At 68.0% G+C, this 55,985-nt stretch carries 59 protein-coding genes (2 of these 59 running past the window's edge); 39 read left to right on the top strand and 20 right to left on the bottom strand.

Features of this window, described 5'->3' with window-relative positions; translation table 11 throughout:
- The 9 genes from mqo to ACNQR1_RS24855 all read left to right on the top strand — a co-directional run.
- On the top strand, positions 1-20 hold the 3' end of the coding sequence (mqo, locus tag ACNQR1_RS24895; RefSeq protein ID WP_418050488.1) for a malate dehydrogenase (quinone). 1,420 nt of this gene lie to the left of the window's left edge; the window shows 20 of its 1,440 coding nt (coding positions 1,421-1,440); its start codon lies off the left edge, out of view; it ends in the stop codon at positions 18-20.
- Positions 21-33: 13 nt separating this feature from the next.
- Positions 34-507, top strand: a complete 474-nt coding sequence (locus ACNQR1_RS24890) for a GNAT family N-acetyltransferase (RefSeq protein ID WP_418048331.1) — start codon at positions 34-36, stop codon at positions 505-507.
- On the top strand, positions 507-2,381 hold the full coding sequence (locus ACNQR1_RS24885; protein WP_418048330.1) for a magnesium chelatase subunit D family protein: 1,875 nt from the start codon (positions 507-509) through the stop codon (positions 2,379-2,381). Before ACNQR1_RS24890 ends, ACNQR1_RS24885 begins: the two co-directional genes overlap by 1 nt.
- Positions 2,382-2,415: 34 nt before the next feature.
- Positions 2,416-3,030, top strand: a complete 615-nt coding sequence (cobO, locus tag ACNQR1_RS24880) for a cob(I)yrinic acid a,c-diamide adenosyltransferase (RefSeq protein WP_418048329.1) — start codon at positions 2,416-2,418, stop codon at positions 3,028-3,030.
- 91 nt (positions 3,031-3,121) lie between these two features.
- On the top strand, positions 3,122-4,489 hold the full coding sequence (locus tag ACNQR1_RS24875) for a cobyrinate a,c-diamide synthase (protein WP_418048328.1): 1,368 nt from the start codon (positions 3,122-3,124) through the stop codon (positions 4,487-4,489).
- Complete coding sequence (gene cobA / locus ACNQR1_RS24870) at positions 4,486-5,706, top strand: uroporphyrinogen-III C-methyltransferase (protein ID WP_418048327.1); 1,221 nt, start codon at positions 4,486-4,488, stop codon at positions 5,704-5,706. The genes ACNQR1_RS24875 and cobA overlap by 4 nt, the downstream gene beginning before the upstream one ends.
- 33 nt (positions 5,707-5,739) lie before the next feature.
- Entirely contained in the window at positions 5,740-7,260 is a 1,521-nt protein-coding gene (locus ACNQR1_RS24865) for an MFS transporter (protein WP_418048326.1), read from the top strand.
- A 30-nt stretch (positions 7,261-7,290) separates the two neighbouring features.
- Entirely contained in the window at positions 7,291-7,965 is a 675-nt protein-coding gene (locus tag ACNQR1_RS24860) for a VOC family protein (RefSeq protein WP_418048325.1), read from the top strand.
- Between the two features lie 24 nt (positions 7,966-7,989).
- Positions 7,990-9,753 carry a proline--tRNA ligase gene (locus tag ACNQR1_RS24855; RefSeq protein ID WP_418048324.1) on the top strand — a complete coding sequence of 588 codons (1,764 nt, stop codon included), beginning with the start codon at positions 7,990-7,992 and terminating at the stop codon, positions 9,751-9,753.
- A 30-nt stretch (positions 9,754-9,783) separates the two neighbouring features.
- On the opposite strand, the gene ACNQR1_RS24850 is transcribed toward ACNQR1_RS24855, so the two are convergent.
- From ACNQR1_RS24850 to ACNQR1_RS24840, 3 genes are all read right to left on the bottom strand, one after another.
- On the bottom strand, positions 9,784-10,404 hold the full coding sequence (locus tag ACNQR1_RS24850) for an antibiotic biosynthesis monooxygenase (protein WP_418048323.1): 621 nt from the start codon (positions 10,402-10,404) through the stop codon (positions 9,784-9,786).
- 145 nt (positions 10,405-10,549) lie between these two features.
- Positions 10,550-11,029 carry a ferritin-like domain-containing protein gene (locus tag ACNQR1_RS24845; RefSeq protein WP_418048322.1) on the bottom strand — a complete coding sequence of 160 codons (480 nt, stop codon included), beginning with the start codon at positions 11,027-11,029 and terminating at the stop codon, positions 10,550-10,552.
- Positions 11,026-11,550: a hypothetical protein gene (locus ACNQR1_RS24840; protein ID WP_418048321.1), complete on the bottom strand. Its 525-nt coding sequence runs from the start codon at positions 11,548-11,550 to the stop codon at positions 11,026-11,028. The genes ACNQR1_RS24845 and ACNQR1_RS24840 overlap by 4 nt, the downstream gene beginning before the upstream one ends.
- 208 nt (positions 11,551-11,758) lie before the next feature.
- On the opposite strand from ACNQR1_RS24840, the gene rimP reads away from it, so the two are divergent.
- From rimP to ACNQR1_RS24805, 7 genes are all read left to right on the top strand, one after another.
- Complete coding sequence (rimP, locus tag ACNQR1_RS24835; protein ID WP_418048320.1) at positions 11,759-12,304, top strand: ribosome maturation factor RimP; 546 nt, start codon at positions 11,759-11,761, stop codon at positions 12,302-12,304.
- A complete protein-coding gene (nusA, locus tag ACNQR1_RS24830; RefSeq protein ID WP_418048319.1) occupies positions 12,301-13,329 on the top strand; it encodes a transcription termination factor NusA in 1,029 nt (342 codons plus the stop codon). The genes rimP and nusA overlap by 4 nt, the downstream gene beginning before the upstream one ends.
- A gap of 51 nt (positions 13,330-13,380) precedes the next feature.
- Positions 13,381-13,758 carry a YlxR family protein gene (locus tag ACNQR1_RS24825; RefSeq protein WP_418048318.1) on the top strand — a complete coding sequence of 126 codons (378 nt, stop codon included), beginning with the start codon at positions 13,381-13,383 and terminating at the stop codon, positions 13,756-13,758.
- 79 nt (positions 13,759-13,837) lie between these two features.
- Positions 13,838-16,654, top strand: coding sequence for a translation initiation factor IF-2 (infB, locus tag ACNQR1_RS24820; RefSeq protein WP_418048317.1), 2,817 nt, complete (start codon positions 13,838-13,840; stop codon positions 16,652-16,654).
- Between the two features lie 3 nt (positions 16,655-16,657).
- Positions 16,658-17,161, top strand: a complete 504-nt coding sequence (gene rbfA / locus ACNQR1_RS24815; protein WP_166904233.1) for a 30S ribosome-binding factor RbfA — start codon at positions 16,658-16,660, stop codon at positions 17,159-17,161.
- Complete coding sequence (locus ACNQR1_RS24810; RefSeq protein WP_418048316.1) at positions 17,154-18,158, top strand: DHH family phosphoesterase; 1,005 nt, start codon at positions 17,154-17,156, stop codon at positions 18,156-18,158. The genes rbfA and ACNQR1_RS24810 overlap by 8 nt, the downstream gene beginning before the upstream one ends.
- Positions 18,159-18,190: 32 nt before the next feature.
- The gene (locus ACNQR1_RS24805) at positions 18,191-19,528 is read left to right on the top strand and encodes an MATE family efflux transporter (RefSeq protein ID WP_418048315.1); all 1,338 of its coding nucleotides are present in this window, start codon (positions 18,191-18,193) and stop codon (positions 19,526-19,528) included.
- Between the two features lie 79 nt (positions 19,529-19,607).
- On the opposite strand, the gene ACNQR1_RS24800 is transcribed toward ACNQR1_RS24805, so the two are convergent.
- Entirely contained in the window at positions 19,608-20,219 is a 612-nt protein-coding gene (locus tag ACNQR1_RS24800; RefSeq protein WP_418048314.1) for a class I SAM-dependent methyltransferase, read from the bottom strand.
- Between the two features lie 45 nt (positions 20,220-20,264).
- On the opposite strand from ACNQR1_RS24800, the gene ACNQR1_RS24795 reads away from it, so the two are divergent.
- Entirely contained in the window at positions 20,265-20,708 is a 444-nt protein-coding gene (locus tag ACNQR1_RS24795; RefSeq protein WP_418048313.1) for a MerR family transcriptional regulator, read from the top strand.
- A 23-nt stretch (positions 20,709-20,731) separates the two neighbouring features.
- On the opposite strand, the gene ACNQR1_RS24790 is transcribed toward ACNQR1_RS24795, so the two are convergent.
- On the bottom strand, positions 20,732-21,487 hold the full coding sequence (locus ACNQR1_RS24790; protein ID WP_418048312.1) for an enoyl-CoA hydratase: 756 nt from the start codon (positions 21,485-21,487) through the stop codon (positions 20,732-20,734).
- Between the two features lie 45 nt (positions 21,488-21,532).
- Here ACNQR1_RS24790 and ACNQR1_RS24785 point away from each other — a divergent pair, with 45 nt between their 5' ends.
- From ACNQR1_RS24785 to ACNQR1_RS24775, 3 genes are all read left to right on the top strand, one after another.
- Positions 21,533-21,799 (top strand): DUF2277 domain-containing protein, encoded by a 267-nt coding sequence (locus ACNQR1_RS24785; protein ID WP_276129717.1) that lies wholly within the window; start codon positions 21,533-21,535, stop codon positions 21,797-21,799.
- Entirely contained in the window at positions 21,796-22,383 is a 588-nt protein-coding gene (locus ACNQR1_RS24780; protein ID WP_418048311.1) for a DUF1802 family protein, read from the top strand. The genes ACNQR1_RS24785 and ACNQR1_RS24780 overlap by 4 nt, the downstream gene beginning before the upstream one ends.
- A 140-nt stretch (positions 22,384-22,523) precedes the next feature.
- Complete coding sequence (locus ACNQR1_RS24775) at positions 22,524-24,107, top strand: transposase (protein ID WP_418045203.1); 1,584 nt, start codon at positions 22,524-22,526, stop codon at positions 24,105-24,107.
- Between the two features lie 129 nt (positions 24,108-24,236).
- Here the strand turns inward: ACNQR1_RS24775 and ACNQR1_RS24770 are convergent, their stop codons facing one another.
- The gene (locus ACNQR1_RS24770; protein ID WP_418048310.1) at positions 24,237-25,847 is read right to left on the bottom strand and encodes a CocE/NonD family hydrolase; all 1,611 of its coding nucleotides are present in this window, start codon (positions 25,845-25,847) and stop codon (positions 24,237-24,239) included.
- A gap of 59 nt (positions 25,848-25,906) precedes the next feature.
- Entirely contained in the window at positions 25,907-26,503 is a 597-nt protein-coding gene (locus ACNQR1_RS24765) for a DUF3558 domain-containing protein (protein WP_418048309.1), read from the bottom strand.
- A 158-nt stretch (positions 26,504-26,661) separates the two neighbouring features.
- Here ACNQR1_RS24765 and ACNQR1_RS24760 point away from each other — a divergent pair, with 158 nt between their 5' ends.
- Genes ACNQR1_RS24760 through truB form a run of 3 tightly spaced genes read left to right on the top strand, consistent with a single transcriptional unit; the run spans position 26,662 to position 29,176 of the window.
- On the top strand, positions 26,662-27,621 hold the full coding sequence (locus ACNQR1_RS24760; RefSeq protein WP_418048308.1) for a metallophosphoesterase family protein: 960 nt from the start codon (positions 26,662-26,664) through the stop codon (positions 27,619-27,621).
- Positions 27,618-28,292: a 4'-phosphopantetheinyl transferase family protein gene (locus tag ACNQR1_RS24755; RefSeq protein WP_418048307.1), complete on the top strand. Its 675-nt coding sequence runs from the start codon at positions 27,618-27,620 to the stop codon at positions 28,290-28,292. The genes ACNQR1_RS24760 and ACNQR1_RS24755 overlap by 4 nt, the downstream gene beginning before the upstream one ends.
- Complete coding sequence (gene truB / locus ACNQR1_RS24750) at positions 28,289-29,176, top strand: tRNA pseudouridine(55) synthase TruB (RefSeq protein ID WP_418048306.1); 888 nt, start codon at positions 28,289-28,291, stop codon at positions 29,174-29,176. The genes ACNQR1_RS24755 and truB overlap by 4 nt, the downstream gene beginning before the upstream one ends.
- Before the next feature lie 9 nt (positions 29,177-29,185).
- On the opposite strand, the gene ACNQR1_RS24745 is transcribed toward truB, so the two are convergent.
- The 3 genes from ACNQR1_RS24745 to mntR all read right to left on the bottom strand — a co-directional run bounded on the left by ACNQR1_RS24745 (position 29,186) and on the right by mntR (position 32,367).
- The gene (locus tag ACNQR1_RS24745) at positions 29,186-30,403 is read right to left on the bottom strand and encodes an SfnB family sulfur acquisition oxidoreductase (protein ID WP_418048305.1); all 1,218 of its coding nucleotides are present in this window, start codon (positions 30,401-30,403) and stop codon (positions 29,186-29,188) included.
- Positions 30,400-31,569, bottom strand: a complete 1,170-nt coding sequence (locus ACNQR1_RS24740; RefSeq protein WP_418048304.1) for an LLM class flavin-dependent oxidoreductase — start codon at positions 31,567-31,569, stop codon at positions 30,400-30,402. Before ACNQR1_RS24740 ends, ACNQR1_RS24745 begins: the two co-directional genes overlap by 4 nt.
- Positions 31,570-31,641: 72 nt before the next feature.
- Positions 31,642-32,367 carry a manganese-binding transcriptional regulator MntR gene (gene mntR, locus ACNQR1_RS24735; RefSeq protein ID WP_418048303.1) on the bottom strand — a complete coding sequence of 242 codons (726 nt, stop codon included), beginning with the start codon at positions 32,365-32,367 and terminating at the stop codon, positions 31,642-31,644.
- An 80-nt stretch (positions 32,368-32,447) separates the two neighbouring features.
- On the opposite strand from mntR, the gene ACNQR1_RS24730 reads away from it, so the two are divergent.
- The 6 genes from ACNQR1_RS24730 (at position 32,448) to bla (ending at position 39,102) form a co-directional block, all read left to right on the top strand.
- Positions 32,448-33,434, top strand: a complete 987-nt coding sequence (locus tag ACNQR1_RS24730) for a bifunctional riboflavin kinase/FAD synthetase (RefSeq protein WP_044517712.1) — start codon at positions 32,448-32,450, stop codon at positions 33,432-33,434.
- A 118-nt stretch (positions 33,435-33,552) separates the two neighbouring features.
- Positions 33,553-33,822, top strand: coding sequence for a 30S ribosomal protein S15 (gene rpsO, locus ACNQR1_RS24725; protein WP_003880490.1), 270 nt, complete (start codon positions 33,553-33,555; stop codon positions 33,820-33,822).
- A 37-nt stretch (positions 33,823-33,859) separates the two neighbouring features.
- Positions 33,860-34,333: an LppU family putative lipoprotein gene (gene lppU / locus ACNQR1_RS24720; RefSeq protein ID WP_418050487.1), complete on the top strand. Its 474-nt coding sequence runs from the start codon at positions 33,860-33,862 to the stop codon at positions 34,331-34,333.
- 291 nt (positions 34,334-34,624) lie between these two features.
- On the top strand, positions 34,625-36,880 hold the full coding sequence (locus tag ACNQR1_RS24715) for a polyribonucleotide nucleotidyltransferase (RefSeq protein ID WP_418048302.1): 2,256 nt from the start codon (positions 34,625-34,627) through the stop codon (positions 36,878-36,880).
- 29 nt (positions 36,881-36,909) lie between these two features.
- Entirely contained in the window at positions 36,910-38,199 is a 1,290-nt protein-coding gene (locus ACNQR1_RS24710) for a M16 family metallopeptidase (protein ID WP_418050486.1), read from the top strand.
- A gap of 18 nt (positions 38,200-38,217) precedes the next feature.
- The gene (gene bla, locus ACNQR1_RS24705) at positions 38,218-39,102 is read left to right on the top strand and encodes a class A beta-lactamase (protein WP_418048301.1); all 885 of its coding nucleotides are present in this window, start codon (positions 38,218-38,220) and stop codon (positions 39,100-39,102) included.
- Here bla and ACNQR1_RS24700 read toward each other — a convergent pair.
- From ACNQR1_RS24700 to ald, 3 genes are all read right to left on the bottom strand, one after another.
- A complete protein-coding gene (locus ACNQR1_RS24700; RefSeq protein WP_064884319.1) occupies positions 39,094-39,564 on the bottom strand; it encodes an Hsp20/alpha crystallin family protein in 471 nt (156 codons plus the stop codon). The genes bla and ACNQR1_RS24700 overlap by 9 nt on opposite strands.
- Positions 39,565-39,691: 127 nt before the next feature.
- Positions 39,692-40,255 carry a DUF4334 domain-containing protein gene (locus ACNQR1_RS24695; protein ID WP_418050485.1) on the bottom strand — a complete coding sequence of 188 codons (564 nt, stop codon included), beginning with the start codon at positions 40,253-40,255 and terminating at the stop codon, positions 39,692-39,694.
- 84 nt (positions 40,256-40,339) lie between these two features.
- Positions 40,340-41,455, bottom strand: a complete 1,116-nt coding sequence (ald, locus tag ACNQR1_RS24690) for an alanine dehydrogenase (protein ID WP_418048300.1) — start codon at positions 41,453-41,455, stop codon at positions 40,340-40,342.
- A gap of 94 nt (positions 41,456-41,549) precedes the next feature.
- Here ald and ACNQR1_RS24685 point away from each other — a divergent pair, with 94 nt between their 5' ends.
- Positions 41,550-42,062 (top strand): Lrp/AsnC family transcriptional regulator, encoded by a 513-nt coding sequence (locus tag ACNQR1_RS24685; protein WP_418048299.1) that lies wholly within the window; start codon positions 41,550-41,552, stop codon positions 42,060-42,062.
- 2 nt (positions 42,063-42,064) lie between these two features.
- On the opposite strand, the gene ACNQR1_RS24680 is transcribed toward ACNQR1_RS24685, so the two are convergent.
- The gene (locus ACNQR1_RS24680; RefSeq protein WP_418048298.1) at positions 42,065-42,835 is read right to left on the bottom strand and encodes an META domain-containing protein; all 771 of its coding nucleotides are present in this window, start codon (positions 42,833-42,835) and stop codon (positions 42,065-42,067) included.
- Positions 42,836-43,268: 433 nt separating this feature from the next.
- On the opposite strand from ACNQR1_RS24680, the gene ACNQR1_RS24675 reads away from it, so the two are divergent.
- The 5 genes from ACNQR1_RS24675 to ACNQR1_RS24655 all read left to right on the top strand — a co-directional run bounded on the left by ACNQR1_RS24675 (position 43,269) and on the right by ACNQR1_RS24655 (position 46,709).
- Positions 43,269-44,420, top strand: a complete 1,152-nt coding sequence (locus ACNQR1_RS24675) for an MCE family protein (RefSeq protein ID WP_418050484.1) — start codon at positions 43,269-43,271, stop codon at positions 44,418-44,420.
- Between the two features lie 154 nt (positions 44,421-44,574).
- A complete protein-coding gene (gene dapB, locus ACNQR1_RS24670; protein ID WP_418048297.1) occupies positions 44,575-45,312 on the top strand; it encodes a 4-hydroxy-tetrahydrodipicolinate reductase in 738 nt (245 codons plus the stop codon).
- Complete coding sequence (locus ACNQR1_RS24665; RefSeq protein ID WP_418048296.1) at positions 45,309-45,779, top strand: hypothetical protein; 471 nt, start codon at positions 45,309-45,311, stop codon at positions 45,777-45,779. The genes dapB and ACNQR1_RS24665 overlap by 4 nt, the downstream gene beginning before the upstream one ends.
- Positions 45,776-46,231 carry a flavodoxin family protein gene (locus ACNQR1_RS24660; RefSeq protein WP_418048295.1) on the top strand — a complete coding sequence of 152 codons (456 nt, stop codon included), beginning with the start codon at positions 45,776-45,778 and terminating at the stop codon, positions 46,229-46,231. Before ACNQR1_RS24665 ends, ACNQR1_RS24660 begins: the two co-directional genes overlap by 4 nt.
- A 13-nt stretch (positions 46,232-46,244) precedes the next feature.
- Positions 46,245-46,709, top strand: a complete 465-nt coding sequence (locus ACNQR1_RS24655; protein ID WP_418048294.1) for a hypothetical protein — start codon at positions 46,245-46,247, stop codon at positions 46,707-46,709.
- A 7-nt stretch (positions 46,710-46,716) separates the two neighbouring features.
- Here ACNQR1_RS24655 and ACNQR1_RS24650 read toward each other — a convergent pair whose 3' ends face one another.
- Positions 46,717-47,634: an HpcH/HpaI aldolase/citrate lyase family protein gene (locus tag ACNQR1_RS24650; protein ID WP_418048293.1), complete on the bottom strand. Its 918-nt coding sequence runs from the start codon at positions 47,632-47,634 to the stop codon at positions 46,717-46,719.
- 22 nt (positions 47,635-47,656) lie between these two features.
- Positions 47,657-48,406, bottom strand: a complete 750-nt coding sequence (locus tag ACNQR1_RS24645) for a dienelactone hydrolase family protein (RefSeq protein WP_418048292.1) — start codon at positions 48,404-48,406, stop codon at positions 47,657-47,659.
- Positions 48,407-48,448: 42 nt separating this feature from the next.
- On the opposite strand from ACNQR1_RS24645, the gene ACNQR1_RS24640 reads away from it, so the two are divergent.
- Positions 48,449-49,249 carry a thymidylate synthase gene (locus ACNQR1_RS24640; RefSeq protein ID WP_418048291.1) on the top strand — a complete coding sequence of 267 codons (801 nt, stop codon included), beginning with the start codon at positions 48,449-48,451 and terminating at the stop codon, positions 49,247-49,249.
- A complete protein-coding gene (locus tag ACNQR1_RS24635; protein ID WP_418048290.1) occupies positions 49,246-49,752 on the top strand; it encodes a dihydrofolate reductase in 507 nt (168 codons plus the stop codon). Before ACNQR1_RS24640 ends, ACNQR1_RS24635 begins: the two co-directional genes overlap by 4 nt.
- Here the strand turns inward: ACNQR1_RS24635 and ACNQR1_RS24630 are convergent.
- Positions 49,734-50,975 carry a hypothetical protein gene (locus ACNQR1_RS24630; RefSeq protein ID WP_418048289.1) on the bottom strand — a complete coding sequence of 414 codons (1,242 nt, stop codon included), beginning with the start codon at positions 50,973-50,975 and terminating at the stop codon, positions 49,734-49,736. The genes ACNQR1_RS24635 and ACNQR1_RS24630 overlap by 19 nt on opposite strands.
- A 94-nt stretch (positions 50,976-51,069) precedes the next feature.
- Between ACNQR1_RS24630 and ACNQR1_RS24625 the strand changes: the two genes are divergently transcribed.
- On the top strand, positions 51,070-52,272 hold the full coding sequence (locus ACNQR1_RS24625; protein ID WP_418048288.1) for a winged helix-turn-helix domain-containing protein: 1,203 nt from the start codon (positions 51,070-51,072) through the stop codon (positions 52,270-52,272).
- On the opposite strand, the gene ACNQR1_RS24620 is transcribed toward ACNQR1_RS24625, so the two are convergent.
- Positions 52,249-53,655 (bottom strand): APC family permease, encoded by a 1,407-nt coding sequence (locus tag ACNQR1_RS24620; RefSeq protein WP_418048287.1) that lies wholly within the window; start codon positions 53,653-53,655, stop codon positions 52,249-52,251. The two genes, ACNQR1_RS24625 and ACNQR1_RS24620, sit on opposite strands and share 24 nt — an antisense overlap.
- A gap of 31 nt (positions 53,656-53,686) precedes the next feature.
- Entirely contained in the window at positions 53,687-54,616 is a 930-nt protein-coding gene (locus ACNQR1_RS24615; protein WP_418048286.1) for a proline iminopeptidase-family hydrolase, read from the bottom strand.
- Between the two features lie 69 nt (positions 54,617-54,685).
- Here ACNQR1_RS24615 and ACNQR1_RS24610 point away from each other — a divergent pair, with 69 nt between their 5' ends.
- Positions 54,686-55,474 (top strand): FadR/GntR family transcriptional regulator, encoded by a 789-nt coding sequence (locus ACNQR1_RS24610; RefSeq protein WP_418048285.1) that lies wholly within the window; start codon positions 54,686-54,688, stop codon positions 55,472-55,474.
- A gap of 16 nt (positions 55,475-55,490) precedes the next feature.
- On the opposite strand, the gene ACNQR1_RS24605 is transcribed toward ACNQR1_RS24610, so the two are convergent.
- On the bottom strand, positions 55,491-55,985 hold the 3' end of the coding sequence (locus ACNQR1_RS24605) for a sulfotransferase family protein (RefSeq protein ID WP_418048284.1). 753 nt of this gene lie beyond the right edge of the window; 495 of the gene's 1,248 nt are visible here — the last part of the coding sequence; the start codon falls outside the window, past its right edge — the gene reads right to left on this strand; it ends in the stop codon at positions 55,491-55,493.

Here is a 55,985-nt window from a genome sequence, read left to right as displayed (position 1 = left end):
ACGTCCCTGCGACTGTGTGACAGGGGCGGGCGGATGACGGTCGCATTACGCCGCAGCTGGGCCAAGGATCTCGACGTACCAACCCTGTACGAGTTGCTCAAACTCCGTGTCGAGGTGTTCGTGGTGGAGCAGGCCACGCCCTACCCGGAGCTCGACGGCCGGGACCTGCTCGCCGAGACCCGCCACTTCTGGCTGGAAAGCCCTGACGGAGAAGTCATTTCGACGCTGCGCCTGATGGAGGAGCACCCCGGCGGTGAGAAGGCCTTCCGGATCGGCCGGGTGTGCACCAAACGTGCCGACCGGGGCCGCGGGCACACCACCAGGCTCGTCCAGGCGGCACTGGCAGAGGTCGGGGACTATCCGTGCCACATCAACGCCCAGACCTACCTGGTCGACATGTACGGCCGGCACGGGTTCGTCCGTGACGGCGACGAATTCCTTGACGACGGAATCCCGCATGTGCCGATGGTGCGGCCCGGAGCCGATGTGATGCGAGAGCGAGTCTGATGACCGTCGAGACCCACACCTACCCCTTCAGCGCACTCGTGGGGCAGGACCGGCTGCGGCTGGCCCTGCTGCTGTGCGCGGTCCACCCCGAGATCGGCGGCGTGCTGATCCGCGGCGAGAAGGGGACGGCGAAATCCACGGCGGTACGCGGTCTGGCCGCGGTGCTTTCCGCGGTCGACGACGAGGCCCGGCTGGTCGAGCTGCCGATCGGCGCGACCGAGGACCGGGTGGTCGGTTCACTGGATCTGCAGAAGGTGCTCCGCGACGGCGAGCACGCGTTCTCTCCGGGCCTGCTGGCCCGCGCCCACGGTGGTGTGCTCTACGTCGACGAGGTCAACCTGCTGCACGACCATCTGGTCGACGTGCTGCTCGATGCCGCTGCCATGGGTCGGGTACATGTTGAGCGCGAAGGGATCTCGCACTCGCACGAGTCCCGCTTCGTCCTGATCGGCACCATGAACCCCGAAGAAGGCGAGTTGCGTCCGCAGCTGCTGGACCGATTCGGGCTGACCGTGGACGTGGCCGCCTCGCGCGACGTCGACGTGCGCGTCGAGGTGATCCGGGCCAGGATGGCCTTCGAGGCCGACCCGCGGGCGTTCGTCGAGCGCCATGCCGAAGCCGACGCCGAATTGGCCGACCGTATTGTCGCGGCCCGGGCCGCGATCGGCTCCGTGGTGCTGCCCGACTCGGAACTGCGCCGGATCGCCGCGCTGTGCGCGGCATTCGACGTCGACGGGATGCGGGCCGATCTGGTGGTCGCGCGTACTGCCGTCGCCCATGCGGCCTGGCGGGGCGCCACCACCGTCGCCGAAGAGGACATCCGGGTCGCTGCCGAGCTGGCGCTGCCGCACCGGCGCCGTCGCGATCCGTTCGACGATCCGGGGCTGGACCCCGAGCGTCTCGAAGAGGCCATGCAGCAGGCGGGGGAGTCTGCCGAGCAAACGGAGCAGGATGCCGGGCCGTCCGACCCGGACTTCGATCCCGACTTCGACCCGCCCGGTGGCGGGGCCGATCCCGGTGCCGAAAGCACTGCACCGCAGGGCAGTTCGAAACCGTCCTCGACGCGCCAGAGCGCCCCACCCGCTGCGGTGTTCCGGACCAGGGCCCTGGTGGTGCCCGGGGTCGGCGAGGGTGCCCCCGGCCGCCGTTCACGGGCCCGCAACCGCACCGGCACGCCGATCGCGGCCACCTCGGAACCCGGCAGTGGGCACGGACTGCACATCTTCGCCACCCTGCTCGCCACCGCGGGCCGCCAACAGGGTGCCGGTGTGCCGAGACCGCGTCCCGAAGACGTCCGGCGCGCGGTCCGTGAAGGGCGCGAAGGCAATCTGGTGATCTTCGTCGTCGACGCCTCGGGGTCGATGGCCGCCCGCGACCGCATGTCGGCCGTCACCGGTGCGACGCTGTCGCTGCTGCGTGACGCCTACCAGCGTCGGGACAAGGTCGCGGTGATCACGTTCCGCAGGCAGGACGCCCGCGTATTGCTGCCACCCACCACCTCGGTGCACATCGCCGGCCGCCGGCTGGCCCGCTTCGACACCGGGGGCAAGACCCCGCTGGCCCAGGGCCTGCTGGCCGCCCGCGATCTCGTCGTCCGCGAGAAGGCCCGCGACCGTGCCCGGCGCTGCCTGGTGGTGGTGCTCACCGACGGCCGCGCCACCGGAGGCCCCGATCCGCTGGGCCGCACCCGGCAGGCCGCGGCCGCGCTGGTGGCCGAGGGGGCTGCCGCCGTGGTGGTCGATTGCGAAACATCGTTCGTGCGACTGGGATTGGCCGGGCAGCTGGCCGAGCAGCTGGGTTCGCCCGCGGTACGGCTCGAGCAGTTGCGAGCGGCCGAACTGACCCGGCTGGTCCAGCACCAGACCGCCGCCTAGCGCGGCCCGAGACTCTGCGCAGGAAGGACCGCCCATGCCACAGGGACAGCCGCTGACCGTTCCCGACGACGGCTTGACCACCAAGGCTCGCCGCAACGCACCGCTGCTCGCGGTCCACACCGGGCCGGGCAAGGGCAAGTCGACCGCGGCCTTCGGAATGGCGCTGCGGGCGTGGAACCAGGGCTTTTCGGTTGCGGTGTTCCAGTTCGTCAAGAGCGCGAAGTGGAAGGTCGGGGAGGAAGCCGTGTTCGGGCAGCTCGGCCGGCTGCACGACGAACATGGTGCCGGCGGGCCGGTCGAATGGCACAAGATGGGCTCGGGCTGGTCCTGGACCCGTAAGCACGGCAGCGACGTCGACCACGCGGCCGCCGCCGCCGACGGCTGGGCCGAGATCAAACGGCGGCTGGCCGAAGAGCGCCACGACTTCTACGTGCTCGACGAGTTCACCTATCCGCTCAAATGGGGTTGGGTCTCCGTGGACGAGGTGGTCGAGGTGCTGGCCGACCGACCGGGTACCCAACATGTCGTGATCACGGGACGCGATGCTCCGCAGGCGCTGATCGACGCCGCGGATCTGGTGACCGAGATGACCAAGATCAAGCATCCGATGGATGCCGGCCGCAAGGGCCAGAAGGGCATCGAGTGGTGATTTTCGGCATGCTCGTGGACGCTGAGTGTGCGCATAGTGCTGCTGTTTCGTGGCGTGTCGGGCAGCAGACACGCACGCTCGCGGTGCTGAGGTGACCGCGACCACCCCGGCAGTGGTGATCGCCGCACCGGCATCGGGCAGCGGGAAGACCACGGTGGCAACGGGTTTGGTGGGTGCACTGCGCCAGGCCGGTCACACGGTGGCGCCGTTCAAGGTCGGGCCGGACTTCATCGACCCCGGCTACCACGCCCTGGCGGCCGGCCGGCCGGGCCGCAACCTGGACCCGGTGCTCGTCGGTGAGAATTTGATCGGCCCGCTCTACCGGCACGGGTGCGCCGGTGCCGACATCGCGGTCGTCGAGGGCGTCATGGGCCTGTTCGACGGCCGCATCGAAGGGCAGATGACCGGTATCCCGCGGGGTTCGGCGGCCCAGGTCGCCGGTCTGCTGGGGGCTCCGGTGGTGTTGGTGGTCGACGCCCGCGGGCAGAGCCACAGCATCGCCGCCCTGCTGCACGGCTTCGTCACGTTCGACCCGGCGGTGCGGGTCGCCGGGGTGATCCTCAACCGGGTGGGCTCCGACCGGCACGAGGCGGTGTTGCGCCAGGCCTGTGAGCATGCCGGTGTCACGGTGCTGGGTGCGATTCCGCGCGCCGACGAGTTATCGGTCCCGTCAAGGCATCTAGGGCTCATCACCGCCGTCGAGCACGGCCTGCGGGCGCGCGACGCCGTGACCGCGATGACCGACCTGGTGGCCCGCCACGTGGATCTCGGAGCCGTGGTCGCCGCATCGGCCGCCCACGTCACGGCCGAGCCGTGGAGCCCGGCCACCGAGTCGGTGACCAATGTCACGGTGGCACTGGCCGCGGGGAAGGCCTTCAGCTTCAGCTACGCCGAGCACGCCGAGCTGTTGCGCGGGGCCGGCGCGCAGGTCGCCGAGTTCGACCCGCTGTCCGAACCCCTTCCCTCCGGTGCCGACGCACTGGTGCTGCCCGGCGGGTTTCCCGAACAGTTCACGACCGAATTGTCGGCCAACGATCTTGTCCGCCAGCAGATCAGGGATCTGGCCACCCGCGGCGCCCCGGTGCACGCGGAGTGCGCGGGGCTGACCTATCTGGTCGACGATCTCGACGGGGTGCCGATGTGTAGGGTGCTGGCCGGCTCGGCGCGGTTCACCGAACGCCTCACCCTGGGGTACCGGGACGCGGTCGCCGTCGTCGACTCGAGCATGCACGCCGCCGGTGATCGCGTCACCGGTCACGAATTCCACCGAACCGCAGTGGAATTCGCCGAAGAGCAGCCCGCCGCCTGGGCATTTGCCGGCCCTGGGCAGGTGGCCCGGCGTGACGGTGCGGTCAAGCGTGGAGTGCACGCCGGCTACCTGCACACCCACCCCGCCGCGCACCCCGAGGCCATCACCCGCTTCGTGACGACAGCAGCAACCACTAAGCTCGGCGGGTGACTTCGGAGAATGCCTACCTCGTCGGCCTGCGCCTGTCGGGCAAGAAGGTCGTCGTTGTCGGCGGCGGAACCGTCGCGCAACGCCGGCTGCCACTGCTGATCGCCCACGGCGCCGACGTACACGTCATTGCCCGGGCGGCCAGCCCCGCGGTGGAGGCACTGTCGCACGACGATCCGGGGATCACCCTGCAGCTGCGCGACTTCCGCGCCGGCGATCTCGACGGTGCCTGGTACGTGCTCGCGGCCACCGACGACTCCGAGGTCAATGCCGCCATCGCCGCCGAGGCCGAGGAGCGGCGCATCTTCTGCGTGCGCGCCGATGTGGCTCGCGAAGGATCCGCGGTGACCCCGGCGACGTTCGATTCCGACGGCCTCTCGGTGGGGGTTCTCGCCGGTGGTGAGCACCGCCGCTCGGCGGCCATCCGCACCGCCATCCACGAAGCGCTACAGCGCGGCCTGCTGACCGCCGACTCCGGTGCGGAGCCGGGGGAGGCGCCCACGGGAGTGGCCCTCGTCGGCGGCGGTCCGGGCGACCCGGAGCTGATCACGGTGCGCGGACGACGCCTGCTGGCCCGTGCCGACGTCGTGGTCGCCGACCGGCTGGCGCCCCAGGAGCTGCTTGCCGAACTCGGGCCCCACGTCGAGGTGATCGACGCGGCCAAGATCCCGTACGGGCGGGCGATGGCGCAGGACGCGATCAACCAGGTGCTGGTCGACCGGGCCCGTGCCGGAAAGTTCGTCGTCCGCCTCAAAGGTGGCGATCCGTTCGTCTTCGCCCGCGGCTACGAAGAGGTTCTGGCCTGCACCGAGGCCGGTATCCCCGTCACCGTCGTGCCCGGTGTGACAAGTGCCATATCGGTGCCCGCACTGGCCGGGGTTCCGGTCACCCACCGGGGCATGACCCACGAGTTCGTGGTGGTCAGCGGCCATGTTGCGCCCGGCCACCCTGAATCGTTAGTGAATTGGAATGCGCTGGCGGCGTTGACCGGCACGATCGTGCTGCTGATGGCCGTCGAACGCATCGAACTGTTCACCAAGGCGCTCCTGGATGGCGGACGACCTGCGGATACGCCGGTCCTGGTGGTGCAACACGGCACGACCGTCGCTCAGCGCACGCTGCGGGCCACCCTCGGCGACGCGCCCGAGAGGATCCGCGCGGACGGTATTCGACCTCCGGCGATCATCGTGATCGGACCGGTGGCGGCCTTCGCCGGTTAAAGGATTCTTAAGATTCCGGTAAGGTGACCCGTTATGACGGCACTCAACGACGCCGAGCGCCAGGGCCTAGCTGCCCGCCTCCCGTCCTGGTTCCCGTCCTGGGGCTTCCTTTCCGCGGTCATCGCGATCGGCGGTATGCAACTGCTGGCCACCATGGACAGCACGGTCGCGATCGTCGCGTTGCCGCGGATCCAGGACGAGCTCGGCCTGTCCGACGCCGGACGTAGCTGGGTCATCACCGCCTACGTCCTCACCTTCGGCGGCCTGATGCTGCTCGGCGGACGACTCGGCGACACGATCGGTCGCAAACGCACCTTCATCGTCGGTGTCGCGTTGTTCACCATCGCCTCGATCCTGTGCGGCATCGCCTGGAACGAAGCGACCCTGGTGACCGCCCGGCTGCTGCAGGGTGTCGGTGCGGCCATCGCCTCGCCCACGGGACTCGCGCTCGTCGCGACCACCTTCCCCAAGGGGCCGGCGCGCAACCTCGCCACCGCGGTGTTCGGTGCCATGACGGCCATCGGCTCGGTGATGGGCCTGGTGGTCGGCGGTGCGCTCACCGAGGTGTCCTGGCGGCTGGCCTTCCTGGTCAACGTGCCCATCGGCCTGGTGATGCTCTACCTGGCCCGCACCGCACTGCGCGAGACCAACCGCGAGCGGATGAAGCTCGACGCTGCAGGCGCCCTGCTGGCGACCCTGGCCTGCACGGCCGCGGTGTTCGCCTTCACCCAGGGCCCCGAGAGCGGCTGGCTGGCCCCGGTCACGCTGGCCTCCGGGGCGGTCGCGGCCGTCTGCGGCATCGCGTTCCTCATCGCCGAACGCAGCGCCGAGAACCCGGTGGTGCCGTTCGACCTGTTCCACGAGCGCAACCGCGTCGCCACGTTCGCGGCGATCTTCCTGGCCGGCGGTGTGCTGTTCACCCTGACCGTGCTGATCGGCCTGTACGTCCAGGACATCCTCGGCTACAGCGCTCTTCACGCCGGTGTCGGCTTCATCCCGTTCGTGATCGGTATGGGCATCGGCCTGGGCGCGTCCTCCCAGATCGTCCGGTTCTTCCAGCCCCGCATCGTGGTCATCGCGGGTGGCGTCCTGGTGCTCGGTGCCATGATCTACGGCTCGACGCTGCATGCCGGCATTCCTTACTTCCCGAACCTGGTCCTGCCGATCACCGTCGGCGGCGTCGGCATCGGCATGATCGTGGTGCCGCTGACCCTTGCGGCCATCGCCGGAGTCGGCTTCGACCGCATCGGCCCGGCCTCGGCCATCGCGCTGATGCTGCAGAACCTGGGCGGTCCGCTGGTGCTGGCGATCATCCAGGCCGTCATCACGTCGCGCACGCTGTATCTGGGTGGGATCACCGGCCCGGTCAAGGAAATGAACGGTCCACAGCTTGCCGCCCTCGACGCGGGATACACCTACGGGCTGCTCTGGGTGGCCGCGGTCGCGGTCCTGGTCGGCATCGCGGCACTGTTCATCGGCTACACCTCTGAACAGGTGGCACACGCCCAAGAGGTCAAGGACGCCATCGACTCCGGAGAGCTCGAGCTCGACTGACCTCGCACCGCGCCTCGCGTTAGGACGCCGATGAATCGCCGGGAGATCTCCGAGGTCGTCGGTCCGCTGGGCTGGCGCCTGGTGCTGGGAGCCGTCTACACCGAGGTGCTGGTCCCGTCCATGGCCGATGCCGCCGCCGCAGCCGGTCACGCGGTGCGAGCGGCCGGCGCCGATGCGCCCCGCCACCTCTCGATCGACATCCGATCCGATCGGGCAGTGCTGCGCCTGCGCACGCGCGACGCAGGGGCGGTGACCGAACGGGACCTGGAACTGGCCCGTGAGGTGTCCCAGACCCTCGCCGCGCACGGTTTCGAGATGGCCGCCGGAGCCGGAGCGATGCAGGCGTTCGAGATCGCCATCGACGCACTCGACATCGGCGCGGTCCGCCCGTTCTGGAAGGCCGTCACGGGATATGTCGACGAGCCCTCGGCCGAGCCGGGCTCATCGGATCTCAACGCCGGGCTCGTCGACCCGTTCAGCCGCGGACCCGCGATCTGGTTTCAGCAGATGGAAGTCCCGCGCGTGCAGCGCAATCGAATCCACCTCGACATCGACGTCACCCACGACGTGGCGCGGGCCCGGGTCGACGCGGCACTGGCGGCCGGCGGCAGGTTGCTCAGTGACCGAAGGGCGCCGGCCTTCTGGGTGTTGGCCGATGCGGAGGGCAACGAGGCCTGCATCTGTACCTGGCAGGGCCGTGACTGAGGACACGCCTTAAGGTTGTCGCCTGTGATCACCCGCATGTCCGAGCTGTTCCTGCGAACCCTGCGCGACGACCCCGCTGATGCCGAGGTGCCCAGCCACAAGCTGCTGATCCGGGCCGGCTATGTCCGCCCGGTCGGCCCCGGCATCTACAGCTGGCTGCCGCTGGGCCTGCGGGTGCTACGGCGGATCGAGACCATCGTGCGGGAAGAGATGAACGCCATCGGCGGTCAGGAGATCCTGCTGCCCGCGCTGCTGCCGCGTGGCGCCTACGAGACCACCAACCGGTGGACCGAGTACGGCGACACCCTGTTCCGGCTGAAGGACCGTCGAGGCAACGACTATCTGCTCGGGCCGACGCACGAGGAGATCTTCACGCTGACCGTCAAGGGGGAGTACTCCTCCTACAAGGACTTCCCGGCGATCCTGTACCAGGTGCAGACCAAATACCGCGATGAGGCCCGGCCGCGCGCGGGCATCCTGCGTGGCCGTGAGTTCGTGATGAAGGACTCGTACTCGTTCGACGTGGACGACGACGGCCTCAAGAACGCCTACCACGCCCATCGCGAGGCGTACCAGAAGATCTTCGGCCGTCTGGGTGTGCGCTACGTGATCGTGTCGGCGGTCTCGGGTGCGATGGGCGGCAGTGCCTCAGAGGAATTCCTGGCCGAGAGCGAGGTCGGCGAGGACACGTTCGTGCGTTGCCTGGATTCCGGGTACGCAGCCAACGTCGAAGCGGTGATCACCCGGGCGCCTGCGCCGCTGCCCATCGAGGGGCAGCCCGAGGCGCAGGTGCACGACACCCCGGACACCCCGACCATCGCGACCCTGGTGGACTGGGCCAATTCCGCTGAGCTGGCGCAGTTCTCGGGCCGCGAGGTGACCGCCGCCGACACCCTGAAGAACGTTCTGCTCAAGACCCGTGAGCCCGGTGGCGATTGGGAGCTGCTGGCCATCGGGGTGCCCGGCGACCGCGAGGTCGACGAGAAGCGCCTGGGCGCTGCGCTGGAGCCGGCCGAGTTCGCGCTGCTCGAGGAAGCCGACTTCGCCAAGAACCCGTTCCTGGTCAAGGGCTACGTCGGACCGAAGGCGTTGTTGGACAACGGGGTCCGCTACCTCGTCGATCCGCGCGTGGTGGACGGCACGGCATGGATCACCGGTGCCGACGCCCCCAACAGGCATGTGGTCGGCCTGGTCGCGGGCCGCGACTTCACCGCCGACGGAACCATCGAGGCCGCCGACGTCCGCGACGGTGACCCGTCACCGGACGGTGCCGGTGTGCTGACCTCGGCCCGGGGCATCGAGATCGGCCACATCTTCCAGCTGGGGCGTAAGTACGCCGACGCCTTCAGCGCCGACGTGCTCGGCGAAGACGGCAAGCCGGTGCGGCTGACGATGGGGTCCTACGGCATCGGGGTGTCCCGCATGGTCGCGGTGATCGCCGAGCAGCAACACGACGAACTCGGCCTGCGGTGGCCGGCGTCGGTTGCGCCGTTCGATGTGCACGTGGTCGTGGCGAACAAGGACGACGCCGCGCGCACCGGAGGGACCGAACTCGCCGCCGCGCTGGACCGGCTGGGCCACGAGGTGCTGTTCGACGATCGCAAGGCCTCACCCGGCGTGAAGTTCAAGGACGCCGAGCTGCTGGGCATGCCGTGGATCGTGGTCGTCGGCCGCGGTTTCGCCGAAGGCGTGGTGGAGCTGCGCAACCGCTTCACCGGTGAGAACCGTGAAATCGCCGTCGACGACGCGGCGACCGAGATCTCGGCGGCGCTCAGCGAAACCCGCTGAGCGCCGGCCGGCACACCGGAACGCGCGGGCTCACGCCAACTCGGGCACCCGAAGGTGGGCGAGGGCCAACTCGAACTCGCATTCGTTCACTTCCTCGGCGCCGACTTCGCGCATCGACGAAGTCTTCAGCGCGTCAGCTTTCTCCTTGCTCCGCTCCATCGCTTCGCGGCTGTCGAACGACGCCGATGACACCCCCCGCCCGGATGCGCGGTCGACCATCAGGCTGGCGCTGCAGAACCCGTCGAGGTCTTCCATGGCGGACAGCACGGATGTCTTGTAGTGCTCGATGCCTCCGTCGATCTGGCTCGGCTCCAGCTGTGCCCATGTCACCCGGACACACGCACCCTCGTGGGTGCGATGGTCGCGGTGCAGGACGGCGATCTCCCACTCTTCGGCGGTTGCGTTGCCGCCGAATGCTTCTGCCGCCCGCGCCCGCAGCGATGCTGCCCGCTCCGCGCTCTCGTGCATCGCCTCTTCGGTCTCCCATGCGGTGGTGGCGATGCACCGGCCGGATTCGCGATCGACCAACAACGAGATTCCGACGCAGCCGTCCATCGCCTGCAAAGCGGGCATGACCTCGTCGCGAACTTGCGCAATACCGGCGTCGATCGCATCGGGTTGCGCCTGGACAGTGGTAGAGCGTGCGTACACGATCCACCCCCTTTGATCGGGGCGGCGCCCCGGTGGCGCCACCGGTCCGACCTCTACCTTTCACTCGGCGAGCGGCCGCTGCAATGGGCACCGCGGCATCAATTACCGGGTGCAATCAACGGCGATCCAGAGATCGGGTGGCGGGCTATTCGCCCCCGCCGGGGAAGGCGACCGTGACCGGCCAGGCGTTCACGATCGCGCGCCATCTGGCCGCGGTGACAGCGGTCTCCGACAACGCGATGACCGCGAACGTGCGGTCGTCGGCGGCGGTGGCCTGTTCGAGCACCGCGCGCCAGGCCACCGAGGAGTCCTCTTCCATGCGGATCGCGAGGTTGGCGGCATCGGTCGGATCCTTCACCGGCGCGGGTAGCTGATAGCCGGCCGCGGGCAGCGGCGGGGTGACCGAGCGCGCCTCGAGCATGGCCATCGCGGCCTCGCGCCGGGCCCGGTGCTGGGCCATCGCCGTGGCCACCAGGGCGTTGTCCTCGGCCGTCGAATGGGCCGAGACCAGCCCGTAGCCGTAGATGGCCCCGTGCTCGACGGCCACGGCGTCGAACAGGGCGGCGTCGGCGGCCGTGGTCGGACGGGTCGGCGAGGTGGTCGATCGTGGTCCCGGTGAGGTCACTGTGCACCTCCCAGCGCGACGGAGTGGGCGGCCGTGCACGAGGCGGCGATGGATCCGAGGAGACCGGCGCGATAGCCGGAGAGTGTGCGGGCCAGGCCGGCGGCCCGGTCAGCCGACTCCTTGAGCGCGTCGATCACGTCGTCGATGCCGGGTGCGGACGCGTCCGCACCTGCTTTCGGGGCGGCTTTCGGCGTGCTGCGGGTGGTGCTGGTGGCGGCGTCGGCCGGGGCTGAACCCGTCATGCGGGTCAACTCCTCGGCCAGGGCTTGGGCATGTGCGCTGCGATCGCTCGCCACCGCGTTCAGGGCCCGGGTCGCCATCGCCTGCGGGGGTTGGGCGGCTGCCGCTTCGGCGGCAAGCGCGCTGTCGGCGCGCGCCCGGTCCCACTGCGCGGTCAGGTCGTCCACTTCGGGTTGAGGCGTCGTCGTACTGCACGCGGCTGCGGTGGCCCCCAGCAGGGCAAGGGCCGCGGCCGAGACCAGTACGCGCCGCCGGCTGATGTCTGCATGGGCGCTCGGCACGTGAACATCCTGCCATTGCTGCCCCGTCCGTCTGACGCGGCGCTGACCGGCCGGCCGCCGCCGGGGCGACGACATTCGCCACGCACCAGATTGCGATTGACGGTTGCTGCCGCGGGCCTGGCGTATCGTGGATAGGCGATTCCGGGGCCGATCCAGGTGGCTGGCCCTGGCATTTGTGTCGGAGACAATTCAAGATGAGGAGCTCGCCGTGGCACCGGATCCAAAGTTGCGGTCTGCGGATTTGCCGTCGCAGACGCAGGTGATCGAGCTACTTGACGGCGAGTTCGCGCGCGCCGGTTATGAAATCGACGATGTCGTGGTCGACGCGTCGGTCCGCCCGGCCCGCATCACCGTGATCGCCGACGGCGACCAGGGTCTCGATCTCGATGCCCTGGCAGCGCTGTCGCGGACGGCCTCGGAGTTGCTCGACCAGCTCGCTCAGGGCGACACGCCGTATGTGCTCGATGTCACCTCGCCCGGGGTGGACCGGCCGCTGACCAAGGACAAGCATTTCCGCCGCGCCCGTGGGCGCAAGGCCGAGCTGACCCTGGCCGACGGCTCGGTGTTCACCGGCAGGCTCGGGGAAACCGACGGCACGGTGCTGAAAGTCGTGGTGCCGGAAGGGCGGGATCTGGCCGTCCGTGAGGTGGCGCTTGCTGATATCGCCAAAGCTGTTGTGCAAGTGGAGTTTTCACCTCCAAACCGACGTGAATTGGAACTGTCGGGAGAAACCGGAAAGGGGGCCGGGGAATGAACATCGACATGGCGGCGCTGCATGCCATCGAAGCGGACAAGGGCATCACCGTCGACGTGGTCGTCGAGACCATCAAATCGGCTTTGCTCACCGCATATCGCCACACCGAAGGGCATGAGCCCGACGCGCACATCGACATCGACCGCAAGACGGGTGTGGTGAAGGTGATCGCCCGGCAAACCGATGCCGACGGCAACGTCCTGCATGAATGGGATGACACGCCAGAGGGATTCGGCAGGATCGCGGCGACCACGGCCCGCCAGGTGATCTTGCAGCGGTTGCGCGACGCCGAGAACGAGAAGACCTACGGGGAGTTCGCGGCGCACGAGGGCGACATCGTCGCCGGGGTGATCCAGCGTGATGCCCGGGCCAACGCCCGCGGACTGGTCGTCGTGCGGATGGGCAGCGAGACCAAGGGATCCGAAGGGGTGATCCCCAGCGCCGAGCAGGTGCCGGGGGAGCGCTACGAGCACGGCGACCGGCTGCGCTGCTACGTCGTCGGCGTCACCCGTGGTGCCCGCGAGCCGTTGATCACGCTGTCCCGCACCCATCCGAACCTGGTCCGCAAGCTGTTCTCCCTGGAGGTGCCCGAGATCGCCGACGGGTCCGTGGAGATCGTGGCGGTGGCCCGCGAGGCCGGACACCGGTCCAAGATCGCGGTGGCCTCGCGCGTGCCCGGGCTGAACGCCAAGGGCGCGTGCATCGGCCCGATGGGTCAGCGGGTGCGCAATGTGATGAGCGAACTGTCCGGCGAGAAGATCGACATCATCGACTACGACGAGGACCCCGCGCGTTTCGTCGCCAACGCCCTGTCCCCGGCCAAGGTGGTGTCGGTTTCGGTGATCGACGAGGCCGCGCGGGCGGCACGGGTGATCGTGCCGGACTTCCAGCTCTCGCTCGCGATCGGCAAAGAAGGACAGAACGCCAGGTTGGCGGCCCGGCTGACCGGCTGGCGGATCGATATCCGCAGCGACGCGGCGCCGCAGCCCGACCACGATGTCCGGCCCGGGGCGGTACACGATTGACAGTAGTGACCGGCGTTTCGGAGCACAGGCCTCGGGGCGGTAGACTCAGCCGTGATCCAGCGCGAGACTCCGGCTCCGACGCATGAAAGCACCTCCGACACCTCTGTCGGACCAGTGCGGACCTGCATCGGATGCCGGAAGCGAGAGTTGGCCGCCGAGTTGCTCCGAGTGGTCGCGGTAACAGACGGGAACGGGACGTGTTCCGTAACCGTTGACCCCGCGGCAAGCCTGCCAGGGCGTGGTGCGTGGCTGCACCCCGACCAGCAGTGCGTGCAAGTGGCAGTGAAGCGACGAGCCTTCGTCCGAGCGCTGCGACTCACCGGTTCACCGGATACATCCGCGGTGATCGAGTACGTCGAGAAGATCCATCTCGGCGGGCCCGACGCCCCGGCAACAGAACAGGTAGCGAAGAACATGAGCACACCGTGAAGTCCCGATGACCATGCGTCATAGCTAAACCCGAGGCGCGGCGCCTACCACCGCTGTTGCCTCCAGACGAGGAGATGTAGTGGCAGCAGGTAAGGCCCGTGTACACGAGTTGGCGAAGGAACTCGGTGTCACCAGCAAGGACCTCTTAGCCAAGCTCAAGGAGCAAGGCGAGTTCGTCAAGTCGGCGTCCTCCACTGTGGAGGCGCCGGTCGCGCGTCGGCTGCGCGAATCGTTCGGCGCGAAGGCCGGCGGTAAGAAGCCCGAAGACAAGCCCCGCCCGCAGGGCACCTCTGGGGCCGCACCCGCGGCACCCAAGCCCGGCGCGCCCAAGCCGGCTCCGGCCAAGCCCGCCGCCCCCGCGGCCCCGGCGGTCGAACCTCAGGCTCCGGCCGCTGAGGCTGCGCCGGTCGCCCCGGCCCGGCCCGCAGCGCCCAAGCCCGCCGCTCCGCAGCCCCCGGCTGAGCCGAGTGCACCGGCTGCCGCTGCACCCAGCGCTCCGGCAGCGCCGGCTCCGGGTGCCACACCCGGTCCGCGGCCCACACCCGGTGCCACGCCCGGCCCGCGTCCGGGTCCGGCCTCGGGTGCCCCGAAGCCTGCCCCGCGTGCTCCGCGGGTCGGCAACAACCCGTTCTCTTCCCAGCAGCCCGTCGAGCGGCCCATCCCGCGTCCGCAGCCGCGGCCGGGTGCCCCGCGTCCCGGCGGCGGCCCGCGTCCGTCGCCCGGCAACATGCCGCCGCGTCCGGCCGGCGCCGGTGCACCCGGACGGGGCGGCCCACGCCCCGGTCCGCGTCCCGGTGGTGGCCCCCGTCCCGGCGGTGCCGGTGGTGGCGGTCGTCCCGGCGGTGGCGGCGGCGGTAACTACCGCGGCGGTGGCGCCGGTGGTGGTGCCGGTGCCGGTGCCGGTGGTGCGGCTGCCGGTGGTTTCCGCGGCCGTCCCGGCGGCGGTGGCGGCGGTGGCCGTCCCGGCCAGCGCGGTGGCGCGGCCGGTGCGTTCGGTCGTCCCGGCGGTGCGCCCAAGCGCGGCCGTAAGTCGAAGCGGGCGAAACGCGCCGAATACGAGAACATGCAGGCACCGGTCGTCGGTGGCGTGCGGTTGCCCAAGGGCAACGGCGAGACCATCCGGCTGGCCCGCGGCGCATCGCTGAGCGACTTCGCCGAGAAGATCGACGCCAACCCGGCCGCACTGGTCCAGGCGCTGTTCAACCTGGGCGAGATGGTCACCGCGACCCAGTCGGTCGGTGACGACACCCTGGAGCTGCTCGGCAGCGAGATGAACTTCAAGGTGCAGGTCGTCTCGCCCGAGGACGAGGACCGCGAGCTGCTGCAGTCCTTCGACCTCACCTACGGCGAGGACGAGGGCGACGAGGACGACCTCGAGTTCCGTCCGCCGGTGGTCACGGTCATGGGTCACGTCGACCACGGCAAGACCCGACTGCTGGACACCATCCGCAACGCCACTGTCCGCGAGGGCGAGGCCGGCGGCATCACCCAGCACATCGGCGCCTACCAGGTCGAGGTCGATCTGGACGGCAACGTCCGGCCGATCACCTTCATCGACACCCCGGGTCACGAGGCGTTCACCGCCATGCGTGCCCGCGGTGCCAAGGCCACCGACATCGCGATCCTCGTGGTCGCCGCCGACGACGGCGTCATGCCGCAGACGGTGGAGGCCATCAACCACGCGCAGGCCGCTGACGTGCCGATCGTGGTGGCGGTCAACAAGATCGACAAGGAAGGTGCCGACCCGGCCAAGATCCGGGCGCAGCTCACCGAGTACAACCTGGTGGCCGAGGACTACGGCGGCGACACCATGTTCGTCGACATCTCGGCCAAGCAGGGCACCAACATCCAGGCGCTGCTGGAAGCGGTCGTGCTGACCGCCGACGCGGCCCTGGACCTGCGGGCCAACCCCGACATGGAGGCCCAGGGTGTGGCGATCGAGGCGCACCTGGACCGCGGTCGCGGTCCGGTGGCCACGGTGCTCATCCAGCGCGGCACCCTGCGTGTCGGCGACTCGGTGGTGGCCGGCGATGCCTATGGTCGCGTCCGCCGCATGGTCGACGAGCACGGCGACGACGTCGAAGAGGCGCTGCCCTCACGTCCGGTCCAGGTCATCGGCTTCACGTCGGTGCCCGGTGCCGGTGACAACTTCCTGGTTGTCGACGAGGACCGCATCGCCCGCCAGATCGCCGATCGGCGCAGCGCGCGCAAGCGCAATGCCCTGGCCGCACGTTCGCGCAAGCGGATCAGCCTGGAAGACCTGGATTCGGCACTGAAGGAAACCAGCCAGCTGAACCTGATCCTCAAGGGCGACAACGCCGGTACGGTCGAAGCCCTCGAGGAAGCCTTGATGGGCATCGAGATCGACGACGAAGTGGAGCTGCGGGTCATCGACCGCGGTGTCGGTGGCGTCACCGAGACCAACGTCAACCTGGCATCGGCCTCGGACGCGATCATCATCGGGTTCAACGTCCGTGCCGAAGGCAAGGCGACCGAGCTGGCCAACCGCGAAGGTGTGGAGATCCGGTACTACTCGGTGATCTACCAGGCCATCGACGAGATCGAGAAAGCCCTCAAGGGCATGCTCAAGCCGGTGTACGAGGAGAAGGAGCTCGGCCGCGCCGAGATCCGGGCGATCTTCCGGTCGTCCAAGGTCGGCAACATCGCCGGTTGCCTCGTCACCTCGGGCATCATGCGCCGCAACGCCAAGGCCCGGCTGCTGCGTGACAACACGGTGGTCGCGCAGAACCTCACGGTGTCCTCGCTCAAGCGCGAGAAGGACGATGCCACCGAGGTGCGCGAGGGCTACGAGTGCGGTCTGACCTTGACGTACAACGACATCAAGGAAGGCGACGTCATCGAGACGTACGAACTCGTCGAGAAGGTGCGGACCTAGGGTATGGCTGATCCGGCACGGGCCAAGCGGCTTGCCAAACGGATCTCCACCATCGTCGCCTCGGCGATCGAGTACGAGATCAAGGATCCGCGGCTGAACGGCGTGACGATCACCGATGCCAAGATGACCGGTGATCTGCACGACGCCACGCTGTACTACACCGTCATCGGGACCAGTCTCGATGAGGAACCGGATTATGCCGGTGTGGCGGCGGCGCTGGAGAGCGCCAAGGGGGTCTTGCGGACCAAGGTGGGCGCCGGGACCGGGGTGCGATTCACCCCGACCCTGGCGTTCGTCCGCGACACCGTGCCTGATGCGGCGCACCGGATGGAGGAGCTGCTGGCCCGGGCGCGGGCCGCCGACGAGGACTTGGCGAGAGTTCGACAGGGTGCCAAGCACGCCGGCGACGAGGACCCGTACCGTGTGAGCGGGGCGGAAGACATGGACGGGCTTGCCGACGGGGCAGACACAGAGGATGCCGGTGACCGCGATCGAACGGATGACTGATACTGCTCATTCGGGGGCGCCCAACGGGCGCCCTTCCGGTCAGCGTGTCGACGCGCGTGCGGCAGCCGACCTTCTCTCCGACGCGGCGAGCATCAGCGTGGTGTGCCACGTCTATCCCGACGCCGACACGATCGGCGCCGGGCTGGCGCTCGCGCAGGTGCTCGACGACGCGGGCAAACAGGTCGAGGTAGCCTTCGCGGCTCCCGACCAGCTGCCCGAGTCGTTGCAGACCCTGCCGGGCGGGCATCTGATGGTCGCGCCCAGTGCGATCCGGGATGACGCTGATCTGGTTGTCACAGTGGACATTCCGAGTGTCAATCGCCTGGGTGCGCTGGCGGGACTGGCCGAGAACGGCCGCGAGGTGCTGGTCATCGACCACCACGCGTCCAATCAGCTGTTCGGCTCGGCGAACTATGTCGATCCGACGGCGGACTCCACCACGATGCTGGTGGCCGAACTCCTCGACGCCTGGGACAAGCCCATCGACAAGCGGGTGGCGCACTGCCTGTACGCCGGGCTGACCACCGACACCGGCTCGTTCCGCTGGGCGACCGCGCGGGCGCACCGGTTGGCGGCCCGGTTGGTCGAACTCGGGGTGGACAACGCCTCGATCAGCCGTGCTTTGCTCGACACCCACCCTTTCGCATGGCTGCCGATGCTGTCGCGGGTGCTGGCTTCGGCCCGGCTGCTGCCGGATGCAGTCGGTGGTCACGGTCTCGTGTATGCCGTTGTGCCGCATGACGAATGGTCCAGCGCTCGGCCCGAGGAAGTGGAGAGCATCGTCGACATCGTGCGCACCACTCAGCAGGCGGAGGTCGCCGCGGTGTTCAAAGAGATCGAGCCGCAACACTGGTCGGTCTCGATGCGGGCGAAGTCACTCAATCTGGCCACGGTCGCCAGCTCTTTCGGCGGCGGCGGCCATCCACACGCGGCCGGTTATTCCGCGTCAGGGCCGGCCGACGACGTCGTCCAGGCGCTCGCTCAAGCTCTTGCCTGACTGCCTCAGCGGCGCCGTGCCCAGCGGGTCCCATGGTTGAGCCCGAAGGCGACATCCCGGTCGCGCCGGCCACCACCCGTCGCATCGCCGGCCTGGCGCTCCCGGCGCTGGGCGTCCTGGCTGCCGAACCCATCTACCTGCTGTTCGACATCGCGATCGTCGGGCGTCTCGGCGCGCTCAGCCTCGCCGGGCTGGCCATCGGCGGCCTGATCCTCGGCCTGGTCAATTCGCAGGGGACGTTCTTGTCCTACGGCACCACCTCGCGCTCGGCCCGACTCTTCGGGGCGGGTGACCGGAAGTCGGCCGTGGGCGAGGGCGTGCAGGCCACCTGGTTGGCGCTGGGGCTGGGGTTGCTCATCATCGTGGTGGTGCAGGCCGTGGCGGTGCCCCTGCTCGCGGCGATCGCCGGACATTCCGACATTGCCGGCGCCGCGATGCCGTGGCTGCGCATCGCGATCCTGGCCGCCCCGGCGATCCTGATCTCGCTGGCAGGCAACGGCTGGATGCGCGGCGTGCAGGACACCGCCCGCCCCCTGCGCTACGTGGTGTTCGGGTTCGCCGTGTCGGCGGTGCTGTGCCCGCTGCTGGTGTACGGCCTGCTGGGGCTGCCCCGATTGGAGCTGGCCGGTTCCGCGGTGGCGAACCTGGTGGGGCAGTGGCTGGCGGCGCTGCTGTTTCTGCGTGCCCTGGTGATCGAGAAGGTCGGGCTGGGTATCCGGCCCGCGGTGCTGCGGGCACAGCTGACCATGGGCCGCGACCTGCTGCTGCGATCGATGGCGTTCCAAGCCTGTTTCCTGTCCGCGGGTGCGGTGGCAGCGCGATTCGGCGCCGCCTCCGTCGCGGCGCATCAGGTCGTCCTACAGGTGTGGAGTTTCCTTGCCCTGGTGCTGGATTCGCTCGCCATCGCCGCCCAGTCGCTGGTGGGTGCGGCGTTGGGCGCCGGTCAGCTCGCCCACGCCAAGAGCGTGGCCTGGCGGGTGACCCTGTTCTCCACCCTGGCCGGGGTGGTGCTGGCGATGGTGTTCGCCGTCGGTTCGTCGGTGCTGCCGTCGGTGTTCACCGACGACCGGACGGTGCTGGCCGCCATCGGGGTGCCGTGGTGGTTCATGGTGGCCCAATTGCCCGTGGCGGGCATAGTCTTCGCGCTCGACGGCGTGCTGCTGGGGGCGGGCGACGCCAAGTTCATGCGCAACGCCACCCTGACCAGTGCGCTGGTCGGCTTCCTACCGCTGATCTGGTTGTCGCTGATCTACGGCTGGGGCCTGTTCGGTATCTGGTCCGGGCTGAGCACCTTCATGGTGCTGCGCCTGATCTTCGTCGGCTGGCGGGCGTTCTCGGGCCGCTGGCTGGTGCCGGGGACCGCCGCCTAGTCACACCGCGAGCGTGCGTGTTTGCGCCCCGACACGGCGCGCAGCGGCGGCATTGTGCGCACGCTCGCACGCGTGCGAGCTACCGTCGCGTGGCGCTGACCAGCCATACCGCGTCGCGCCCCTTGCCTCGCGGCGTGACGCACACATCGTCGAATCCGGCCCCGCGGCACAACGCTCCGAACAGCTCGGCTTGCTCACCGGTCCATCCGTGGCTGGCCAATCCGGTGGCGTCGGTAGGTGATTGACGCTCGATCGCGATCAACCGCCCGCCCGGCACCAGCACCCGGTGTGTCTCGGCCACCGCTTTGTCGACGTCCTGCCAATGGTGCACGGTGGCCAGTGCCCACACCACTGTCGCCGAACCGTCGGGCACCGGAAGGTTCTCGGCCGTGCCCTCGCTCCAGGTGATGAGTGCGCGCCTCGGCGTGACCAGGCGCGCGATGCGCAGCATGGTCGAGGCGGGGTCGACGCCCGTCACCCGAGCACCGCGGTGCGCTGCCACCCGGGCGGCAGTGCCCGGTCCGCAACCCACATCGACGACGTGGTCCGCGGACGAGAGCTGCGCAGTGTCGGCGGCCAACCGGGCCTTCGTCCGGCCCACCGCCAGGAAGGCAAGCCCACACAGCACCCCGGTGAGGCCCGAGAAGCCGGGGTGGTCGGCATGGTGATTGATCGCACGCGCGGCGTTCATGGGTAGACCTTGCCGGTTCAAGGTGGGTTGAAGTCAAATGGCGGCATGGACGTGATCCCGATCGGCGAGGCCGCTGCGCGGTTGCAGATGAGCCCGTCGGCGCTGCGGTACTACGACGAACGTGGCCTGGTGTCCCCGCGTCTGCGGAAGGCCGGCAAGCGGATGTACGGGCCCGAGGAGCTTCGCCGGCTGGCACTGCTCAAGATCGTCAACCGGCTGGGTCTTCCGCTCGACACCGCCGCCGCGGTGCTGGACGCGCCGAGCGAACAGTGGCGCGAGACGGTGCGCGAGCAGATCGCCGCCCTGGATCGGGTGATCGCCCAAGCGCAAGGGGCGCAACAGTTCCTGACACATGCGCTGCGGTGCCCGAAAGACCACCCCGCTCGCGAGTGCGCCACGATGATCGGAGCGCTGGACCGGCTCATCGACGGGATGAGTGTCGAGGAACTGGCCACAAACGAGACCGGAACGGGGTGGCTCGTCGACTGACCGGCTCGGTCCGCCGGGCGGCGTCAGCGCACCTGGGCGCGTCCCCGCTCGATCACGGCGCTGCGGTTGGCCGCGATGTCGTCGCCGGTCGCGCTCGCCATCCACTCGCGCGCCGACGCGGCTTCGATCCAGAGGCCCTGATCCGTCTGGGACTGGTCGATGCGGTGATACGAGGAGAGCAGGGCCCGGACGGCGGCCTGGTTGTTGGCGACGATCGAGGCGGCCACGCGGCGCGCGGCGGGCAGCAGTTCGTCGTGCGGGACCACCTCGGTGACCAGCCCGGCGCGCAGCGCGTCGGCGGCCGGGAGGTAGTCGCCGGTCAGGCTCATCCGGCGAGCCAGACCCACGCCGACCTTCTGCGGCAGCCGCACGCTCAGGCCCCAGGTCGGCAGCAGCCCGACCCTGGCGTGGGTGTCGGCGAACTTGGCCAGCTCAGAGGCGATCAGGATGTCGCAGTACAGCGCCAGCTCCAGGCCTCCAGTGACCGCGGCCCCGTTGATGGCCCCGATCACCGGCTTGGTCATGGCCGGCCATTTGGGGGAGATGTCGGGGAGCTCGGTGGTGTCGCCGAGCTCCTTGAGATCCAGTCCGGCGCAGAACACCGGATCGGCGCCGGTGAGGATGACGACGTCGACGTCGTCATCGGCCTGTGCGGCACGCAGGGCACCGTAGAACTCCGTGCGCAGCTGCGACGAGAGGGCATTGCGCGACTGGGGCCGATTCAGCGTGAGGGTGCGAACCCGGTCGGTGGTGTCTACGAGCAGTACTGGATCGGTCATGCGCTCACCGTAGCGGCCGGGCCCAACGCGCCTATCGTGGGTTCCATGTGCCGCAACATCACCGAGCTGCGCGGGCTGGAACCCGCCGCCAGCGACGAAGAGATCGAGGCCGCAGCCCGCCAGTACGTGCGCAAGGTCAGCGGTATCACCCGGCCCACCGGCGCGAATGTCGAGGCGTTCGAGGCCGCGGTCGCCGAGGTCACCGCGACGACGACGCGGCTGCTCGACGGCCTGGCTCCGCGCCGGCAGCCACCCAAGACCGTTCCGCCGCTGCGCCGTCCGGAGGTCCGCGCCCGGCTGGCCGCGCAATGACCCAAACGGCGTCCGATGGGAGGCCCGCCGCCCTCTCGACACAGCCCGCGCTCAAGGAGTGGAGCGCGGCCGTGCACGCGCTGCTCGACGGCCGTCAGACCGTGCTGCTGCGCAAGGGCGGTATCCACGAGAAGCGGTTCTCGGTGGCCGCACCCGAGTTCATCCTGTTCCCGACGATCGCGCACAGTCATGCCGAACGGGTGCGGCCCCAACACGCGGACCTGCTCGACGCTGCCGCACAGGACAGCACCGAGGACGCTGTGCTGATCCGATCCGGAGCGAAAGTCGTTGCCGCAGTGGAGGTCAACCGCCCGGAGTCCATCGATGATCTGACCGATCTGCACATCTGGACCGCCGAATCGGTGCGGGCCGACCGGCTCGATTTCCGCCCCAAACACCGATTGACGGTCCTGATCGTCCAGGTGAGCCCGCTGCAAACCCCGATCCGGCTGGCGCGCACGCCCGAATTCGCCGGGTGCAAGAGCTGGATCGATCTGCCGGTCCAGGCGGACTGGGGCCCGCCGGTGCACGACGACGCGATGTTGCGCGACGTTGCCGAGCGGGTGCGAACCTCAGTGGGCTGAGGGGACACGCTTGTGCGGCGAATTGCAGTCACCAGGTGGCTGTTGCAGAATCGCGTGTCTGGGGAATCGCCTTGCCGGGTGCGTGACTGGAGGCGCTGTTCTCGAGACACTGGGGTGTGGCTCGTGGGTATCGTCCGGTGGTGCGTGATCAGCAGTTCCTGTTGCCGCCCAACATGGTCGACTGGTTGCCCGAAGATCATCTGGTCTGGTTTGTGATCGAGGTTGTCGAGCAGCTGGATACCGCGGCGTTTCATGCCAATCGCAAGCTGGGTCGGGCAGGCCGGCGGGCCTATGACCCGGACATGCTGCTGGCGTTACTGATCTATGCCTACGCCAGCGGGGAACGCTCCTCGCGCCGCATCGAACGACTCTGCAGCGATCACGTGGCGTTTCGGGTGTTGTGTGCTCAGGACGCTCCTGATCACACCTCGATCGCCCGGTTCCGCGCCGCCCATCACGACGCGTTCACCGGGCTGTTCGCCCAGGTCCTGGCATTGTGTTCGGCTGCGGGGATGGTCAAGGTCGGGCTGGTGTCCATCGATGGCAGCAAGATCGCCGCGAACGCGTCGCGGGGCGCGAACCGGTCACCGGAGTCGGTGGGGCGCGAGGTTGAGCGGATCAGCCGCGAGATCGCGCAGACCGTCGTGTCCGAAGCGGTGGCCGTCGATGCCGCAGAAGACGCCGAACACGATCGGCCAGGTGGCGGCGGCGATGGTCTGCCCGAGCAGTTCGCCCGTCGCAGTGGCCGGGCAGCCAACATCGCCAAAGCCGTCGCAGAACTGCACCGCCGCCGCGACGCCGACGCGCACGCCGACGCCGCCGATCGCCAGGATGCCGAGCAGTATCTGGTTAGGGTCCAGGCCGGCGGGCCGGTCGGGCGGCCACCAGAAAACGTGGATCCGGTGCGCTACCACCAAGCACGAATTCAACACGCCCAGAACCGCATTGATGCAGTCGATGGCGTCGGAGGGGCCGCCGCCTCCAGGATCCGCCGTGATGCCCGAGGCAAGCTCAAGGCCGCCCAAAAGGCCTTGGGCAAGGTCCAGGCAGACATCGCGGCCGGCCACCAGCCTGTCCTGCGCGGCAAAGCCGCCCAGGCACGTGATCGTCGCGCCAGGCGAGCGCAGGCCCGCGGCGCCTCGGCAGACCCGGTCAACACCACCGACCCCGATTCCCGGTTGATGCTCGAAGGCAACAGCGGCGGATCGGTGCAGGCCTACAACGCCCAGTTCATCGTTACCGATGACCACTACGTCCTGGGCGTGCACACCAGTCAAGACGCCAACGACACCCACTGCTACCTGCCGGCCATCGCCGAAGCCACCACCCAGGCTGACGCATTGGGAAAACAGATTGGCCTGGTCCTGATGGACTCGGGCTACTTCACCGACGAAAACCTCACCGCCGCAGGTCCTGAACGGCTCATCGCTCCCGGAAAGAACCGCGACCTGCACACCGAAGCCCGCGAAGATCCCACCGACGAGCCACCACCGCCAGAGCTGGCACCCAAAGACGCCATGCGTTACCGGCTACGCGACCCCGCCAACGCTGAGGCCTACAAACGCCGCGGCGCCACCGTTGAACCCGTCTTCGCACACCTCAAAGACCAGATCAAACTGCGCCGATTCTCCCGCCGAGGACTACCGGCAGTCACCGCTGAACTCAACCTCGCCGCCACCGTCATCAACCTCCTGCGCCTGCACAACGCACAACCGGCCACCTAGAGACCATGGGAAACCGAAAGCCCTGCCACATCCAATGACAGGCCAGGCCATTCGTCAGCCGCCCAGAAAATGCAACAGCCACCAGGTGACCGTAATTCGCCGCGTTGTTCTTCGGTCGGTGGCCTATGTTCACGCCGGCGGCACCGGTCCGGCCGGCAGCACGACCCGCGATAACCCGCCTTCGCCGTGGTGCACGGTATGGGTGGCCCGGACCAGTGTGGAACCGGAGACCGGCGGCTCGGCGGTCCCCAGATTGCGGGCGAACCGCGGATGCGAACCCCCGGCGATCAGCAGCCGGATCCGTGACCCTGCCTTGAACCGGTGGGCGACGGCATCGAGCTCGAGGCGCACCGGCCCGGTGTGACCGTCGAACCGGCGGAAGGCGTCGGATACGTTGCGGGACCGGCCCTTCTCGTCCACCTCGCTGATCCGGACGAAGATGTCGTGATGCGGGTTGTCGCAGCTGTGCGCCAGCTCGACGATCGGGTTGCCCGCCACGTACAGATCGGCCGCGAGCGGGTCGCCGTCGAACGTCAGCACATCGCTGCGCCGGGCCAGTTTGGTGTCGTCGCGGTAACCGCCGGCGGCGGCCAGCAGCCGGCCGCCGACGGTGGGGGTGGGGTCGGCGGGGTGGTAGGTGATTGTCGATGAGCGCTCGGATTCCGACGGCGGAGTCTCGCCCAGCCGGCCCGCCGGCTGCAGGAACAGCTCGAGCTCGGGCATGACCGGCGGCCAATCGGCGAGGTCCACCCAACCGTGCCCGTTGACATGGATCCGGACCGTGCTGCGATCGGTCTCGCCGTCACCGGCCAGGTGGGCGCCCAGCCAGTCCAGCGATTCGCCGACCACGGTGGTGAGTCCCTTGGTCATCAGCTGCGTATGAGTCCACGGACCGACGGTCAGTGCGACGGGGACGCCGCGCCGGTGCAGCTGCTCGAACTGCTCCAACGTCTGGTCCAAGAAGAGGTCCTGCCACCCGCTGAGCAACAGGATGGGAATCTCGACGTGTTGCAGAGCCTCGTCGAACCGCAGCAGGTCCCAGAACGGATCGTCGCGTTCGGGGTGCTCCAGCCAGGATTCGTACCACGGGGCGCCTGCGCCCAGCAGTCGGCGCCCGGCCGCACCCATCGGCAGACCCGCGGTCGCCTTGGCCAGCTCCGCAGGTCCCCTCAGCTGGCGGCTCAGCGCCTGCACCAGGCCGGGATCCTCCTGGCGGGCCACCATCGCGCTCCAGCCCAGAAAGTCGTTGAGCGTGAATGCGCCGGTGCCCCAGGCCGATTCGCTGAAATCGTGGGGGCCGACGGTGATGACGGCGGCCTTCATCTCCGGCGGGGGATCGGCCAACAACGCCCACTGGGTGAAACCGAGATACGACAGGCCCACGGTGGCGAACGAGCCTGTGAACCACGGCTGATCGCGCAACCAGGCCACGGTGTCGGCGCCGTCGGCCATTTCGTGGACCATCGGGGTGAACTGCCCGCCGGAGCCGAACGTGCCGCGCACGCTCTGCAACACCACGTGATAGCCGCGCGCCGCGTACACCTGGGCGAACACCGGTGAGAACGGGAAGCGACGGCCGTAGGGTCCGCGCACCAGCAGTGTCCCGGCGGGACGGTCGGTGACGGGGGCGTAGTGGTCGGCGACCAGTTCGACGCCGTCGCGCATCGGCACCCGCAACCCGTGCTGCACGGTGAAGTCGGTCTCGTGCGGCGGCAGCCCCAGGATCTTACTGACGGCCATGCCGGTGTACCTGCGCAATGTACTCACCAAGCCAGGCTACGGATCGGTGTCCGCAGCTCTCAGAACTTGTAGTACGGCGCCAGTTCGTGGGCCCGCTGCAGGTTGGTCTGCAGGCAGTCCGGCCGGTCCGGGGAGTGGACGGGCGAGTAGAACAGCGACTGCTGGATCACGCCGTAGCTGGTGTCGAACGCGATCATGCAGGTGATCCACCAACGGTCGTTCCAGTCGGTGGGCTTCATGATCCAGTACTGGGCGGCCCGGTGTCCGTTGATGTCCAGTTCGACCGCGTCGGGCGGGATCGTCTGCTCGTAGGTGCGCCAGACGAACGCTTCGACCGCCATCTGGTAATTGCCCGCGTCGTAGTGGCACCGCAGGCTGTCCTCGGGCTCCGGCGGGGTGACGGCCAGGCCGATCCGCTGGACCACGTCGAACGGGATGTCATTGCACGGATCGAACGGCGACGGGTCCGTGGTCTCGATGACCGGCCACTTGATCGTGGTCGAAACGTTGGTCATCGGGAGGTCGGTGACATCGAGTTGCAGCGGGCCGACGCCCGCGACCTCGGTCGGGTTCGACTGCCACCCCACGATCACCGCCGACACCAGCGCCGCAACCATGCCTGTCGAAGCCGACAGTAGTCGCCACTTGGCGGCCATCACACCCCCTCGTAGTTTGGTGGCAAAACGTTCCCCGGCTTGCGGGGAGTGTAGCGGTCGGTCGCGATCGACTCGACCATAAACGAGAACCTGTTCTAGTTGTCAACGGCATGTGGCGGCGCCGCCCGGTTAGGCTGGTCCGTTGTGGTGGTGCAACTGTGAGTGATCACGAGTCGAGGGACCGGCAGCCGATTCTGTGGGCGATCAGCGATCTGCATACCGGGCACACCGGGAACAAGCCGGTTACCGAGTCGCTGTATCCGGCCTCGCCGGACGATTGGCTGATCGTCGCGGGTGACGTCGGGGAGCGCACCGACGAGATCCGGTGGGCGCTGGATCTGCTGCGCAAGCGGTTCGCGAAGGTCATCTGGGTTCCGGGCAACCACGAACTGTGGACCACCAACAAGGACCCGATGCAGATCTTCGGGCGGGCGCGCTACGACTACCTGGTCGACATGTGCGACCAGATGGGTGTCATCACACCGGAGCACCCGTTCCCGGTCTGGACCGAACAGGGTGGTCCGGCGACGATCGTGCCGATGTTCCTGCTCTACGACTACACGTTCCTGCCCGAAGGTGCCTCGAACAAGGCGGAGGGGTTGGCCATCGCCCGCGACCGCAATGTCGTCGGCACCGACGAGTTCCTGTTGTCCAGCGAGCCCTACGCGACGCGCGACGCCTGGTGCCGTGACCGGGTCGCGGCCACCCGCAAACGGCTCGAAGCCATGGACTGGATGGACCCGACGGTCCTGGTCAACCACTTCCCGCTGGTGCGTGAACCGTGTGACGCGATGTTCTATCCCGAGTTCTCGCTGTGGTGCGGCACGACGGCCACCAAGGACTGGCATACGCGCTACAACGCGATCTGCTCGGTGTACGGCCACCTACACATCCCGCGCACCACCTGGTACGACGACGTGCGCTTCGAGGAGGTCTCGGTGGGTTATCCGCGGGAGTGGCGCCGCCGCAAACCCTTCCGGTGGCTGCGCCAGATCCTGCCCGACCCCAACTACACGCCCGGCTATCTCAACGAGTTCGGCGGTCACTTCCAGATCACGGCCGAGATGCGCGCCCATGCCCAGCAGATGCAGGAGCGGATCAAGGCGAGGCGCTCATGAGCGACACGCTGCTGGGGCAGGTGTTGCCCGACCTGCCGGACAAGCTCGCCGCGGCCGAGATGTACGACGACCCGCCCGGCTTGACGGCGCTGCCCGAGGAGGCGGAACTGGTGGCCCGCGCGGTCGCCAAGCGGCGCAACGAGTTCACCACGGTGCGCTACTGCGCCCGCCAGGCGTTGAGCGAGCTCGGCGTGCCACCGGTGCCGATCCTCAAGGGGGACAAGGGCGAGCCGTGCTGGCCGGACGGCATCGTCGGCAGCCTCACGCACTGTCAGGGCTTCCGCGGTGCCGTGGTGGGCCGCGTCGGTGGGGTGAGGTCGGTCGGCATCGATGCCGAACCGCACGACGTGCTTCCCGACGGAGTTCTGGGCGCCATCTCGCTGCCGCTGGAGCGCTCCGAACTCGGCGGGCTGCCCGACGGTCTGCATTGGGACCGAATCCTGTTCTGCGCCAAGGAAGCCACCTACAAGACCTGGTACCCGTTGACGCACCGCTGGCTCGGGTTCGAGGACGCCCACATCACGTTCGGGGTGGACGCGTCCGGCACGGCCGGAACATTTCGGTCCCAGATCCTCATCGATCCGGCTGCCGAACACGGACCGCCGCTGACCGCACTGGACGGCCGCTGGTCGGTGCGCGACGGGGTGACACTGACGGCGATCGTGCTGTGAGCAGTCCGGAAGCGGGCTTGGTGATCGTCGACAAGCCGGCCGGCATGACCAGTCACGACGTGGTGGGGCGGTGCCGTCGGCTGTTCGGCACCCGCAAGGTCGGCCACGCCGGAACGCTCGACCCGATGGCGACCGGTGTACTCGTCGTCGGCATCGAGCGCGCCACCAAGATCCTCGGCCTGCTCACCGCCACCGACAAGTCCTATTCGGCCACCATCCGGCTCGGCCGGACCACCACCACCGAGGATGCCGAAGGCGAAGTGCTGCAGACGGTTTCTGCTGCCCATGTCACCGACGATCAGATCGAGGACGCGGTCGCGGCATTGCGCGGCGACATCGAGCAGGTGCCCTCTGCGGTGAGCGCCATCAAGGTCGACGGTCAGCGGGCCTACAAGCTGGCACGTGAGGGGCACACCGTCGAGCTGGCGGCCCGGCCCGTGCGCATCGACCGGTTCGAGGTGCTCGGCGTCCGGCGGGTGGACGAGTTCGTCGATGTGGACGTCGATGTGGATTGTTCGTCGGGCACCTATATCCGGGCGCTGGCGCGCGACGTGGGTGTGACGCTCGGCGTCGGTGGACATCTGACGGCTCTGCGCCGCACCAGGGTTGGACGGTACGGGCTGGACGAGGCGCGCACCCTGGAGGAGCTTGCCGAGCAGGCCCGGCTGAGTTACTCCCTCGACGAGGCGTGCCTGGTCGGATTCCCGCGCCGCGACCTGACCGACGCGGAAACCGAGGACACCCGGCACGGCCGGGCGCTTGCCCCGGCCGGTGTCGACGGGATCTATGCCGCCACCGCACCCGACGGTCGGGTCATCGCACTGCTGCAGGACGGCTCGTCGCGCACCAAGAACGTCGTGGTGTTGCGACCCGCTACTTTGTAGGGCCCTGGCTCAAAGCTGGCCGTGGCGGGGCGGTTTCGTTCCCGACAGGGTGTAGTTGCCGATATGGCGGATTTTCCACCGCGTGGCGTCGTGCAGGGTGTGCGTGCGCGCATCACGCCAGTACCGCGACAGGTTGCCCGAGGCCGAGGCGCTGCGCGTCCCGCCGAATTCGAACAGCGCGCTGCCGGCGTCCACCGCTGCCCGCGCGGCGGACACCTTGGCGATCGCCACCGCGATCGAGGCGGCCGCCGCGGTCTCCCCGGTCAGGTCGGCTCGGGCCGAATCGACTTCGCGGCCCGCCTCGGCGAGTAGCGCCGCCGCACCGCGCACCGTCACGGTCAGCTCACCCGCGACCTGCACCAGGGTCGGGTCCTCGACGGCGTTGGACACCGCGGCCTCGAAATGTGGCCGGGCCTTGGCGGCCTGACGCACCGCCTCCTCCAGCGCGCCGGTCGCGATGCCCACATCGAGGGCCGCATGCAGCAGCTGGGCCCGGGCCCCGTAGACGGTGGGCCGCCCGAAGATCGGGCTGAACTCGACCACGTGCGCCGCCGGGACCTCGACGGCGTCGAGGGAGACGGTGCCCGAGGCGGTGGTCCGCTGGCCCATACCGTCCCAGTCGTCGACGACCTCGACCCCGCCCGCATCGCGCGGAACGAACGCGATGGCCTTGGGTGTCGCGGCGGTCGGCACCTGCCCTGAACCGTCGGAGTGCGAGGCCCGCACGATCAGCCAGTCGGCGAACAGTGCTCCGGTGGAGTAGTACTTGCGGCCGCTCAGGACATAGCCGGCGCCGGCTGCCGTGAGTGTGGTGGTGTCCACGTCGATGGGATGCGGCCCGCGTTCGGACTGGGCATTGGCGAACAGCGCGCCGTCCAGCACCAGGTCGTAGAAATACGCCTGCTGTGCCGGGGTGCCCTGCAGCCGCAGCGCCTCCAGGAACGTGAAATGCGAGTGCGGGATCTGACCGATGGACGGATCGCCGTGTGCCAGCAGTCGAATCACCTCGGCGAGTACGGCGGCGGGCACGTCGAGCCCGCCGTGCTCGGCGGGCACGGTCAGCGCCAGCAGGCCGGATTCCTTGAGGGCCCGCACCTGCTCGTGCGGCAGGATCCGGTGCGCGTCGCGGGCACCGGCCCCCTCGGCGAACGATCTCGACAGCTGCGTCGCGGTGGCCAGTGCGGCTTCCGTCGACGAGATGCGGGTGGCACCGGCCAGATCGGTCATCGCGGTGCGCCGACAAACGGTATCGAGGTCGGGGTGGCGGTCTGGTCGCCTCCGCCGAACAGACCGCGCTCGCGCAGGATCGGCACCACCCCCTCGCCGAACCAGAACAGCTCCTCCAGGTGGGGATAGCCGGAGAAGATGAACTCGTCGATGCCGATCTCGGCGTACTCGGCGATCCGGTCGGCCACCTCGGTGTGGCTGCCCACCAGCGCGGTGCCGGCGCCGCCGCGCACCAATCCGACGCCCGACCACAGGTTCGGGGCGATCTCCAGGCTGCGGGCGTCACTCCAGGTGCCGTTGGTGCGGTTGGCCTCGTGCAGGGCCAGCATGCGCTTCTGGCCCTCGGACTGGCTGCGGGCCAGCCCAGCCTGCGCCGCGGCGACGGTCTCCTCGTCGAGGGCGGCGACCAGCCGGTCGGCCTGGGCCCACGCCTCCTCGGAGGTGTCCCGGGAAATGGTGTGCAGGCGGATGCCGAATCGCAGCTTGCGGCCTTGCTCCTCGCCGAGTGCCCGGATCCATTCGATCTTCTTCCGTACGGCGGCCGGCGGCTCGCCCCAGGTCAGATAGACGTCGGAGTGCCGGGCCGCGACCGGGCCGGCTGCCTGCGAGCTGCCACCGAAGTACAGCGGCGGAACCGGGGTGGGTGGCAGGGCCAGCGAGGCCTCCTCGACGTCGATGTACTCACCCTTGTGGGTCACCGTCTCGCCGGCCCACAGCCGCCGCACCACGTCGAGGAACTCGTCGCAGCGCGCATAGCGTGCGTCCTTGTCCAGGTGGTCGCCGAACGCCCGCTGTTCATGTGCCTCGCCTCCGACGACGACGTTCAGCAGGATCCGTCCCGGTGCGTGCCGGGCGAACGTGGCGGCCATCTGGGCCGACAGGGTCGGGCTGACCAGGCCCGGGCGGAACGCCACCAGGAACGCCAGCGAGGTGGTCTCGCGGGCCAGCAGCGCCGCGGTGATGAACGCGTCCTCGCACCAGGCGCCGGTCGGGATGAGTGCGCCGGTGAAACCGAACCGCTCCGCCGAGCGGACGATCGAGGCCAGGTAGTCGATCGAGGCTTCACGGTCACCACCGGCGGCGCCCGCGGGCGTGCCGTGGCCGCCTCCGACGATCAGCCGGCTGTCGCCGTAGGTGGGAAGGAACCAGTGCAGAGAGACAGTCACGAACAGGTCATCTTGGTGCTGGATCGGCCAGAGCGCACGGGTAAAAATCGCCGTGATCCCTCCGGCGTGTCGTCAGCTCGCGACGACCCAGATCGCCTCGGCCGCCGGATTGCCGAGCTCGACCTGGACGCCGGCATCGTCTCCGCCGGTGGCCGCGTCGCCGGTCTTACCTGGGCTTTGTACGGCCACCGAGATCACGCCGGCGAAATCACGTCGCGCCAGTACCCGCACCCGGGAATCGAGGCTGATGCCGACGCTGTCGAAGTAGCGCAGCATCTCCGGATCAGCGTCGGAGATGCGGGCCACCGTGCCCGCGTCGCCGTCCTGGCACGCCGACAGCTGGCGGGCAGGCGGGGTCGGCACCTGGCCGTCGGCCGCCGGGATCGGGTCGCCGTGCGGATCGCGGGTGGGGTGGCCCAGCTTGGCGTCGATGCGGTCGAGCATCCGGTCGGACACCGCGTGCTCGAGGATTTCGGCCTCGTCGTGCACCTCGTCCCAGCCGTAGCCCAACTCCTGCACCAGGAAGGTCTCCATCAGCCGGTGCCGGCGCACCATCGCCAGCGCCGCGCGCCGGCCCGCGTCGGTCAGGGTCACCGCGCCGTACTTCTCATGGTGGACCAGGCCCTGGTCGGCGAGTTTGCGGATCGATTCCGAGGCCGTGGACGCGGACACGCCGATCCGCTCGGCCAGCAGTTTCGTGCTGACCTTTTCGCGAGACCACTCCTGGGCTGTCCAGATGACTTTCAGATAGTCCTGGGCAACCGTGGAGAGGTCTTGATGGTTACCGTCGGGACTCACAGTAGGAAAGTTTAGGCAATCATCACCTGATCGGGGGATCTAGAGGCGACCGTGCCGCCTTCGGGTCGTAGGCTGATTGCGTGCAGCGCTGGCGTGGGCAGGACGAGATCCCCACGGACTGGGGCAGGTGTGTAGTCACCATCGGGGTGTTCGACGGGGTTCACCGTGGACACGCGGAGTTGATCAGCCATGCGGTGAAGGCGGGCCGATCACGCGGAGTGCCGGTGGTTCTCATGACCTTCGATCCCCATCCGATGGAGGTGGTGTTTCCGGGGAGTCACCCGGCGCAGTTGACGACCCTGACCCGGCGGGCCGAGCTGGTCGAGGAGCTCGGTGTCGACGTCTTCCTGGTGATGCCGTTCACCTCGGATTTCATGAAGCTGACCCCTGAGCGCTACATCCACGAGTTGCTGGTCGAAGACCTGCATGTGGTGGAGGTCGTGGTGGGGGAGAACTTTACCTTCGGCAAGAAGGCGGCCGGCAACGTCGCAATGCTGCGCGCGGCCGGGGAACGCTTCGGTTTCGCGGTCGAGAGCATGTCGCTGGTGACCGAAACCCTCGATGCCGAGCATCGGGACGAGCGGGTCACCTTCTCGTCGACATACATCCGGTCCTGCGTGGATGCCGGCGACGTGGTGGCCGCCACCGAAGCCCTGGGCCGTCCGCATCGCGTCGAAGGCGTGGTGGTGCGCGGCGACGGGCGGGGCCGGGTACTGGGTTTCCCGACGGCCAACGTGGCGCCGCCGATGTTCTCGGCGATTCCGGCCGACGGTGTGTACGCCGCCTGGTTCACGGTGCTGGGGCACGGCCCCGTCATGGGCACCGTCATCCCCGGTGAGCGGTACGAGGCCGCCGTCTCGGTCGGCACCAACCCGACGTTCTCGGGGAGGACCCGCACGGTCGAGGCGTTCGTGCTCGACACCAACGCCGACCTGTACGGGCAGCACGTCGCGGTCGATTTCGTGGCCCGGATCCGCGGCCAGGAGAAGTTCGAATCGGTCAAGGATCTGGTCGTGGCCATGGAGGCCGATACCGACCGGGCCCGGGCGATTCTGGCTGCGCAATAGCGCGATTCTGGCTGAGCAGCCGAAACTGCTAGACTTTGCGCCGATCCGGTGCATGCTGCAGTCCGCGGTGGCTGTGCCGAGAATATGTTCGCGGGACTGAAATGATGGAGTTACTTTCGTGGCGCTTACTGCCGAGCAGAAAAAAGAAATCCTGAGCAGCTACGGTCTGCACGAGACCGACACCGGTTCGCCGGAGGCCCAGGTCGCCCTGCTGACCAAGCGGATCTCGGACCTGACCGAGCACCTCAAGCAGCACAAGCACGACCACCACTCGCGCCGCGGCCTGCTGCTGCTCGTCGGCCGTCGTCGCCGGCTGCTGAAGTACGTCGCCCAGGTCGACGTGGCGCGCTACCGCTCGCTGATCGAGCGCCTCGGGCTGCGTCGCTGACGCGGCGTCAGTGCCACCACTTTGCGCGGCTGCCCCTATCGGGGCAGCCGCGATACTTTTCATCGGCGGTTTGACCGCGTGCTCGTCCGCGGCGGCAGCGGACATGAAGGCAGGGGACTGCCTGAAGATGAGCGGCACCTACGAGCGCCCGGACGCCAGTCGGGCGGAGTGCGGCAGCGACGCATCGAACTACAAGGTGATCTCCACGGTCACCGACAGCGACCAGTGCCCCGGGGACGTCGACACCTACTACTCGGTGCGCAGCGCATTCGATGACGAGACACAGACGCTGTGTCTGGACATCGACTGGATCACCGGCACCTGCATGAGCATCGATCCGGAGAACGACAAGGATCCGTACCGGGTGGATTGCGCGGATTCTTCTGCGCCGCACCGGCAACGGGCCACCGAGGTTCTCCGCGGCGTGTCGAACGTCGATCAGTGCGCCAGCGGAGTGGGCTACGCGTACTCGGAACGCCAGTTCACCGTATGTGTGGAGGACGTGTCCTAAGCAGGTCTGCACTGGCGGTCATGCTGTTGCTGCCGTGTAACATGAGGTCGTTCAGCGGCGGAAATCTGCGCTGAACACAGGTGCGGTACCCGCGATCCGCGGGCGCTGTTCCTGCGAGTCATATCGGGCCCGCCTGGTCGGGCGGTCTTCGGTAGTGGCTGCCGGAACCCCGTTGCGGGGTCCATCCGGCCGCTTCGATCGACGGCCGTAGCCGTATCCAGGGCCCGTGGCGTATCGCCACCGTGACGCCGCGAAACAGTTGAATGAATTCGAAAGAGGCCAACGGACTCTATGTCTGTAGTTGAACTTGAAGACGGTGTGTTCGAATCCACCGCAACCCTCGACAACGGGAGCTTCGGCACCCGCACCATCCGTTTCGAGACCGGGCGGCTCGCGCAGCAGGCCGCCGGATCCGTCGTCGCCTACCTCGACGACGAGACCATGCTGCTGAGCGCCACCACCGCCAGCAAGACGCCGAAGGATCACTTCGACTTCTTCCCGTTGACCATCGATGTCGAGGAGCGGATGTACGCCGCGGGCCGGATCCCCGGCTCGTTCTTCCGCCGCGAGGGCCGTCCCTCCACCGATGCGATCCTGACCTGCCGCCTGATCGACCGGCCGCTGCGCCCGTCGTTCGTCAGCGGTCTGCGGAACGAGATCCAGGTCGTGGTCACCGTCCTGAGCCTGGATCCGAAGGATCTGTACGACGTGCTGGCCATCAATGCCGCCTCGGCGTCGACGCAGATCTCCGGTCTGCCGTTCTCCGGTCCGGTCGGCGGCGTGCGCGTCGCCCTGATCGACGGCCAGTGGGTCGCCTTCCCGACCGTCGAGCAGCTTGAGAAGGCTGTCTTCGACATGGTCGTCGCAGGCCGCAAGGTGGGCGACGACGTCGCGATCATGATGGTCGAGGCCGAAGCCACCGAAAACGTGATCGAATTGGTCGCCGGCGGCGCCCAGGCTCCCACCGAGGCCGTCGTCGCCGAAGGCCTCGAGGCTGCCAAGCCGTTCATCGCGACGCTGTGCGACGCGCAGGCCGCGCTGGCCGAGAAGGCCGCCAAGGAGATCGCCGAGTACCCGCTGTTCCCGGATTACGAGGCCGACGTCTACGACGCCGTGGCCGCGGTGGCCACCGACGCACTGTCGGAGGCTCTGACCATCGCCGGCAAGCACGAGCGCGACGACCGCACCAACGAGATCAAGGTCGAGGTGCTCGAGCGTCTCGGTGAGACGTACGCCGGCCGCGAGAAGGAGATCGGCGCTGCCTACCGCTCGCTGACCAAAAAGCTTGTGCGCCAGCGCATCCTGACCGACCACTTCCGTATCGACGGCCGTGGTGTGACCGACATCCGCGCGCTCTCGGCCGAGGTGGCCATCATCCCGCGTGCGCACGGCAGCGCGTTGTTCGAGCGCGGCGAGACCCAGATCATGGGTGTCACCACGCTGGACATGGTCAAGATGGCCCAGCAGATCGACTCGCTGGGGCCCGAGACCACCAAGCGCTACATGCACCACTACAACTTCCCGCCGTTCTCGACCGGTGAGACCGGTCGCGTCGGTTCGCCCAAGCGCCGCGAGATCGGCCACGGCGCACTGGCCGAGCGGGCTCTGGTTCCCGTTCTGCCCAGCGTCGAGGAGTTCCCGTACGCCATCCGCCAGGTGTCGGAGGCCCTCGGCTCCAACGGCTCCACCTCGATGGGCTCGGTGTGTGCCTCGACTCTGTCGCTGCTCAACGCCGGTGTGCCGCTCAAGGCGCCGGTGGCCGGCATCGCCATGGGTCTGGTCTCCGACCAGGTCGACGGCGAGACCCGCTACGTGACGCTGACCGACATCCTCGGTGCCGAGGATGCCTTCGGCGACATGGACTTCAAGTGCGCGGGCACCAAGGACTTCGTCACCGCCCTGCAGCTCGACACCAAGCTCGACGGCATCCCGTCGAAGGTGCTGGCCGGTGCGCTGAGCCAGGCCAAGGACGCGCGTCTGACCATCCTGGACGTCATGGCCGAGGCCATCGATGCTCCGGACGAGATGAGCCCGTACGCACCGCGGATCACCACCATCAAGGTTCCGGTCGACAAGATCGGCGAGGTCATCGGGCCCAAGGGCAAGATGATCAACTCGATCACCGAGGAGACCGGCGCGTCGATCTCCATCGAGGACGACGGCACCGTGTTCGTCGGCGCCAGCAATGGCGAGTCGGCGCAGGCAGCGATCGACAAGATCAACGCCATCGCCAACCCGCAGCTGCCCAAGATCGGTGAGCGCTTCCTGGGCACCGTGGTCAAGACGACCGACTTCGGTGCGTTCGTGTCGCTGCTGCCCGGTCGTGACGGCCTGGTCCACATCTCCAAGCTGGGGCGCGGCAAGCGCATCGCCAAGGTCGAGGATGTGGTGAAGGTCGGCGACAAGCTGCGCGTCGAGATCGCCGATATCGACAACCGCGGCAAGATCTCGCTGGTGCTCGTCGACGAGGAGTCAGCCGAGCAGGCCGACGGTGGTGCCGACGCCGCCCCGGCCACGGCCGACGCCGGCGCCGCTGCCGAGTCCTGATCACCACAGCTCGAAACAAGGCGTCTGCACTGAACACCACACATGTCCGCCGGACAGATCTGCCCGGCGGACTCCGGGTGGTCACTGAGTACATCCCGTCGGTGCGTTCCGCATCCGTCGGGGTCTGGGTGGGAGTCGGTTCCCGCGACGAAGGACGAAGCGTCGCGGGTGCCGCCCACTTCCTGGAACACCTGCTGTTCAAGGCCACCCCGACACGTAGCGCAGTCGAGATAGCGCAGGCTGTCGACGCCGTCGGCGGTGAGCTGAACGCGTTCACCACGCGCGAGCACACCTGCTACTACGCACACGTGCTCGACTCCGACCTGGAACTCGCGGTCGACCTGGTGGCCGACGTCGTGTTGCGGGGGCGTTGTGCCACCGAGGATGTCGAGGTGGAGCGCGACGTCGTCCTCGAAGAGATCGCCATGCGCGACGACGACCCCGAGGACAGCCTCGGCGACGTCTTCCTCTCGGCGATGTTCGGCGATCACCCGGTGGGACGTCCGGTGATCGGCAGCGTCGAGTCGATCGAGACGATGACGCGCGCGCAGCTGCATTCGTTCCACGTTCGTCGCTACACACCGGAACGGATGATCGTCGCGGTGGCGGGCAACATCGACCACGACGTCGTGTTGTCCTTGGTGCGGCAGCATTTCGGTCCGCGGCTGGAAGCCGGGCGCACCGCGGTGGCTCCGCGTAAGGGCGCGGGACGGGTCGGCGGCAAGCCGTCGTTGCTCGTGGTCGACCGCGACGGGGAGCAGTCCCACGTGTCGCTGGGCGTTCGCACGCCCGGCCGGCACTGGGAGCACCGGTGGGCACTGTCGGTGCTCAATACCGCACTCGGCGGCGGTCTCAGTTCCCGCCTGTTCCAACAGATCCGGGAATCCCGCGGCCTTGCCTACTCGGTGTACTCGACGGTGGACACCTTCGCCGACAGCGGAGCGCTCTCGGTGTACGCGGGCTGTCAGCCGGAACGGTTCGACGAAGTGGTCCGGGTGACCACCGATGTCCTCGAAGGCGTTGCCAGAGACGGGATCACCGCCGACGAATGCCGCATCGCCAAGGGCTCGTTGCGCGGTGGGCTGGTGCTCGGGCTGGAGGATTCCGGATCCCGCATGCACCGGATCGGGCGCAGCGAGCTCAATTACGGTGAGCACCGGACCATCGATCACACGCTGGCCCAGATCGAGGCGGTGACCCTCGAAGAGGTCAACGCTGTGGCTCATCAGTTGCTGTCTCGCGACTACGGTGCCGCGGTTCTGGGCCCGTATCGCTCGAAAAAGACTCTGCCGCAACGCCTTCAAACTCTCGCGGGCTGAACCGCTACGCTGGGTCCGATGACCGGACTCTCGCGACGCAATGTTCTGATCGGTTCGCTCGTGGCGGCGGCTGCCGCCGGTGCCGGGGTGGGTAACGCCGCACCGGCCCTCGCGGTCCCGGTCGACGACCAGATCGCCGAACTGGAACGTCGCGACAACGCCCTGATCGGCTTGCACGCGGCCAATCTGGATTCCGGTCGGACGCTCGTGCACCGACCCGACGAGATGTTCGCGATGTGCTCGACGTTCAAGGGCTACGCCGCCGCGCGGGTGTTGCAGATGGTCGGGCGCCGCCAGATTTCGCTGGACAACCGGGTGTTCGTCGATCCGGAGGCGATCGTGCCGAACTCTCCGGTCACCGAGACCCACGCCGGTGCCGAGATGACGCTGGCGGAGTTGTGCCAGGCAGCGCTGCAGCGAAGTGACAACACCGCGGGCAACCTGCTGCTGAAGACGATCGACGGACCGGCCGGCATCACCGCCTTCGCCCGCAGCATCGGAGACGAGCGCACGCGGTTGGATCGCTGGGAGGTCGAGCTGAACTCGGCGATACCCGGTGACCCGAGGGATACCTCCACCCCGGCTGCGTTGGCGCTCGGGTACCGCGCGGTGCTGGCCGGTGACGCGCTGAGCCCAACGCAGCGCCGCCAGTTGGAGGACTGGATGCGGGCCAATCAGACCTCGAGCGTGCGTGCGGGGCTTCCCGAGGGCTGGACCACCGCCGACAAGACCGGCAGCGGTGATTACGGCAGCACCAACGACGTCGGGATCGCCTACGGGCCGAACGGCCAACGGTTGCTGTTGGCGGTGATGACGCGGTCGCAGGCCGACGACCCGAAGGCCGACAACCTGCGTCCGCTCATCGGTGAGTTGACGGCGCTGATCCTGCCGTCGCTACTCTGAGTGCTCGGCGGATTCGATTGCCGTCGAGCCGTTCTCGGTGTCCTGGATCGCGATCTGGCGGGCGCCGGCGGGGTTCTGCGACAACGGCACGCGTACGGTCAGGATGCCACGCTCGTAGCCGGCGGTGATGTTGTCCTCGTCGGCCTCGGCAGGCAGCGTCACGGTGCGCAGGAACGAGCCGTAGGAGAACTCCGACCGGGCGGTGGTGTCGGCGCGCTCCGAACGCTCGGCCTTAACCGTCAGCTGGCCGTCGGCCACGGTGATCTGGACGTCGTTGGCCGGGTCGATGCCGGGGATCTCGGCGCGCAGCTCGTAGTGGTCCTCGGTGACCTCGTCCTCGATGCGCATGAGGTTGCGCTCGAAGATCGGCCGCAGGCGGGGGAACGGGGTGATCCCGGCGAAGAACTCCGAGAGTTCGGGCAGCAACGGGCGAGGCTGGTGCGCGACGGGCAGGTTGACCATGGGTGACTCCTCAGTCCTGGAACGTCGATCGGAGGAAAAGGCCTTGTAACGCTTGCCCTTTCGATCCAAGCACTGACGTGGAGCCACTGGCCGAATGCGTGGTGAACAGCGCGCGTACGCGTGGCTGCTAGGTCACCCGCATCGAGTCGTCGCGCTGCAGGACGAAGAAATACGGCGCGCGAGAGTTCCGCAGGTCCATCGCCCCGATCACGGCGTCGTCGGTCAGTCGCCGGAATACGTCGTTGATGGGCAGCTGGTCGTACACCATCGTCGCGGTGTCCACTCCGCGGTAGCGGGTGGTGCGCAACCTGGCCTTGGGCGCGCGGGTCTGCAGCAGTGGCCGCAACGCCGCGATCGGCGCCGTCATCGACCGGTTCCGAAGCAGGGGGATCTTGGTCGACACCGCGAGGCCGCCGAATGCCGGCGCCGGGTTCAGGGCCCACAGCGATGATCCGTTCGCGGCGGGGAACAGCAGCGGGTGAACGGTCTCGCCGTCGACGAACTGCTTACCCCACCAGCCACTGGCTTCCAGCAGGCCATCCATCGGATGCCCGGTGGGCAACTCGGCACCGTGCCAGGTGCCGAGCATGAACTCGGGCTCGACGGCCGCGGCCGCGTCGAAGACGTCCAGCGCCTCACTGGTGGTCATCGGAACGGTGGGGAACAACTGCTGCAGCATGGACGCCACCATACTTGACACGTGTCAATTATGGTGGCCTCGGGAGTGCAGATCGCCCGGCCGAGGGTTCGGCCGGGCGATCGCGAGGTGTTCTTCTTACGCCAGGAACGGCGCCGGATCGGTGAACGGCAGGTCGAGATCCATGGCGACCTGCTCGGACAGCAGTCCGCCTTCGTGGGTCGAGAGGCCCTTGGCCAGCGCCGGGTCGCTCGCGCAGGCTGCCTGCCAGCCCTTGTCGGCCAGCTTGAGCACGTACGGCATGGTGGCGTTGGTCAGCGCGAACGTCGACGTGCGCGGCACCGAGCCGGGCATGTTGGCCACGCAGTAGAACACCGTGTCGTGAACGGCGAACGTCGGGTCGTCGTGGGTGGTGGGCCGAGAATCCTCGAAACAGCCACCCTGGTCGATGGCGATGTCGACCAGCACCGCGCCCGGCTTCATATGGGCCACGGTCGAATTGGTGACCAGCTTGGGGGCCTTGGCGCCGGGGATCAGCACCGCGCCGATCACCAGGTCGGCCTTCTTGACGGCCTCTTCCAGCTCGAGCGACGACGAGTAACGGGTCTCGATGCTTCCGTTGTTCTCGTTGTCGATCTTGCGCAGTGTGTTGATGTTCAGGTCGAACACCGTGACGTGGGCGCCCATGCCCTTGGCGATGCGGGCGGCGTTGTAGCCTGCGACGCCACCGCCGATGACGACGACCTCGGCCGGTGCCACACCGGGCACGCCGCCCATCAGTACGCCGCGGCCGCCCTGGGTGCGCATCAGGTGGTAGGAACCGACCTGTGCGGACAGCCGGCCGGCGACCTCGCTCATCGGGGCCAGCAGCGGCAGCGCGCCATCAGCCGTCTGCACCGTCTCGTAGGCGATCGACGTGGTGCCCGAGGCGAGCAGCGCATCGGTGCATTCCTTGGATGCCGCCAGGTGCAGGTAGGTGAACAGGGTCTGGCCCTTGCGCATGCGCGAGTACTCGGCCGCGATGGGTTCTTTGACCTTGAGGAGCAGTTCGGCATCGGCCCAGACCTGATCGGCGGTGGTGACGATCTGGGCGCCTGCGGCCTTGAAGTCGTTGTCGGTGATGGCCGAGCCTTCGCCCGCGCCGGCCTGAATGATCACGTCGTGGCCGCGTCGGGTCAGTTCGGCGACGCCTGCCGGGGTGATCGCCACGCGGTACTCGTTGTTCTTGATCTCGGTCGGGATACCGACGAGCATGATCGCTCCTTCAATGTTGGGGTGCTGAAAATAAGTGTGAAGAAACGTCGATTAATGAGCAATATCTCCGTTTAATATTCGTTACAGTCATCGAATGCCGGAAGAATCGTCAAACTCGCCGGGCCGCGCGACCCGTTCGCCGAAGGATGTTCGGCCTGAACTCGACGAGGTGGACCGTCGCATCCTGCTGGTACTGCACGCCGACGCCCGGATATCCAACAGCGCGCTGGCCGACGCGGTCGGTGTCGCCGCCTCGACCTGTCACGGTCGGGTCCGCAGGCTCCAGGAGATCGGAGTGATCCGGGGCTTCTATACCGACATCGATCCGGCGGCCGTGGGGCTGAGCCTGCAGGCGATGATCTCGGTCAGCCTGCAGTCGAACGCGCGCGGCAAGATCCGCAACTTCATCGCCCATATCCGCCGACTGCCGCAGGTGATGGACGTGTACTTCCTGGCCGGGGGAGACGATTTCATCCTGCACGTGGCCGCTCGGGATACCGAGGATCTACGGGCGTTCGTGGTGGAGCACCTCAATGCCGACGCCGATGTCGCGGGCACACAGACCTCGCTGATCTTCGAGCATCTGCGCGGGGCATCACCGCTCTGAGGTCACTGCGCCCGCAGGACCAGCCCGTTGCCGTCGGTGGCGGAGAGCTTCAGCTCGTCGGCGTCGATGGCGGTCTGGACCGTGCCCTTGAGCACCCGCAACACGGCCTGTTCGACCTCGCCGACCTCCGGTGCGCAGGCCATCCGGGTGGTAGCAAGCGGACCGAACTCGATGACGGCCGGCGACCCGGAAACGGTTGCACGGCCGGTGATCCGGTTGCATCCGGTCGAGCCACTGACGGCGCCGTCGTCGGCGATGGTCAGCGTCGGCGTGGACTGTTCGAGCGCGACGGAGGTGGTGACCGCCTGCGCCGACACCAGGCTCGTGACCTGCCAGGTGGTGCCGGTGAGCGGACGATCCGGGTCGGCCACCTTCTTGTCCCGCAACGTGACGGTCGCGGCGTCCGTTCGCAACGTCAGGGCGTCGCCGGACAGGGACCAGGTCGGCTTGGCGTCGAAGAACTTCGAAACCCACGCATCCGAATCGCCGACCGGTGGCGCGCAGGCCATCATCGTCATGGCCAGTTGGGTGGTGATCCGGCCGTCGGCCAGATCGGCGGTGCCCGAACCATGGTTACAGCCGGCGAAGGTGCTGATCAGTTTCCCGTCGAAACCGACGGTCAGCGGCCCGCCGCCCGGGATCTGGTCGCCTTCGACCTTCTCCGACACAAACGTGCGGCCGTTGAGGTCGGCCGCGTCCGCGGCCGCGTTGTCCGAGCAGCCCATGAACGCGAGAACAGCGACGGCGAACGGTACCAGCGGGATCAGACGCATCGTTCCACCGTAGATGGCGAATGCATGTGCGCTGCGCGTACTCGCAATCAGGTTGCCTGACAGTTCAATTTCACCGTCGTTCTGACTCGCATCGACGCCCGCGCCGGCCCTGTCCGTTGGTGCGGGTGATCCAGTTGCCGGGGCCGGCGAGCGGGACGTTACCTCAGTTACTTCTACCCACGCGATGTGACGCACGCCTTGCTGCGGTCGCAATTTGATGTTTGCCGCACTCGGCGCCTTGCAGTTGCAGTCGTCTCTGATCGTTTGCGAGAGTTCTGCTCGCTCACTCGCTGGCTGCTGACCAACTGGTTGGCCGCGTCAACAAGTTGGAGGTTTGCGCGTGGCCTCATCCGGCGCGACATCGCGGGTCCGGCCCGATCGGCGGTTCAAGCACTGGCGGTACGACCCGCCGTACAAGACAGCGAGCGCGGGGATGATCATCGTGCTGGTTTCGGTGCTGACGTTGACGTGGATGCAGTTCCGGGGCGTTTTCGAGGAGAAGACGCAGCTGACCGTGTTGTCCGGTCGGGCTGGTCTGTCGATGGATCCGGGTTCGAAGGTCACCTTCAACGGTGTGCCGATCGGTCGGTTGGCGTCGATCGATGTCGTCACCGTCGACGACAACCCCGAGGCCAAGCTGACCTTGGACGTCAAGCCTCAGTACCTGAAGCTGATCCCGGAGAACGTGACCGCCGAGCTGCGGGCCACGACGGTGTTCGGCAACAAGTACATCTCGTTCCTGTCGCCGTCCAATCCGTCGCCGAACCGGTTGACGCCGGGTACGCCGATCCGCGCGCAGGGCGTGACCACGGAGTTCAACACCCTGTTCGAGACGATCACCGCGATCTCCGAGCAGATCGACCCGATCAAGCTGAATCAGACGTTGACCGCGACCGCTCAGGCTCTGGATGGGTTGGGTGACAAGTTCGGTCAGTCGATCGTCAACGGCAATGACATCTTGAGCGATCTCAATCCGCGTATGCCTCAGATTCGCCGTGACATCGCTGGATTGGCCGATCTGGGTGAGGTGTATGCCAATGCGGGTCCGGATCTGTTCGATGGTCTGACCAATGCGGTCACCACGGCGCGCACGCTCAACGAGCAGCGCGGGAATCTGGATCAGGCGTTGGTGGCCGCGGTGGGCTTCGGCAACACCGGCGGGGACATCTTCGAGCGCGGCGGGCCCTATCTGGTGCGCGGCGCCCAGGACCTGCTGCCGGGCAGCGAGATGCTGGACCGCAACAGCCCGGCGTTGGCGTGTTCTGTCCGCAACTATGCGGAGGCCGCTCCGAAGTTCGCCGCCCAGACCCGCAACGGCTACGCCCTTGAGCTGCATGACTTCCTGATCGGCGTGGGCAACCCGTACGTCTATCCCGACAACCTGCCGCGGGTCAACGCCAAGGGCGGGCCCGAGGGCCGGCCCGGCTGCTGGCAGCCGGTCACCAAGGACCTCTGGCCGGCGCCGTACCTGGTGATGGATACCGGTGCCTCCATCGCCCCGTACAACCACCTCGAGATGGGCCAGCCGCTGGTTTCCGAGTACGTGTGGGGCCGTCAGGTCGGCGAGAACACCATCAACCCCTAGGTCGAGCCCAAGGGCCGACCAGCCGTTCCACGATTCAAACGTTCGTTCGACATCACGGCAGATTCGACGGTTGTGGGTGCAGTGACAAACGAGGTCGACGTTGTCTGCAACCGGCCCGATACCGCCGGCAAGCATGGGCAGTAGGCTCCCAACCATGCGAGTTGGTGTTCTCGGGGCTAAGGGCAAAGTCGGCGCGACCATGGTGCACGCGGTCGAATCCGCGGAGGATCTGACATTTTCGACCGGGGTCGATGTGGGCGACCCGTTGACGTTGCTCACCGACACCAAGACCGACGCGGTCATCGACTTCACCCATCCCGATGTGGTGATGGACAACCTGAAGTTCCTCATCGACAACGGCATTCACGCGGTCGTCGGCACCACCGGATTCACCTGGGAGCGCATCGAACAGGTCGAGGCCTGGCTCAAGGAGAAGCCCGAGGCCGCGGTGCTGATCGCGCCGAACTTCGCCATCGGCGCCGTGCTCTCGATGCACTTCGCCCAACAGGCGGCGCGCTACTTCGAATCGGTCGAGATCATCGAATTGCACCATCCGCACAAGGCCGATGCGCCGTCGGGCACCGCCGCACGCACCGCAAAGCTCATCGCCGAGGCGCGAAAAGGCATGCCGCCCAACCCGGACGCCACCAGCACCGGACTCGACGGCGCCCGTGGCGCTGACGTGGACGGCGTGCCGGTGCACTCGGTGCGACTGGCCGGGCTGGTCGCCCATCAGGAGGTGCTGTTCGGAACCCAGGGTGAGACGCTGACGATCCGGCACGACAGCCTGGACCGGTCCTCGTTCGTGCCGGGTGTACTGCTGGCCGTGCGCAAGATCGCCGAGCGGCCGGGTTTGACCATCGGCATTGAACCGCTGCTCGATCTGTCGTGAGTGACGGCGCGCGGTCGCTGCGCATCCAACTGGTGATCGGCTTCATGTGCCTGGCGCTGATCGTCTACTTCCTGATGCTGGGACGCGCCGCGTTCGTCTTCATCACCTCGGGGGAGCCGGCCGCGATCGGACTGGGTGTCGCGCTGCTGGCGTTCCCGCTGATCGGTGTCTGGGTCCTGGTCACCACATTGCGTGCGGGTCTGGCGCACCAGCGGTTGGCCCGCCTGGCACGTGAGCAGGGAATGGAACTCGACGTCAGCGAGCTGCCGACGCGGCCGTCGGGGCGCATCGAACGCGATGCCGCCGACGAATTGTTCATCACGGTCAAGGCCGAACTGGAGGCCGACCCGGACAACTGGGTTCGCTGGTACCGGCTGGCCCGGGCCTATGACTTCGCCGGTGACCGCGGCCGCGCGCGCGAGACCATGCGTACCGCGGTGCGGATGCAGGAGCAACGCCCGGCATGACCAAGACACTGCTGGTGGTGCATCACACGCCGTCTCCGGCGACGCGAGAGCTCCTGGAAGCAGTGCTGGCCGGAACGCACGATCCGGACATCTCGGGTGTCACGATCGAATCGAAGCCCGCGTTGGCTGCAACCGTCACCGACATGCTCTCCGCTGACGGCTACCTTTTCGGCACCACAGCCAATTTCGGCTACATGAGCGGTGCGCTGAAGCACTTCTTCGATACGGTGTACTACCCGAGTCTCGATCATGTGGCCGGGCGTCCGTACGGGCTGTGGGTGCACGGCAACAACGACACGGTCGGTGCGGTGAGCGCGGTCGACAAGTTGGTGACCGGGCTGGCGTTGGTCAAAGCGGCTGACGTGCTTGAAGTTACGGGAGTGGTGGACGGATCCGTCCGGGAACGCGCCTACGAGTTGGGCGGCACGCTGGCTGCCACTCTGATGGACTGACGAGAGGACAGCTATGCCGGGGATTGCCGAACTTGCACTCGGAGCCGCGCCCATCGCCGGTGGTGCGATGCTCGGGGTGATCGCAGGCAACCTCAAGCCGCCGGACATCCGCGGCATGATCACCAAGGATCTCGATCTGCTGGACCGGTTGCCCGCCGAAGACGTCGAACGGAAAGCTCGGCTCAAGGCCAGCATCGACGAACGGATCGACGGCTTGATCGATGCGAGTGATCGCAGTCGCGAAATCCGTGAAGCCGCGATGTCCTACCGTGGGAACTGGCGGGACATCGTGGTTTTCGTCTGTGCGCTGCTGTTCACGTTCATCTGGTGGAACGTCAGTCACAGCCGGTCCAACTGGCTGGTGATGTTCATCGCGATGATCATCGTGTCCGTCGCCGCGGGCATCTATGCCGGGCGCGGAATAGTCCGCGCCGTCAACACCTTCCTGCACCGCAACGACCCCAAACCTCAGGCCTGAGCGAACCTCAGTAGTGGTACGTGTCGGACGGGGCCGGCACGTGGTCCGGATCGTCGCTGTACTCGGGTTCGTGGATGCCGTACGCCCTGGCCAGATCCAGGATCTTGTTGGCCCGGGCGATCCGGGGTAGGTCCGACCCGTTGCGGATCTCCCCGCCGTCACGCTGGAACTCGGCGAAAAACTCCTTGGCCCAGCTGATCTCGTCCTGAGACGGTGCCAGGCCCTCGTTGACGGTCGGGCACTGGTCGGGCGTCAGGCAGATCTTGCCGGTCATGCCGAACTCGGCGGAGACCGCCGTGGCCTCTGACAGCCGCAGCGCACTTGACCCCACGGTGGGTCCGTCGATGGCGCCGGGGAGCCCGGCCGCCTTGGCGGCGATGGTGAACCGCGACCGCGCATACGCCAGGGTTGCTGGGTTGTCGCCGAAACCGGTGTCGCGCCGGAAGTCGCCGATGCCGAACGCCAGCCGGAATGCTCCCTTGGCAGAGGCGATCTCGGTGATCCGCTCCAGGCCGCGGGCGGTCTCCACCAAGGCGACGATCGGCACGTCGGGCAGGCGGCGCGCGGTCTCGGTGACGTGATCCACCGATTCCACCATCGCCAGCATGACGCCGCCGACCGATGTGCCGATCAACATCTCCAGGTCATCGGCCCACCACGGGGTGCCGAAGCCGTTGATCCGGACCCAGTCGCTGTTGCCGTCGCCCAGCCATCGGGTCACCTTCTCGCGCGCGGACACCTTGTCCTTGGGGGCCACCGCATCCTCGATGTCGAGGACGACGATGTCGGCGCGGGAGCGGGCCGCAGGGGCGAACCGCTCATACTGCGCGCCGTTTACCAGCAACCAGCTCCGGGCCAGTACGGGGTCGATTCGGAACCCGGGCTCGGTGGGATGGGACTCGTCGGAGAAGGGCTGGTCATACACGCCGTCAATCGTCGCTTACCGCCTACGCCGGGGCGAAAGCGGCCCCGAACACCCGCTCGGTGTTCTCCCAGTGCCGCTTTGCGGCGGCCTCGTCGTACACCGCCGTGTGGTCGGGTACCGCAAAGCCGTGCGCTGCGGGATAGAACTCGATGGTGTGGTCGACGGCGGCGCCCGACAGCGCGTCCTCCAACCTCTTGCCGTCGTCCTCGGTGAAGGAGGCGTCGTTCTCGGCCGCGGCGACGTAGACCGTCGCCCGGATCTTGTCGGCCAGCAGGTGCGGGCTGTCCGGATCGTCCTCCACGGCCAGCCTGCCGCCGTGGAAGGACAGCGCGGCCGCGACCCGCTCGGGCACCCGCGTGGCCACGATCAGCGACGCCCGCCCGCCCATGCAGTAGCCGGTGGTGCCGAACTTGTCGCCGGAGACGTCGGGCCGGCCCGCGAGGTAGTCGAAGAACGCCTCGGCGTCCGCGGCGAAGACCTCCGGGGTGAGAGTGCCCATCAACTCGAAGAGCTGCCTGCGCTGCTCCTGATCGGTGAACACGGTGTTGAGGTCGAAGGGGCCCCAGCCCGGGGTTCGGTAGTAGACGTCGGGCACCAGCACGACGTAACCGAATCCGGCCAGCTCGGCAGCCATCTCTTCCATGGTCGGGCGCAGGCCGCCGGCATCGGGGAACATCACGACCCCGGGCCAGGGGCCGTCGCCCTCCGGCGTGGCGATGGTGACGCGGCAGGTGCCGTCAGCGGTGGTGATCGTGTCTGTGGTGGTCGGCATGGCTACCGTTCTACTCCCCGCAGCGACACGTAAGCTGAGTGTGTGCCGATCCAGACCCCCTACGAGGACCTGCTGCGGAAGGTGACCGAGCAGGGGGTGGCGAAATCCGATCGCACCGGTACCGGCACCCGCAGTCTGTTCGGGCACCAGATGCGTTACGACCTGGCCGCCGGCTTTCCGTTGATCACCACCAAGAAGGTGCACACCAAATCGGTGATCTACGAGCTGCTGTGGTTCCTGCGCGGCGATTCGAACGTGCGGTGGCTACAAGATCACGGCGTGACGATCTGGGATGAATGGGCCAGTGAGACAGGCGATCTCGGTCCCGTCTACGGCGTGCAGTGGCGCTCGTGGCCGACCCCGTCCGGTGAGCAAATCGACCAGATCTCGAATGCCCTCGATCTGCTCAAGCGTGATCCCGATTCGCGGCGCAACATTGTCTCGGCGTGGAACGTCGGCGAGATCCCGCAGATGGCGCTGCCGCCGTGCCACGCCTTCTTCCAGTTCTATGTGGCTGACGGGAAGTTGTCCTGCCAGCTGTATCAGCGCAGCGCGGACCTGTTCCTCGGCGTGCCGTTCAACATCGCCAGCTATGCCCTGCTGACCCACATGATGGCCGCGCAGGCCGGGCTGGGGGTCGGCGAGTTCGTCTGGACGGGTGGCGACTGCCACATCTACGACAACCACGTCGAGCAGGTGGCGCTGCAGCTCGGACGGGAACCCCGTCCGTATCCGGAACTCGTTCTGGCGCATCGAGACTCGATCTTCGACTACACCTACGAGGACATCGCGATCGTCAACTACGATCCGCATCCCGGGATCAAGGCCCCAGTCGCTGTATGACCGATGAACACAAGGCAGCCGATCTTCGGCAGCTGGCGATGATCTGGGCGCAGTCCACCTCGGGTGTCATCGGGCGAGCCAACGACATCCCGTGGCAGCTGCCCGAGGATCAGGCCCGGTTCAAGAAGCTCACGCTCGGGCAGACGGTGGTGATGGGCCGGCTGACCTGGGAGTCGCTGCCGGCCAAGGTCCGCCCGTTGCCGGGCCGGCGCAACGTCGTCATCACCCGCGATCCCGGATATGCGGCCGAGGGCGCCGAGGTGCTGACCGGGCTCGACGACGTCTTCCGTGGTTGGGTGATCGGCGGGGCGCAGATCTATGCACAGGCACTTCCGCTCGCGGTCCGGTGCGAGGTGACCGAGATCGACATCGACCTGCCACCCGCCGAGGGCGACGCGATGGCACCTGAGCTCGACGAATCCTGGACGAAGACCACCGGCGAATGGTTGACGAGCAGTTCGGGACTGCGGTACCGATTCTGCAGCTACGTGCGCGCGCGGTAGCCGGCCAACCTGCGCACCTCGCTGTCGAGGTCTTCGGCGGCCAACTCGTCGATCCGGTTCTCCAGAGCCTTCACCTCGTCGCGGTCCAGGTCGCCGGGTCCCATGGGCCCGATCAGATCGCCGATGACGACGACCGCGTGGCAGCGGATCAAGGGCTCGGAATGGTCGAGTCCGAGCCGGGCGCCGGGCAGGTCGGCGGCGTCGAGCGTGCAGTATCCACGTCCGGGCTCCAGGTCCGCCGCCACGATCGGCGCGACAGACGGATCCGCGAGCCCGGCGGCCAGCAGCGTGTACTCCAGCGGCGGATGTCCGCGGCCGTGATCGCGGAACGATCGGTACGGCGCGGCGACTGCTGCCGACCTGCTGCCGGCCGGCAGGTCCTCGCGTGCCAACACCTCCGGCCCGGCGCCGAGGCGCCCCAGCGCCGCGGCCACCCAGTCGTGGCCGTTGCCGCGCAGCGGCAGTGCTGCCCACAACGCGTCCAGCACCTCGGCCGTCGCGATGTTCAGGTCCGCGAGCAGTTTGGCGCCTGTCCACGCGGTCTCGGTGCGGCCGAGCGCCGCAATCCCGACCGGAACGGCGGCCGGACCGGTGTCGAGCAGGAGCGCGGTCGCGCGTTCGCGGCCGAGTGCGTCGTCCGGGCCGGGGATGAGACCTGTCGCCGCTGCCAGAATCGCCACCCGCTGCTCAACCGGCATGGCGAGCACGTTTCGTTCGGCCTCCGCCGCGGCGACGTATTCGGGGAAGTGGCGCCGCAGTTCGTCGGTGGTCAACGAACGAACGAGAAGATCGGCGTCCCGGTCGTCGAGGTAGACCACCGCGTCGTCGGCCAGGGTTCCGTCGGCGACGAGCGCGCTACGGGTTCGGGCGGCGATGTTCAGCATCGCCTCGGCGAAGCGGTCCCATTCCTGCTCCCACTGCGCACGGGGTAGCCCGGTGACGGCTGCACAGAGCCGCTCACCCCACTGCGAATCGGTTTCGGACCACTCGTAATCCTGGTACTCCCAATCGGGCGGGCTGAACCGGCAGTCCGGGTCGTCGACCGATTCTTCGGTGGCCAGCGCGAGGTTGGGTAGGTAGATCACCCCGGTGGTCTCGGCGTAGAACTCGCTGAACGCCTCGGCATACGGCGTCTCGGCATCGGCTGCCTCGACCATCCGGCGGACCGCATTCGCAGCGGCCAGGGTCAACTCGGTCTCGAACGCATCCCAGTCGAACGCCACGCGGATCAGTATCGCCAATCCGCTCCGCTACTTGTCGGGCCCGTCGCTCCAATCCGCTCCGCTACTTGTCGGTCCCCTAGGGGACGATGGCAGAGTGGCCACACTCACCCCCGCACAGGCCCGCCGCATCGCCGCCGCCGCGCAGGGGTTTCACGACCCCAAACCCCGCGGCCCGGTCACCCGTGCGCATCTGCGCAAGCTGATCTCCCGGATTCAGGTGCTGCAGCTGGATTCGGTGTCGGTGGCGGTGCGGGCACATTACGCACCGGTGTTCAGTCGCCTCGGACCGTACGACCGCGACGCGCTGGACCGGGCAGCTTGGTCGCACAGCGCGCGCTCGCCCCGGCTGCTGGTGGAGTACTGGGCACACGAGGCCGCCCTGATGGCCGTCGAGGACTGGCCACTGCTGCGGTGGCGGATGCGGGAGTACACCCACGGCCGGTGGGGCACCGAGATCGTCCGGAAGAACCCCAAGCTGGCCGAGGACATCGTCGCCGCCATCGCCGAACTCGGCCCTTCGACCGCCGGTCAGATCGAAGCCCACCTGGAGTCCGAGCCGCGCGGCAGGAAGGGGCCGTGGTGGGACCGCAGCGAGACCAAATGGGTGGCCGAGGCGCTGTGGTCGTCGGGGGTCCTGACGACGGCGACGCGCGTCGGGTTCGCCCGGCACTACGACCTGACCGAACGGGTGCTGCCACCGGAGGTGCTGGCCCGGCAGGTCGACGACGAGGAGGCGGTCCGCGAGTTGGCGCTGCGGGCCGCGACCGCGCTGGGCGTCGGCACCGAGGCCGATATCCGCGACTACTTCCGGATGGGGGCCAGGCAAGTCAAGCCGGCGATCGCCAAACTGGTGGCCGACGGGGAGCTGGAATCGGTCGACATCGACGGTGTTCCGGCGTATCTGCGGGCAGGCCAGACCGTGCCGCGTCGTGACCGCGGGACAGCGCTGCTGTGCCCGTTCGACCCGTTGATCTTCTTCCGGCCGCGGGTGGAGCGGTTGTTCGGTTTCCACTACCGGATCGAGATCTACACGCCGGCGCCCAAGCGCCAATTCGGTTACTACGTATGGCCGTTCATGCTCGACGGCGAGCTGGTGGCGCGCGTGGATCTCAAACGCACCGATGCCGCGCTGCAGGTGCTGGGCGCCTTCACGGAGGACGGCCAGGACCCCGCGCGGGTGGCGGAGGCCCTGGCCGTCGAGCTGAGGACGATGGCGTCGTGGCTGGGGGTGGGCGAGGTCGAGGTGGGGGGCCGTGGCGACCTCGCCGAGCCGTTACGTCGCCGGATCCTCAGCTAGTTCAGGGACCCCGCGCCCTCGGATCATGTTGGCGGCGAAGATGATCGCGCCGATCACGAGCCACACGATGCCGCCGATCTTGGCCAGCGCGTCGGCGTTGATCAATACGTATCCGATGATCAGGAAGCCGATGGTCGGCACCACGAGGTGCAGCAGGTAGTTCCTGGACTTCTGGCGCACCACGTAGTACCAGATGACCGAGGCATGCAGCAGGCAGAAGCCGAACAGCGCACCGAAATTCACCAGCGACGAGATCAATCCGATCTGGCCGACGAAGAACAGCACCAGCACCAGGCTCAGCGCGCTGACCACCAGGATGGCTGCGATCGGGACCTTGCGGGAACTGATCGTGGACAGGAACGCGGGCAGTTGGCGGTCGCGGCTCATCGAGAACAACAACCGGCTGGTGGCGGCCTGGGCGGCCATCGCATTGGCGAAACCGACGGCCAGCACATTGACCACGAAGAACGCGTTCATCCAGCCGGTGCTCGACGCGGCCTGCACCAGCAGGAAGAACGCGTTGCCCACCTCGTCGTCACCGAACGATTCGCGGCCCCCGGCCAGCAGGCTGGCCAGCCAGGTCTGGGTGATGAACAGGAACGCCACCACGAACAGGGCGACGATCATCGCGCGGCCGGCCGGGTTCTTCTTGCCGGTCGATTCCTCGGCCAGCGTGGAGATGCCGTCGAAGCCGAGGAAGCTCAGCACCGCGATCGACAGTGCGGCCGCGATCAGCGGCGCGGTGACCAACTCGGAGTTCCAGATCGGCAGTGCGCTCCACCCGACGTCGGGCAGCGATTGTCCGTTGATGGCGCGCACCGCGATGATCACGAACAGCACGACGAAAACCAGTTCCACGGCGAGGAATACGCGGTTCACGATCTTGAGCGAACTCACGCCGAGCAGGTTGATGATCGTGTTCACCACCACGAAGACGATCGCCCACACCCAGCGCGGAGTACCCGGGAAGAGTCCGACCATCGACTCGGCGGCGAAGACGTAGAGCAGGGTGGGGATCAGCAGGTAATCGAGCAGGATGGCCCATCCGGCGAAGAAGCCCAGGCCGGGGTGGATACCGCGGCCCACATAGGAGTACACCGACCCGGCCAACGGGAACGACTTGGCCATCTGGGAGTAGGCCAGTGCGGTGAACACCATCGCGATCAGGCCGATCAGGTAGACCAGCGGCACCATTCCCGACGCGCTGTTGTAGACCGTGCCGAAGATGGTCCAGGGTGCGATGGGCACCATGAACACCAGGCCGTAGACGATGAGGTCTGCCGTGGAGACGGAGCGGCTGAGTTCCTGCTTGTAGCCGAATGATTCGAGATCGCGTTGCCCTTCACCGGTGGTGAGGTGGGCGGCGGCCGCTTCGATTGCCATCACGTTCCTGTCGAGTCGAGGGGGATGTAGGTCAGACCCGGGCGGCAGCGGCCAGATCGTGCTGATTCAGGAACTCGGCGATCACCGAGCGGAACTCTTCGGGTTTCTCCAGATGAGTGCAGTGGCTGGTGCCGGCGAACACGTGAGCGCGGGCGTCGGGGATGAGGTCGGCATAGGGCTGCCAGGTCGCCGGGGTGGCCTCGTCGAACTCGCCGGCGATGACCAGTGTCGGGGCGGTGACCGACGGCAGCCGGTCGATGATGCTCCAGTCGCGCAGCGTTCCGATGACATGAAACTCGTTGGGGCCGTTCATCGTGTGGTAAACGGTCGGCTCGGCCTCCATCTGGGCCACGGTGTCCGCGAAGTCCTTGGGCATCGGCTCGACCCGGCAGACATGGCGACGGTAGAACTCCTCCGTTGCGGCCAGGTACGCGGGATCGGTGACGGTGCCGTCGGCTTCATGTCGGTCCAGCGCTGCCCGGGCCTCCGGCGGCAGCTGAGCGCGGAGTTCGGCGGCGCCCTCGACCCACAGTTGCATCGAGGCGGGGGAGTTGCAGATCGACAGCGAAGCCAGTCCGGCCGGGGTGCGGACGGCGATCTCGGCGCCGAGCATGCCGCCCCACGATTGTCCGAGTACGTGGTACCGGTCGACGCCGACGGCCTCGCAGACGGTGTGGAACTCGTCGACGAAGAGCTGTGGTGTCCAGAAGTCGGCAGGGGCGTCGGGCAGGTGTGTGCTGTTACCGCAGCCCAATTGGTCGTAGTGGATGACGGTGCGGCCGGTCTCGTCGGCCAGCGCGGCGATGTTGGCGACGTAGTTGTGCGCCATGCCGGGTCCACCGTGCAGGACGAACAACGGAAGAGCGTCGGGGCGGGCGCTGTCGGGTGTGGTGACCTGGACCCAGGTCTCATGACCGCGGAAGGGCACGGTGCGGCTGGTGCGAGGCATGGCCGTCAGCATGGACCATTAATGGTCTTGTGACAAGACCATTAATCAGGATTTAATTTGCGACGTCGATATTGTGTGCCCATGGGGAATCCCGAGCCGCAGACGACAGCGCCCGCGGGCGCCACGCCCGGGCTGCTCGAGCGCGAGCTCGAACCCTCGTCACGGGTGGATGAGATCACCGACCGGCTCGTCACCGCGGTGGCGATCGGCGAGTACCTGCCCGGTTCGCGCCTGCCTGCCGAGCGTGAGCTCGCCGCGTCCCTGCGGGTCGGCCGGATGACGGTACGCGCGGCCCTGGCCCGGCTGGTTGAGCTGGGATTGGTGGAGACCCGGCGCAGCGGCCGCGGCGGCGGCACCTACGTGCTGCAGCAATGGCCGGAGTCTTCGACGGCCGCCGTTGGGCGCAGTTTGACCATGCGGCTCGACGAACTCCGGGACCGCTGCGATGCCATCTGCCGAATCCACGGTGCGGTATGCCGTGCGGCCGCGGAGGCGCGAACCGACCGTGACCTCGCGGTGTTGAGGGAGCGGCTCGAGGCTTACCGCTGCGCCGAGAGCGGTCTGGCCGCCCAGCAGGCGGACAGCGCGTTGCACCTGGCGATCATGGATGCGGCCGGCAATACCGTGCTCAAACAGATGCTGCTCGAGTTGGAAGCCTCCGTGAGCATCGCCGCACCGGCCCACCTGTGGGGTGAATCGGCGACCATGCGCGAGATGGAACTACGGGCCCTGCGAGAGCACGAACAGCTGATCGATGCGATCGCCGGGCGTCGCGGGGACGACGCCGAAGCGCTGGCCCGCGCACACCTGGCGATCGACTTCGAACACATCACGGCCGCGATGCGGCGCGCCGGGGGCCTGGCCGACTGACGGGCGGCCCGGGTGCCTAGCCCAGGAACCGCTCGCGGTAGTCCCGGAAGCGCTCGGCCAGGGCGGCCGGATCGAGGTGAAGGTCGGCAGCCTCATAGATGACGCCCCCGTACCGTCCGCGGGGATGTTCGGTGAGGAAGTCGGTCATCGCCGCCCGTACGTCGTCGCCGAACGGCTGGTCGGCGAGTCGGTAGATGTCGGCGAGCGTGCCCCGCTCGTCGGCCATGAAGTCGTCGAACCGCACGTCGATGGATTGCCCGGCGGGCAGTGCATCGCGGTCGCGGATACAGCCGGCGAGCAGATCGTCGATGCGGGTCAGCCAGTGTCCGGTCAGCTGCGCCACGTCGGGCCGCGTGACCGCCATCCGGGTCGCGTAGCAGATCATGGTCATCATCGACAGCGTCACCTCGACCGGATCGCGATGGGTGACAACGAAAGTCGCGTCCGGGAAGGTGGCGGCCAGCGTCGGGAACTGTTCCAGATGCTGGGGCGATTTGAGTACCCAGCGGTT

The organism is Mycobacterium sp. 48b (assembly GCF_048282725.1).
Taxonomy (GTDB): domain Bacteria; phylum Actinomycetota; class Actinomycetes; order Mycobacteriales; family Mycobacteriaceae; genus Mycobacterium.
Note: the sequence above shows the minus strand (reverse complement) of the source record. Positions and strands in the feature narration are given on the sequence as shown.

Coding starts and splice junctions, on each gene's coding strand:
- ACNQR1_RS24890 (WP_418048331.1), top strand. CDS start 34: ATGACGGTCGCATTACGCCGCAGCTGGGCCAAGGATCTCGACGTACCA.
- ACNQR1_RS24885 (WP_418048330.1), top strand. CDS start 507: ATGACCGTCGAGACCCACACCTACCCCTTCAGCGCACTCGTGGGGCAG.
- cobO (WP_418048329.1), top strand. CDS start 2,416: ATGCCACAGGGACAGCCGCTGACCGTTCCCGACGACGGCTTGACCACC.
- ACNQR1_RS24865 (WP_418048326.1), top strand. CDS start 5,740: ATGACGGCACTCAACGACGCCGAGCGCCAGGGCCTAGCTGCCCGCCTC.
- ACNQR1_RS24860 (WP_418048325.1), top strand. CDS start 7,291: ATGAATCGCCGGGAGATCTCCGAGGTCGTCGGTCCGCTGGGCTGGCGC.
- nusA (WP_418048319.1), top strand. CDS start 12,301: ATGAACATCGACATGGCGGCGCTGCATGCCATCGAAGCGGACAAGGGC.
- rbfA (WP_166904233.1), top strand. CDS start 16,658: ATGGCTGATCCGGCACGGGCCAAGCGGCTTGCCAAACGGATCTCCACC.
- ACNQR1_RS24810 (WP_418048316.1), top strand. CDS start 17,154: ATGACTGATACTGCTCATTCGGGGGCGCCCAACGGGCGCCCTTCCGGT.
- ACNQR1_RS24805 (WP_418048315.1), top strand. CDS start 18,191: ATGGTTGAGCCCGAAGGCGACATCCCGGTCGCGCCGGCCACCACCCGT.
- ACNQR1_RS24800 (WP_418048314.1), bottom strand. CDS start 20,219: ATGAACGCCGCGCGTGCGATCAATCACCATGCCGACCACCCCGGCTTC.
- ACNQR1_RS24795 (WP_418048313.1), top strand. CDS start 20,265: ATGGACGTGATCCCGATCGGCGAGGCCGCTGCGCGGTTGCAGATGAGC.
- ACNQR1_RS24790 (WP_418048312.1), bottom strand. CDS start 21,487: ATGACCGATCCAGTACTGCTCGTAGACACCACCGACCGGGTTCGCACC.
- ACNQR1_RS24785 (WP_276129717.1), top strand. CDS start 21,533: ATGTGCCGCAACATCACCGAGCTGCGCGGGCTGGAACCCGCCGCCAGC.
- ACNQR1_RS24780 (WP_418048311.1), top strand. CDS start 21,796: ATGACCCAAACGGCGTCCGATGGGAGGCCCGCCGCCCTCTCGACACAG.
- ACNQR1_RS24770 (WP_418048310.1), bottom strand. CDS start 25,847: ATGGCCGTCAGTAAGATCCTGGGGCTGCCGCCGCACGAGACCGACTTC.
- ACNQR1_RS24765 (WP_418048309.1), bottom strand. CDS start 26,503: ATGGCCGCCAAGTGGCGACTACTGTCGGCTTCGACAGGCATGGTTGCG.
- ACNQR1_RS24755 (WP_418048307.1), top strand. CDS start 27,618: ATGAGCGACACGCTGCTGGGGCAGGTGTTGCCCGACCTGCCGGACAAG.
- ACNQR1_RS24745 (WP_418048305.1), bottom strand. CDS start 30,403: ATGACCGATCTGGCCGGTGCCACCCGCATCTCGTCGACGGAAGCCGCA.
- ACNQR1_RS24715 (WP_418048302.1), top strand. CDS start 34,625: ATGTCTGTAGTTGAACTTGAAGACGGTGTGTTCGAATCCACCGCAACC.
- bla (WP_418048301.1), top strand. CDS start 38,218: ATGACCGGACTCTCGCGACGCAATGTTCTGATCGGTTCGCTCGTGGCG.
- ACNQR1_RS24700 (WP_064884319.1), bottom strand. CDS start 39,564: ATGGTCAACCTGCCCGTCGCGCACCAGCCTCGCCCGTTGCTGCCCGAA.
- ACNQR1_RS24695 (WP_418050485.1), bottom strand. CDS start 40,255: ATGGTGGCGTCCATGCTGCAGCAGTTGTTCCCCACCGTTCCGATGACC.
- ald (WP_418048300.1), bottom strand. CDS start 41,455: ATGCTCGTCGGTATCCCGACCGAGATCAAGAACAACGAGTACCGCGTG.
- ACNQR1_RS24685 (WP_418048299.1), top strand. CDS start 41,550: ATGCCGGAAGAATCGTCAAACTCGCCGGGCCGCGCGACCCGTTCGCCG.
- ACNQR1_RS24680 (WP_418048298.1), bottom strand. CDS start 42,835: ATGCGTCTGATCCCGCTGGTACCGTTCGCCGTCGCTGTTCTCGCGTTC.
- ACNQR1_RS24675 (WP_418050484.1), top strand. CDS start 43,269: ATGATCATCGTGCTGGTTTCGGTGCTGACGTTGACGTGGATGCAGTTC.
- dapB (WP_418048297.1), top strand. CDS start 44,575: ATGCGAGTTGGTGTTCTCGGGGCTAAGGGCAAAGTCGGCGCGACCATG.
- ACNQR1_RS24660 (WP_418048295.1), top strand. CDS start 45,776: ATGACCAAGACACTGCTGGTGGTGCATCACACGCCGTCTCCGGCGACG.
- ACNQR1_RS24655 (WP_418048294.1), top strand. CDS start 46,245: ATGCCGGGGATTGCCGAACTTGCACTCGGAGCCGCGCCCATCGCCGGT.
- ACNQR1_RS24645 (WP_418048292.1), bottom strand. CDS start 48,406: ATGCCGACCACCACAGACACGATCACCACCGCTGACGGCACCTGCCGC.
- ACNQR1_RS24635 (WP_418048290.1), top strand. CDS start 49,246: ATGACCGATGAACACAAGGCAGCCGATCTTCGGCAGCTGGCGATGATC.
- ACNQR1_RS24620 (WP_418048287.1), bottom strand. CDS start 53,655: ATGGCAATCGAAGCGGCCGCCGCCCACCTCACCACCGGTGAAGGGCAA.
- ACNQR1_RS24615 (WP_418048286.1), bottom strand. CDS start 54,616: ATGCTGACGGCCATGCCTCGCACCAGCCGCACCGTGCCCTTCCGCGGT.
- ACNQR1_RS24610 (WP_418048285.1), top strand. CDS start 54,686: ATGGGGAATCCCGAGCCGCAGACGACAGCGCCCGCGGGCGCCACGCCC.